Source organism: Mycobacterium sp. ST-F2 (genome assembly GCF_001905655.1).
In the GTDB taxonomy this organism is placed as follows: domain Bacteria; phylum Actinomycetota; class Actinomycetes; order Mycobacteriales; family Mycobacteriaceae; genus Mycobacterium.
In genome coordinates this window covers 1-57,671 of the sequence record NZ_JMHT01000022.1, presented here as the reverse complement: position 1 = coordinate 57,671, position 57,671 = coordinate 1, and the positions used below count along the sequence as shown (strand labels likewise).

Below are 57,671 nucleotides of genomic sequence, written 5' to 3'. Positions count from 1 at the left end.
CCGACATCAGCGACTTCACCGGATACGACGGCCGCTTCGGCACCATCATCGACAGCACCCTGTTCCACTCGATGCCCGTCGAGCTGCGCGACGGTTACCAGCGCTCGATCGTGCGCGCCGCCGCTCCCGGCGCCACCTACATCGTTCTCGTCTTCGACCGCGGCGGCATGCCCGCCGGCCCGGCCAACCCGGTGACCGAGGAGGAGCTGCGCGAGGTCGTCGGCAAGTACTGGGTGATCGACGACATCTCCCCGGCCCGCATCCACGGCAACATGCCCGCCAGCATGGGCGCGCCGGGAACGCCGGGTGCCGGTTTCGCCGACGTCGACATCAGGGACGAGCCGAACGGGCTCAAGTCGGTTCGCGCGTGGCTGTTGCAGGCGCACCTGGGTTAGTCCGCTCTCCAACCGGTTCCACCCTCCTTGCCTCCGGCCCGAGAGTCATGAGGCAGGATGGAGCCGCTGCCGATCGCCGGGGGCAGCTGTGACATGTGGGGACCGAAGGAGTCTGATGGCAGAGGCGGACAACGGTGGCCAGGGTTTGATCCGGCCGGCATACAAGCGGGTGCTGCTCAAGCTCGGCGGTGAGATGTTCGGCGGCGGTGCGGTGGGTCTGGACCCCGACGTCGTCGCTCTGGTGGCCCGGCAGATCGCCGAGGTGGTGCGCGCCGGCGCCCAGGTGGCCGTCGTCATCGGTGGCGGCAACTTCTTCCGCGGCGCGCAGCTGCAGCAGCGCGGTATGGAACGCACCCGCAGCGACTACATGGGCATGCTCGGAACCGTGATGAACAGCCTTGCGCTGCAGGACTTCCTACAGAAGGAAGGCATCGACACCCGCGTGCAGACCGCCATCACCATGGGCCAGGTCGCCGAGCCGTACATCCCGCTACGGGCACGCCGGCACCTGGAGAAGGGGCGCGTGGTCATCTTCGGCGCCGGCATGGGGCTGCCGTACTTCTCGACCGATACCACCGCCGCGCAGCGCGCGTTGGAGATCGGCGCCGAGGTGGTTCTCATGGCCAAGGCCGTCGACGGCGTGTTCACCGCCGACCCGCGTGAGGTGCCCGACGCCCAGATGATCACCGCCATCACTCATCGTGAGGTGTTGGAACGCGACTTGAAGGTCGCCGATGCCACCGCGTTCAGCCTGTGCATGGACAATGGCATGCCGATGCTGGTCTTCAATCTGCTGACCGAAGGCAATATCGCGCGCGCGGTCGCGGGTGAGAAGATCGGAACGCTGGTCTCCAGCTAGAGCTGGGGCCGGGCGAGCGGGACTGACGGGAGAAGATGAAGTGATCGAGGAAACCCTCTTCGATGCCGAAGAGAAGATGGACAAGGCCGTCGCGGTGGCCCGTGACGACTTGGGGGGCATCCGCACCGGGCGGGCGAACCCCGGCATGTTCAACCGGATCAACATCGAGTACTACGGCTCGATGACGCCCATCACCCAGCTGGCGAGCATCAACGTCCCCGAGGCGCGCCTGGTGGTCATCAAGCCCTACGAGGCCAATCAGCTCAAGGCCATCGAGGATTCGATCCGGAACTCGGACCTCGGCGTCAACCCGAGCAACGACGGCAGCGTCATCCGCATCTCCATCCCGCAGCTGACCGAGGAACGCCGTAAGGAACTGGTCAAGCAGGCCAAGGGCAAGGGCGAGGACGCCAAGGTGTCGGTGCGCAACATCCGTCGCAAGGCGATGGACGAGCTGTCCCGCATCAAGAAGGACGGCGAGGCCGGCGAAGACGAGGTCGCACGCGCCGAGAAGGATCTGGACAAGACCACCGCCACCTACACGGCTCAGATCGACGAGTTGGTCAAGCACAAGGAAGGCGAGCTGCTGGAGGTCTAGCACCTCCCAGCCGTGACTTCGTGACCACCGATACCGCTCCGACCGGGGAGCCCAAGAAGACATCGCGCGCCGGGCGCAACCTGCCTGCGGCCATCACCGTCGGCGTCGTCCTGGGCGGCACCGTCATCGCGACGTTGTTGTGGGCCCCGCAGCTGTGGGTGGCGCTGGTGGCGCTGGCCGTCGCCCTGGCCACCCACGAGGTGGTGCGACGGCTGCGTGAAGGCGGATATGCCGTCCCGGTGATTCCGCTGCTGATCGGCGGCCAGGCCATGATCTGGCTGACGTGGCCCTACCGGGAAGCCGGCGCGCTGGGCGCGTTCGGCGCGACGGTGGCGCTGTGCATGATCTGGCGGTTGCTCTCGGGCGGACTGAAATCCGCGCCGGTCAACTACACGCGCGATGTCTCGGTGACGATCTTCCTGGCCGCCTGGGTGCCGCTGTTCGGCGCCTTCACGGCGCTCCTGATCTACCCGCACCAGGGCGGTTACCACGAAGGCGCCATGCAGGTGTTCTGCATGATGCTGGGCGTCGTGGCCTCCGACATCGGTGGCTACACCGCCGGCGTGCTGTTCGGTAAGCACCCGATGGTGCCGGCGATCAGCCCGAAGAAGTCCTGGGAGGGCTTCAGCGGGTCACTGTTGTTCAGCATCATCGTCTCGGTGCTGTCGGTGCACTTCCTTGCCGGCCGTCCGCTGTGGGTCGGCGTGCCGCTCGGCATCATGCTCGTCATCACCGGCACCCTCGGCGACCTGGTGGAATCGCAGGTCAAACGCGACCTCGGGATCAAGGACATGGGCACTCTGCTGCCTGGTCACGGCGGTCTGATGGACCGGATCGACTCGATTCTGCCGTCTGGAGTCGCGGCGTGGCTGGTGCTGGAGCTGCTGGCCTGACGGTCCGCGCCACGGCTCGTGAGTTGAGCCAGCAGGCCAGCGCGCCCAACGCCAGGCCGACCACCACACCCAGGTCCGGCCGTTGCCCCAGCAGCCACCAGGACAGCACGCCGGCGACCGCCGGGATGACCGCGAACAGCATGGCCACCGCGGCGGCGCCGTAGCGATCGATCGCCCGCACGTACAGCGTCATGCACAGTGTCGCGTTGAGCAGCACCACGGCGCCCACCGCGAGGACGGCGGTGTGCAGGTTGGTCACCGTCCAGGGCATGACCGCGGCCAGGATCGCCACCGGGACCAGCGACACGGCGTTCTGCACCGCGGCGGTGGCGCGGAAGTCCACGCCGCGGCAGAACCGCTGCTGGTAGACGCCACCCGAGGCCAGGGCCAGCAGTGCGACGACCAGCAGCACGATCACCGCGTCGACGCCGCCGACCATGAGCAACCGCTGGGCGCATGCGGCCAGTACCGCCAGCGCACCCAGGATCAGGGCGACGACGCGCATGGCCGTCAGCCGTTCGCCCAGAAACACCGCGGCCAGCAGCGCGGTGGCCACCGGGTTCATCGAGATGATCACCGCACCGAGTACCGCTGGGGCACCATGCAGCAGGGCCAGGTACAGGCAGATGAATTGCACGCCCTGGGTCAGGAGCCCGGCGACCAGCACATGTCCCAGCAGGCGCCCAGTGGGCCATTTCACACGCGCGACCAGGGCCCAGCAGCCCAGAATCAGGCCCGCCAGACCGAATCGGAAGACCAGGGTCGCCATCGGTGACATGGCCGAAACTGCAAGGGCGCCAATGGGATAGCCCAACGCATAGAAGAAGGCGAGGACGGTGGCGGGGCGCAGCGGCATGGGCCCATGGTGACCAACCGATGGCCCCGCCGTCCAATCAATTACCCGTCGAGCTCGAGTGCGAGGATGGCGCCTGCTCGGGTGGTGCCGGTGTCCATGGGCGCGACAGAGGTCGAGGCGCAGACATACAGCGTGCGACCGTCCGGGCCGCCGAGCTGGCAGGCCACCGGGTGCCAGTCGCCCGTGCTGATGGCGTGGGTCTCGGCGCCGGTCGGGTCGACGCGGACAACGACATCGGAATTGGGGGAGGCGAACCACACCGCACCGGACGGTTCCGCGCATATCCCGTCGGGGATCCGGCGTCCCAGGTCCGCGAACACCCGCTGGTCGGAGAGGCTGCCGTCGGGAGCTCGGCGAAAACTGGTGAGCCGGCGGGCCAGTGATTCGGCGACGATGAACCGGGTGCCGCCGTCGGTCAGGGCCATGCCGTTGGGCACCAGCACGTCGCCGGACACCACCTCGACCTCGCCACCCGGGTCCACCCTGATGAGTTTCGTCGGAGCGGGACTGCCGCCGTCGTAGTAGTCGAAGCCGATGTCGCCGATGTAGGCGCGTCCGGCGTCGTCGACCAGCATGTCGTTGCTCGGGCCGCGGTGATACGGCGACAGGTCGGCCACCGTCGTGGTGGTCTGACCGTCGTGGCGCAGCAGGGTCCGGTTCCGCATGGACACCACCAGGAGGTCGCCGTCGGGCGTCCAGCCGAGGCCCGACGGCCGGCCTGCGACGTCGAGTACCGGCTCGGCACGGTGCCCGGGCGCCAGCCGGAACACGGTGCCGGCGTGCTGGTCGGAGAACCACAGCGCACCGTCGTGCCAGCGCGGGCATTCGGGGAAGATCAGGCCGTCGGCGATGACCTTCACTTGCTGACCGATTCGCGGATGGCCTCGCCCAGAATCGCTATGCCCCTTCGTATTTCGTCGTCGTCGACGTGACTGTAGGCCAGCCGCAGATACCCGGCGCCGGAGGCTGCGGCGCTGTCGATCATGAACCGCTCACCGGGGCGGAAGGAGACGCCGCCCTCTGCGGACCGGCGCCGCACCTCGCGCCAGTCGACCTGGTCGGACAGCTTGAGCCACAGATAGAAGCCGCCTTCGGGCACCGCGAACGTCACCCAGGGACCACAGTGTTCCCGCACGGCGGCCACGGCCACGTCGAGTTTGCGCCGGTACACGTCGTTGGCGCGGTCGATCTGTTTGTCGAAACCACCCGAGGCGACGAACTGCGCCAGGGCTCGGCAGGTCCACAGGCTCGGGCCCAAGTCCTGACGCACCGAACCCAACGCGGTGATCAGGTCCTGCGGCCCGGTCATCCAGCCGATTCTCAGCGCCGGTGCCACGGTCTTGCTGAAGCCGTGTGACTGCATCACCCGGCCCTGGGTGTCCATGGACAGCAGGGTGGGAATCGGCTCGCCGTGGTAGCGCAGGTCGCCGTAGATATTGTCCTCGATGATGAGGAAGTCGTATTGGTCTGCCAGCTCCAGAATGCGTCGGCGGCGCGGTTCCGACGTCGACACGCAGGTCGGAAGCTGGAACGTGGCAACGATGTACAGCAGCTTGGGGACCACGCCGGCGGCGGCCATCTCCTCGAGGCGTGACTCCAGTGCATCGGTGTCGAGCCCGTCCTGGTCGATGGTCACGGGCCGGATGTCGGCACCCCGCATCTTGGCGTAGCGCAGCGCGTAGGGGAAGGTCGCGGCCTCCACCAGCACTCCGTCGCCCGGGTTGACCAGTGCATTGATCGCCAAGGCGATGGCCTGCACCGACCCGGATGTGATGATCAGGTTGTCGGGGCCCAGGGCGGTGCGCGCGTTGCGCTCACCCAGCCATCGCGCCAGCTCGCGGCGCAGGTGCAGGCTTCCGAGGACCAGTTCGGTGTAGCCGGTGTTGCCGTAGACGATCTGGTCACCGGGTCCGTCGATATCCAGCGACACGTACTCGAGAGCGCGCGCCCCGTCGCGCTTGAGGACGTCGCTCTGCAGCTGGTCGAGCAGGGCAATCGGGAACGTCTCTGCGGACGGAATCCCTTGATCGAAGTTGAAGGTGACCGGCACCGGATCCTGCGGGGGAACGAAGGGTGCCACCCGCGCGATGTCGGATAGGAACTTCTGAACGTCGACCATCTTGCGCGGCTCCTCCATGTCTTGTGCGATGACGCATTTACAGTTGGCTTCGATGAGTGAGGCTGTAGAGGTTCCCGGCAGGCGTCCTGCGGTCCAGCGACGCAGTCAGGTGACGGCGTCCCGGGTGCTCGACGCCGCGCTGGAAATCCTGGCCGAGTCGGGATCGCAGGGTTTGACCATCGTGGCGGTCAGCGAGCGTTCCGGGGTGTCCAATGGCGCCATCTACCACCGCTTCGCCGACCGGCGGCAGCTGCTGGTCGAGGCGCACGCCAGGTTCTTGACGCGGCTCAGCGAATCGAGCGAATACCGTTCGGCGCCTTGGTATTCGGCAAATGACAGGCGGCTGTTCGTGGCCGGCTTCGTCACCATGTTCCTGGACGCCATCGCGGACAATCGGGCCCTGCTCTTCGTGTTCGTCAGCCTTGGCCGCGACGATCCGGACATGTGGGCGGCGGGAGTCACGTGGAGCCGGTCGTTCGCCCGGGATTTCTGCCGTGTGCTCACCGAACGATTCGCGTGCAACGCCGCTGCTGCCGATACCGCGTTCCGGATCGTGTACTCCTACGCATTTCTGCCGGCCGTGTTCGGGGACGACGAGATCACCCCGGTTGCGTTGGATTCTGCCGTTCGCGCCGAGCATCTGACGACGGCCGTGGAGGCTGTCCTGGACCGGCACTGACCGACTCTCTTCCTGAAACCAGAGTGCTCACTCTGGTTTTGTCACACGCTACAACTTGGCGGTGTTCGCACGCAATGGCGGGTGCTGGGATACTGGAGCCGTTATGTCTGCCGAAAGTAAGCCGCTGCCCTTGGTCTTCGAGGCCCCGCGACGCGCCATGCCGCCGCGGCACCTGGCCGACCTCGACGCCGCGGGGCGCATCGAGGCCGTCGCCGAACTCGGATTGCCGAAATTCCGGGCCAAGCAACTCGCGAATCAGTACTACGGCCGCCTGATCGCCGATCCCCGGGAGATGACCGATCTGCCGGCCGCCGTGCGCACTCAGGTTGCGGACGCGCTGTTCCCCGAACTGATCGCGCCGGTGAAACAGATCCAGTGCGACGCCGGAGAGACCCGCAAGACGCTGTGGCGCGCCGTCGATGGCACGACGTTCGAGTCGGTGCTGATGCGCTACCCGCAGCGCAACACCGTCTGCATCTCGTCGCAGGCCGGCTGCGGCATGGCCTGCCCGTTCTGCGCCACCGGCCAGGGCGGTCTGAAGCGGAATCTGTCGACGGCCGAAATCCTCGAGCAGGTGCGGTCGGCGTCGGCGGCCATGCGCAACGAACATGATGGCCGGCTGTCCAACATCGTCTTCATGGGCATGGGCGAGCCGCTGGCCAACTACAACCGGGTGGTGGCCGCCGTGCGCCGGATCACCGCGGCACCGCCGGACGGTTTCGGTATCGGCGCCCGCTCGGTGACGGTCTCGACCGTCGGTCTGGCGCCGGCCATCCGCAAACTCGCCGACGAGAAGCTGGGTGTGACGCTGGCGCTGTCGCTGCACACGCCCGATGACGAATTGCGTGACACCCTGGTGCCGGTGAACAACCGGTGGAAGGTCTCCGAAGTCCTTGATGCCGCACGGTATTACGCGGACGTGACGGGTCGGCGGGTCTCGGTGGAGTACGCGCTGATCCGCGACGTCAACGATCAGCCGTGGCGGGCAGACCTTTTGGGCAAGAAGCTGCACAAGGCGCTGGGTCCGCTGGTGCACGTGAACCTGATCCCGCTGAACCCGACCCCGGGCAGCGAGTGGGACGCCAGCCCGAAGCCGGTCGAGCGGGAGTTCGTGCGCCGGGTGCAGGCTGCCGGCGTGTCATGCACGGTGCGCGATACCCGCGGTCGTGAAATTGCCGCTGCCTGTGGGCAATTGGCGGCGGAAGGTTAGCGCAGCCCGACAGCATGGCGCAGTTGCGCCAGCAGTTGGTCGGTGTCGTCGCTGCGGACGAGGTAGTGCGACACCGCGATCCGGGCCGCGGTGGCGGCCTTCAATTCGGCGTTCGGTCCGGACATCAATTTCTGCAGTCGGTTCCGCATGATGGGAACGACATTGGGCAGCTGGGCGAGCACCGTCTCGGGCTCGACGTCGATGACCCGCACGCCGGAATAGGTCTGCTGGTATTTCACGATGAATTGCAGTGCGGCATCCAGTTTTTCGTTGCCCCGCAGGCCCTCGGTGGCAGCGTTCATGCCGTCGACGAACATATCGCGCTCGTATCGCCCGAACGACTCGAGCAGGGCCTCCTTCGAGGCGAACCAGCGGTACAGGGTGGGGCGGGAGACGCCGGCCTGCGCCGCGACCTCGGACAGGCTCAGCTTCGTCTGCCCCTGACGGGCCAGCACCTCCGCGGTCGCGACCAGGATGCGGTTGGGGGTCGAGGCATCTTCGACCGAGCCGGCCGGAGTGCTCGCGGTACTGTCCACCGTACCGATGGTACTACCCGGTAACTTAGTCGACGGTTCCGGTGAGTCCGAGTTCGGCCAACGCTTTCCGGACGGAATCTGCCAGTGCCGCTTTGGTGTTCGGGTCGCCCGGTTCCCATGCGGTGATGGTCACGAGGATCGACGTCGGGGTCTGGCACGACACCAGGAACAGGTGACCGTTCAACCGTTCGAGGTCCACCGGCGTCAGCCCGGGCTCGACCATGCGGGCCTGGAAACTGCTGGCGTCGGTTCCGTCGGGCCGGTTGAACGCGGCAGGGAACTGTCCGAGGTTCGAGCAACCGATGGGCTTGCCGACCTTGAGCACCATCTTTTCCAGCCGCCGTACCGCGAATTTCGGCACCAGGGGAGTGAGCGGCAGGGGCGTCATCATCATCCGGGTCCACTCGTCGACACCGGCGAGTTCGCGCTTGATCTCGCTCCGCAACTCGGTCAGGTCGGTGCTGACCTTCTCGGGGTCTGCCATCACGGTGATGGTGCTGAGCGCGTTACCCCGGGTGTCACCTTCGGTGCGGATGTTGACAGGGAAGGAGAGCATGGCCCGGCCGTCCTCGCCCAGGCGGCCCACGACCTGCCCGACCCGTGCCGCCAGGGCGGCGAACAGCACGTTGCTGGTTCCGCCAAGGGCTTTCGCGCGCTGACTCCAGTCCTCGATGTCGATCTGGGCGGTGACGAACGGAGGCGTCACCGGCGTGGTGATCCCGCCGGACACCGGTGCCGTCACCGATTTGGCGGACGCGGCCAGATCGTTCTTCTGGTCACGGGCGATCTTGGCGGCTCCGGCGACGGCCCGGAACCAGCTGGGTACCGCCCGCATCGTCTGCCGGAGGTCTTCGCGCCGCGCCTCACGTCGGGACCGGGCCGCGGGCAGCGGGTAGCCGAGGTCGCGGGGTTCTCCGTTGACCGCGTCGGTGACGGCTTCGGAGATGGCCAGACCGTCACCGACGGTGTGCGACACGACGAGCGACACGGCCGCGCCGCCGCCCTCGAGCGGTTGCACGCCCAGGTGCCACGGCGGGCCGTGCTCCGGGTCGACCGGGACCTGACCACGTTCGTTGATCCAGTCGTTCAGTTCGGCGACGGGCCGCGCCTCGGCGGCGACGTCGATATCCAGCGGCCCGGTCGAGCGGACCCACCGGTGCCGGCCGAACGGCAGCGGCGACCGTTCGATGCGGCGGCCCAGCAGACCACCGCTGCCCAGATTGCGGTGCAGGCGGCGCAGCCCATCGAGATCAACCGGATGGTCGTAGATCCAGGTGAATTGGATGAGCGGTCCACGCCCCAGCGCTCGTAAGCCGGTGAAGGACGCCTGATCTCCCAGATCGATTGTGTTGTCGGCTACGGCCATGCGCGAATGTTACCCAGCCAACAATTTTCGGGTTCGTGAGCCTGTGGGTTGGCTGAACGGAACCTGATCCCGTGAATCGGCGGCTGGCTGGCGCGTTATGATGGATTGCGAATTTCATCAATCCATCAAATAGGGGTGTGGCGTGGTCGACAGCGTGCTCGACGGCCCCGAACGGCCGCTCTACGAGATCAAGGCCAACCTCTTCAAGGCGCTGGCGCATCCGGCCCGCATCAGGGTGCTGGAGATCCTGTCCACTTCAGAGGGGCCGACGGCGGTCAGCGACATCCTCGCGGCCAGCGACATCGAGCCGACGCTGCTCTCGCAGCATCTGGCCGTACTCAAACGTCATCACGTGGTCACCGGGTACCGGGCCGGCAATGCGGTGTACTACACGTTGGCCCATCCGAAGATCGCTGAACTGCTGCTCATCGCGCGCACGTTCCTCGCCGATACCCTTGCCACCCAACGCGATCAACTCGATGTCGTCGGCTCACTGCCGCCCATCGGCACCAGCCGATGACCACAGTCAGCGGCGACCGTATTGCCCGGCTGCTGCCGTCGCGCTCGGACTACGCCGGCCTCGGGCGCTCCTGGCGGCGTGATGTCCTCGCGGGAATCACGGTCGGCGTCGTGGCATTGCCCCTTGCCCTGGCGTTCGGTATCAGTTCCGGCGTGGGTGCGGCGGCCGGTCTGGTCACCGCAGTCGTGGCGGGCCTGGTGGCCGCGGTGTTCGGCGGTTCGCACGTGCAGGTGTCCGGCCCGACCGGGGCCATGACCGTGGTCCTGGCGCCGATCGTGGCTCAGTACGGACTGGGCAGCGTCGCAGCGGTCACCATCTTGGCCGGCGTCATCGTCGTGGTCGCCGGGATCACCGGGGTAGGCCGTGCGGTGACCTTCATTCCGTGGCCGGTGATCGAGGGATTCACCCTCGGCATCGCCGTCATCATCTTCCTGCAGCAGGTGCCGGCGGCATTCGGGCAAGCGGCACCGGCCGGACGGTCGCCGCTGGTGGCCGCGGGCGTCGTCGTCTCGCACATCGACATGGGCGCGGCACGGCCCGCGCTGCTCGTCACGGCGCTGGTGGTGGTCCTGATGATCGGGCTGCCCAGACTGCATCCCGCGGTCCCGGCGTCGCTGGTGGCGGTTGTTGCCGCGACCGCACTGGTGACCGGTACCGGATTGCCCGCGCCTCGGATCGGGGGCCTGCCGTCGCGGCTGCCCGCGCCCGTCTGGCCGCACGCCGACCTCGCGGTGCTGCACTCGCTGTTCGGCGCGGCACTGGCGATCGCCGCGCTGGCCGCCATCGAGTCACTGCTGTCGGCGCGCGTGGCGGCGACGATGTCCCCGACCGGGCCCTACGACCCGAACCGCGAACTGGTGGGACAGGGACTGGCGTCGGTCGCCTCCGGGGTGTTCGGCGGCATGCCGGCCACCGGAGCCATCGCCCGTACCGCGGTCAACGTGCGGTCCGGCGCGCGGACCCGCGTCGCGGCGATCGTGCACGCGCTGGTGCTGCTCGCCGTGGTCTATCTGATCAGCGGACTGGTCGGAACCATCCCGTTGGCGGCGCTCTCCGCGGTGTTGATGGTGACGGCGTTCCGGATGATCTCGCCGCACACAGTCACACGGATTCTGCGGTCCACCCGCTCGGACGCGGCAGCATTTCTGCTGACCGCGATCGTGACGGTCTGTTTCGATCTGATCCAAGCCGTCGAGATCGGCATTGCGGCCACGGCGCTGTTCGCGCTGAGAGCGCTGGCCCGGCGCAGCAGCGTCATCCGCGAGGAGCTCCCTGGCCCCTACGTGCCCGGCGACGAGCGCATTGCGTTGCTCAGGCTTGATGGAGCCATGTTTTTCGGTGCGGCCGAACGGATTTCGAATGCAATCACCGACGGCAACCATCCCGAGACGTCGGTCGTGATCATCCGGCTGTCTCAACTCGGCATGCTCGACGCCACCGGCGCGCACACCCTCACCCAGATCGTCGAGGATCTCGAGGCGCGGGGAATCACCGTGATCATCAAAGGGGTCCGGCCCGAACACCGCGACCTGCTCGCGGGTGTCGGGATCATCGACTCCCTGCGCCACGAGAACCATCTCATCGACACCCTGGACGCTGCCGTCGCCCACGCCCGCAGCCACACCACCAGGTAGAGCCCCAGAATCCCATCGAGTCAAAGGAATCCCCGTTATGAGTCTGACCGACCACACGAATGTCAGCGATGACGTCACCGTCCACACCACGGCCGTGCACCGTGTCCTCGGCGCACCGACCAAAGCCACCGCCGCGCACCAGAAGGCCTCCGAGATCCTCCCGGGCTCGGGCGTCCTCGTGATCACCCGCGGCCCCGGTGCCGGGGGACGCTTCCTGCTGGCCGACGACGTCGTCGACGCCGGCCGGCACCCTGACAGCGCGGTGTTTCTCGACGACATCACGGTCAGCCGTCACCATGCCGAAATCCGTTGGCTCGACGACGAATACTGGATCGTCGACGCCGGCAGCCTGAACGGCGTCTACGTCAACGGCAACCAGGTCCAGTCCCTCCCGCTCACCACAGGTGACGAAATCCAGATCGGCAAGTTCCGCCTCACCTTCGCCTGCCGGCCACTGGACCGCTGATTACCGGACCGATCTGCCCGGTATCGCGACCCGCGCTGTACATAATGTGCCGGTGGAAGAGCAGTCGCCCGACAGGGTTGTGAGCAAGGAAGCCGCCATCGGACCGGAGGCACGCTTGTCGTGGCTGCTGTCGTGGTTGGCCGGCATGATCGGCGCGGTCGCGTTCCTGCACAGCGCCGGATACTTCGTCACCTTCATGACGGGCAACACCGAACGCGCGGTGCTGGGCTGGTTCGACGTCGCGGGGCGGCAGAAGGTGTCCGGGGCCGGGCCGCAGGCGGCGCTGTGGTTGATGGCCTGCTTCCTGGCAGGGGTGTTCGTCGCCTCGTTCCTGCGGCGGCGGTACTGGCAGAACCATCCCCACGGCGCCACGGCGCTGGTCACCGTCGGCCTGTTGGTGGCGTCGGTTGTCGAGCTGTACGAGGACGGCTGGTACTACGAGGACGTCAACTTCACGGGCATCCTCATCATCTGTTTCTCGGTGGGCGCCCTCAACACCAGCTTCGTCAAGAACGGTGAAGTCGCGGTACCGCTGAGCTACGTCACCGGAACTGTCGTCAAGCTGGGGCAGGGGCTGGAACGTCATATCTGTGGCAAGGGCACCGTCTACGACTGGCTGGGTTACCTCGCCCTGTTGGCGTCGTTCATGGTCGGCGCGGCCGTGGGCGGTGGGCTGGCCGAGCGGGTGACGGGGCCTCAGCTCATCGGGTCGGTCGGATTGATCTGTGGCGCAACGACAATCGTCACGTTCTTCCATTCGGACAAGAGGCACCGGGCGCCGGAGCCCGCAGCGTAGGACCCGTCAACGACAAAGGCCACGAACTCGAGGAGAGTTCGTGGCCTTTGTCGTAAGGACTTTCGTGGCCTTTGTCGTAAGGACTGTGGTCAGCGGATCCAGCCGCGACGACGCAGCCACCAGCCGCGGACGACGATGATCAGGAGCAGGATGGCGAAGCCGATCAGCCAAGCGTCCTCGACGTGGCCGACGTGGTTACCGCGCAGCATCACCAGCAGGAAGATGGCGGACAGGATGCCACCGGCCTGAATGACGCCGCGGTTCATCTTCGACCAGCCCCACTCGGCGGAGGGGACGTCCTCGACATCGACGCCGGTGCTTCGTTCGACCTCGGTGGTGGCCACGGCTACTCCTTAACGATCCGATGGATTGCGCACATTCTTGCATACGACGCACCGTCGTAGTCGCGCGGTGATCGACTCGGCCGATACTGGTTTGCCAGGGCGGGGCGGGCGCATGCCATCTGACGGTGAATGACGTTCCCTGCGAAACAATTTGCGTGTGGCCGCCGGAGTTCGAAATTTTGCTCGCGCAGGCTACGGGTATGTGTACGGTCCACCTGACGAGTTCGGCAGGGTGAACGGGAAAGGCGGCCCATGAACGCGAAACCTCGCACTGTGTTGTGCGGTGCGGCCATCATGCTGCTGATTGCCGGCTGCTCCTCGGGTGGTGCCGCGTCGCGCGTCTCCACTCCGGTTCAGACTCCGGCTGCCGCGTCGCCGACCACGGCGGCAAGCAGCGCGCCGGCCGCACCGCAGACTGTGGAACTGGCTCAGTCCGACTCTGGTGAGTACTACGGCGGCACCTACTACACGGGATGTCAGCACTACCTGAACTCTGGTGATGTGAAGCCGCCTCAGGTGTTCGACACCGAGACCGGCCGATTCATCGCTGCACCCATGCCGCAGCTGCCGGCAGGCGAGCAGCTCAACCGGTCGTCGTGTGCGCTCACCGGGACTGCGCCAGATCTGAAGATCGCCTACGTCTACGACACCACCAAGCCGGCAAGTGGCCTCAACCCCCGCGTGGACAAGAAGACGGCCTACCTGTTCGACCTGCATTCGGCGGCTCCGCTGGCGACGGCCGATGTCGGCGACCTCGGGTGGAGCAAGATCGTCGGGACGTCGACCGGTGCGGTGATGACGGGCAATGAACCCAGTAGCTCCGGATTTCGCACGGAGGTGCTGTCGAACAAGGACCTTTCGGTGCTGTGGACCGATCCAGACGCCGTTCAGGAATCGGACGACAGCGTCCTCGCGTTCAAGCGCATCGATCCGAGGGCCTTCGTCGGTGTCGAGTTGCGATCTCCTGACGGAGAGAGCCTCTACAAGACGGCGCTTGCGCGTGACATCGTCGTCAAGACGGTGACGGACGGGACGGTCCACCTCGCGCAGCTGGAGATTCAGAAGGAAGTCGGGGTGCTGGTCACCAGCTTCTTCGACGTCAAGAACCGGACACTGCTGAACATCAACGGATCCACCGAGGTCGCCGTGCCCGGATTTCTGACGAGTTGGGGTGCCACGGTGTCCGACGGGCACCTCTTTCTCGATGGGGGGAAGTCGGGCCTACTGCTGTGGAATCTGGTCACCCAGCAGGTCGAGTTCCAGAAGTCGGCAGACGAACTCAAGAACCTCGACATCAACCGGGTGACGTATTACGGCGGATACCTGTATCTGGCGACCAACGCCGGTGACCCGCCGTTTTCCGTCTTCAAACTCCCGGATACCGAGAAGGCTGTCGCGACGCAGTGGACATCCCGGCCGATGAGCCGGATCAACGGTTGGACATTGTTGTGCCGCAACGAGATTCGCGACCATGCGCTCGGCACCTGTGGCGCGCAGGTGCTGACGAAGGACCAGAACGGCGCGTATCCCGGTCCGTGGTTCTAGGCGCCCCTTCTGGGACCGCGGACCGGGCGGCACAATAGAGACGTGAGTGAGCGGCTACGAGTCCTGGTGCTCGGCAGTACCGGGTCGATCGGTACCCAGGCCCTGGAGGTGATCGCCGCCAACCCCGACCGGTTCGAGATCGTCGGTCTGGCGGCCGGCGGCGGTAACGCCGAACTGCTGGCCCGGCAGCGCGCCGCGACGGGCGTCACCAACATCGCGGTCGCTGATACCGCCGCGGCCGAGCGCATCGGAGACGTCACCTACGCGGGCGCCGACGCGGCGACCCGGCTGGTCGAGGAGACCGAGGCGGACGTCGTCCTGAACTCCCTGGTCGGTGCGCTGGGGCTGAAGCCGACGCTGGCCGCGCTGCACTCGGGTGCCCGGCTTGCCCTCGCGAACAAGGAGTCCCTGGTCGCCGGCGGGCCACTGGTGCTCAAGGCGGCGCAGCCCGGGCAGATCGTGCCCGTCGACTCCGAGCATTCGGCGCTGGCGCAGTGTCTGCGTGGTGGCACGGCCGACGAGGTGGCCCGGCTGGTGTTGACGGCGTCGGGCGGGCCGTTCCGGGGCTGGTCGGCCGCTGCCCTCGAGGACGTCACCCCCGAGCAGGCGGGTGCGCACCCGACCTGGTCGATGGGCCCCATGAACACCTTGAACTCCGCGTCGCTGGTCAACAAGGGACTGGAACTCATCGAGACCCACCTGCTGTTCGGCATCGACTACGACCGCATCGACGTCGTGGTGCATCCGCAGTCCATCGTGCACTCGATGGTCACTTTCACCGACGGCTCGACGCTGGCGCAGGCCAGCCCGCCCGACATGAAGCTGCCCATCGCGCTGGCGCTGGGCTGGCCGGCCCGCGTCCCGGGCGCCGCCCTCGCCTGCGACTGGACCACGGCGTCGACCTGGGAATTCGAGCCGCTGGACGACGAGGTCTTTCCCGCGGTCCGGCTGGCCCGTGAGGCCGGCACCCGCGGCGGCTGTCTGACCGCGGTGTACAACGCCGCCAACGAAGAGGCGGCAGCGGCTTTCCTCGACGGCCGGATCGGGTTCCCGGCAATCGTGCGGACCGTTGCCGACGTGCTGGGAGCTGCGGATCAATGGGCTGCCGAACCCAGTACCGTGGATGACGTACTTGATGCGCAGGATTGGGCCCGGGACCGGGCGCGGCGCATCGTCGCACAGGAGGTCGTGCCCGCCCGATGATGTTCGTGATCGGCATTGCGCTCTTCGCGCTGGCCATTCTGGTGTCGGTGGCCCTGCACGAGTGCGGCCACATGTGGGTGGCCCGCGCCACCGGCATGAAGGTGCGTCGCTACTTCGTCGGCTTCGGCCCGACGCTGTGGTCCACGCACCGGCCCAACAAGCTCGGCACCACGGAATACGGCCTCAAGGCCGTCCCGCTCGGCGGCTTCTGCGACATCGCGGGCATGACGTCGGTCGACGAGATCGCGCCACAGGACGAGCCCTACGCGATGTACAAGCAGAAGGTGTGGAAGCGCGTCGCCGTGCTCTTCGCCGGACCCGCCATGAATTTCATCATCGGACTGGTGCTGATCTACAGCATCGCCGTCGTGTGGGGCCTGCCCAACCTGCACCCGAACACCTCCGCGGTGATCGGTGAGACCGCTTGCGTCGCACCGCAGATCGCCAAGACGGGCGACGACCCGTTCGGCCCGTGCCCGCATCCGGGTGCCGGCCCCGCCGCGGCGGCGGGCCTGAAGGCCGGTGACACCGTCGTCAAGGTCGGCGACAAGCCGGTCGGCACGTTCGAGGAGATGGCGAAGGCCATCCGCGGCATGAGTGGCGCCGTCCCCGTTGTCTACGAACGCGGCGGCCAGACGTTCACCACCACCGTGAACGTCGAGCAGACGCAGCGGTTCACCGACAAGGAAGCCGCGACGGCGGCACAGGTCGGGGCCATCGGCGTCACCGCGGCGCCGCTGCCCGGGCCGACGCGGTACAACCCGCTGACCGCCGTGCCCGCGACCTTCACCTTCACCGGTGACCTGGCCGTCGAACTCGGCAAGTCCCTGGCGAAGATCCCGACCAAGGTCGGTGCGCTGGTGCACTCGATCACCGGCGGCGAGCGCGACAAGGAAACCCCGATCAGCGTGGTCGGCGCCAGCATCATCGGCGGCGACACCGTCGACCACGGGCTGTGGGTGATGTTCTGGTTCTTCCTGGCGCAGCTGAACTTCGTCCTGGGCGCGGTGAACCTGCTGCCGCTGCTGCCGTTCGACGGTGGACACATCGCGGTCGCGGTGTTCGAGAAGATCCGCAATATGATTCGCGCGTCCCGTGGCAAAGTGGCCGCGGCGCCGGTGAACTACCTCAAGCTGATGCCGGCCACGTATGTGGTGCTGGTGGTGGTCGGTGGCTACATGCTGCTGACCGTGACGGCAGACCTTGTGAACCCCATTCGAATCTTCCAGTAGGAGACCGTGATGACCTCCATCGGTTTGGGCATGCCAGGCGTTGGAAGTGAACCGCCGGCCCCGCCGACCCTGGCACCGCGCCGCAAGACCCGTCAGCTGATGGTGCGCGACGTCGGCGTCGGCAGCGACTACCCGATCGCGGTGCAGTCGATGTGCACCACCAAGACGCACGACGTGAACTCGACGCTGCAGCAGATAGCCGAGCTGACCGCGTCGGGCTGTGACATCGTGCGCGTGGCCTGTCCGCGGCAGGAAGACGCCGACGCGCTGGCCGAGATCGCCCGGCACAGCCAGATTCCGGTGATCGCCGACATCCACTTCCAGCCCAAGTACATCTTCGCGGCCATCGATGCCGGATGTGCCGCGGTGCGCGTGAACCCGGGCAACATCAAGGAGTTCGACGGCCGGGTCAAGGAGGTCGCCAAGGCCGCCGGTGCCGCGGGCATCCCGATCCGCATCGGCGTCAACGCCGGTTCGCTGGACCCCCGCCTGCTGGAGAAGTACGGCAAGGCCACCCCTGAGGCGCTGGTCGAGTCGGCGCTGTGGGAGGCCTCGCTGTTCGAGGAGCACGGCTTCGGCGACATCAAGATCAGCGTCAAGCACAACGACCCTGTGATCATGGTCGAGGCCTACCGCCAGCTGGCCGCCAAGTGCGACTACCCGCTGCACCTCGGCGTCACCGAGGCCGGCCCGGCATTCCAGGGCACCATCAAGAGCGCCGTCGCATTCGGTGCGCTGCTGAGCGAGGGCATCGGCGACACCATCCGGGTGTCGCTGTCCGCGCCGCCGGTCGAAGAGGTCAAGGTCGGCAACCAGATCCTCGAGTCGCTGAACCTGCGGCCGCGCGGTCTGGAGATCGTGTCGTGCCCGTCGTGCGGCCGCGCTCAGGTCGACGTCTACAAGCTCGCCAACGCGGTGTCCGCGGGCCTCGATGGGCTGGACGTGCCGCTGCGCGTCGCCGTGATGGGTTGCGTCGTGAACGGGCCGGGTGAGGCCCGCGAGGCCGACCTCGGCGTGGCGTCCGGCAACGGCAAGGGCCAGATTTTCGTGCGTGGTGAGGTGATCAAGACCGTCCCCGAGTCACAGATCGTCGAGACCCTGATCGAAGAGGCCATGCGGATCGCGGCCGAGTCCGGCAATGATGCGAGCGGTTCGCCCGTCGTCACCGTAAGCTGAGCACAGCCTTGTGATTGCGGTCACGAGCCCGTCCCCATAGCAAACAGGTCACACTCACGAGAAGGTCGGTGAATGTCGGCACCTCCACTGTTCCGGATCGCAGATGCGCGCCGGATATCAGTGGTGCGCGAAGTCGCCCAGGTCCAGCAGGTCTTCGACGAGGATCCGGTGGGCGCCTGCATGGTGGCCGCCCGGGTCGGCGACCACGGGCTGGATCCGGTGGCGATCGGTGGCGAGCTGTGGACCCGGAGCGTGCCCACCGAATCGCTGTGCTTCGCCGGCGTGAACCTCATCCCGATGCGGGGGACCGCGGCCGACATGATGGTGTTCGCCGACAAGGTGATGAGTGCCCCGCGGCGGTGTTCGTCGCTGGTGGGCCGTGCCGAGTTGGTGCTGCCGATGTGGCAGCAACTGGCCCAGGTGTGGGGTCCGGCCCGCGAGGTTCGGGACTGCCAGCCGTTGCTGACGCTGTCTGAGGCCCCGCAGTGTGCGATAGACCCCGCGGTGCGTCCGGTCCGGATGGACGAGTTGGACGCGTATGTCGTTGCGGCAGTGGAGATGCTCATCGGTGAGGTGGGCGTGGACCCGCGCATGGGCGACGGTGGCCGCGGCTACCGTCGTCGGCTGGCCGGGCTGATCGCCTCCGGGCGCGCCTGGGCGCGGTTCGAGGACGGCCAGGTCGTGTTCAAGGCCGAGATCGGGGCCCAGACGTCGCGGGTCGGCCAGATTCAGGGTGTGTGGGTGCATCCGGAGTGGCGCGGGCGTGGTCTCGGTGCGGCCGGGACCGCGACGCTGGCTGCGGCGGTGCTGCGCAGCGGCCGGATACCCAGCCTCTACGTCAACGATTTCAATACCCCGGCCCGAGCCATCTACCGCCGGATCGGGTTCAGCCAGTTGGGCACGTACGCAACGGTGTTGCTGGACTGACGTTTTCGCGCCCGACATGCGCGTTGTGTACGCGACACGCCGGGCGGGCGGTATGGAACGTCGATCTCGAGGTAGCCGCCGGGGCCGGCATAGCTCACAATCTGGCGTATCTCACAAAACTGTCACGGTTGTGTCTCGGTGTGCCTCCGCGCCACCGGCTTGTCACACTTCTAACATCAGCCCCAATGGCAACTCCAATATGGCTGCACACATCATCCGTTTCACGCTCGGCCGCGTTGTTGTCGGTCGTGGCGGTCGCAGGAGCCTTCGCCATGGGAGGGCTGACGGCCTGCACCCCCAAGCCCAACGGCCCCGAGCCCACCGCGCAGGCGTTCTTCACCGCCCTCGGCCGCGGGGACACCGGCGCCGCCGCTGAACTCTCCGACAAGCCCAATGACGCCCGCACGGCGATCAACCAGGCCTGGTCGGGGCTGCAGGCCACCAAGCTCGACGCGCAGGTTCTCGGTTCCAAGTACACCCAGGACACCGGCAAGATCACCTACCGCTACACCTGGCATCTGCCCAAGGACCGCACGTGGTCCTACACGGGCCAGCTGAACATGATCCGGCAGGACGGCCGGTGGCAAGTCCGTTGGGGCAGCACGGATTTGCATCCCAACCTGGGAGAGCATCAGAGCTTCCAGCTGCGCGCCGACCAGCCCATCCGAGCCTCGGTCAACGAGCTCGGCGGCACGAACGTTCTGGTACCCGGGTACCGCTATCACTACGCACTGAGTGCGCGCGCCGCCGCCGGTGACCTGATGCGGACGTCTCGCGTCGTCGCCGATACCTTGCGTCAGTTCGACGGCACGCTGGACGCCCAGCGGCTTGCCGAACAGGCCAGTTCATCGACCGAACCGCTGGACCTGATCACGCTGCGGCGTGAGGACAACGATCGGATTTCGCCGGCACTCGGGCATCTTCCCGGCGTGGTGATCACCCCGCAGCCGGAGATGGTGCCCACCGATCCCCGGTTCGCGCCGGCCATCGTCAGCGAGGTCAAGAAGCAGGTCGCCGATCAGCTGGTCGGGCAGCCCGGGTGGCGCGTCGTCAGCGTCAACCAGAACGGTGCCGACATCGACGTACTCAACGAGGTGCCGGGCAAGCCGGCGCCGTCGATCACCATCAGCCTGGACCGCAACGTGCAGAACGCCGCCCAGGATGCGGTGAACATGGTGGGCCGCAAGGCGATGATCGTCGCGATCAAGCCGTCGACCGGTGAAATCCTGGCCGTGGCGCAGAACGCGGCGGCCGACGTCGACGGCCCGACCGCCACCATGGGCCTGTACCCACCGGGGTCGACGTTCAAGATGGTCACCGCCGGCGCTGCCATCGAAACCGACATGGCCGGACCCAACACGCTGCTGGGCTGCCCCGGCACCATCGACATCGGGCATCGCACCATCCCGAACTACGACCGGTTCGACCTCGGCGTCGTCCCGATGTCTAGGGCCTTCGCCAACTCGTGCAACACCACGTTCGCCGAGCTGGCCAGCCGGATGCCGCCGCGGGCCCTGACGAACGCGGCGGCACAGTACGGCATCGGCGCCGACTACCAGGTCGCCGGCATCGACACCGTCACCGGAAAGGTGCCGCCCACGGTCAACCTGGCCGAGCGCACCGAGGACGGTTTCGGCCAGGGCAAGGTCGTGGTCAGCCCGTTCGGAATGGCGCTTGCCGCGGCGACCGTCGCGGCCGGGAAAACTCCGCTGCCGCAGTTGATCGAAGGTCGTCCCACCACGGTGACCGGCAACACCGCACCCATCACCCCGAAGATGGTCGACGGTCTGCGGCCCATGATGCAGCTGGTGGTGACCAACGGCACCGCCAAGGACCTGCGCGGCAGCGGCGACGTGCGCGGGAAGACCGGTGAAGCCGAATTCTCGGGCGGCTCGCACGCCTGGTTCGCCGGTTACCGCGGTGACATGGCCTTCGCGGCCCTGATCGTCGGCGGCGGCGGTTCGGAGGCCGCGGTCCGGATGTGCCGGGACATGTTCAAGGGATTGCCGCCCGATTACCTGGCCTGACCGACGACGTTGGTCTGGGTAGCCTGTTTGGATGACCAACAGCGACGAGATCGCGGTCCTGCGCGTCTCTGACGCGGACCGCAACGGCACGCTCCGGCGCCTGCACAACGCGGTGGCGCTGGGGCTCATCGACATGGACGAGTTCTCTGAACGTTCCGCGCTGGTCGCCCTGGCCCGTCAACAGGCCGAGCTGGCGGTGCTGGTCGGCGACCTGCCCGCGCCCAACGCCATCGTGACGGGTTCTGCGGATCGCGTGGAGCTGCGCGGGGTCATGGGATCGCTCAAGCGGCAGGGCGAATGGGTCGTGCCGACCCGGCTCGCGCTGGTCCGCCGCGTCGGTTCGATCGACCTGGACCTGACGCGGGCCCGGTTCGGGGGGCCCATCGTTGTGATCGAGCTCGATCTCAAGTTCAGCTCCCTGGACCTGCGGCTGCCCGACGGTGCCAGCGCGTCCATCGACGACGTCGAGGTGGCCGTCGGCAGTGCCACCGACCACCGCAAGGACGCGCCGGCCGACGGGACACCGCACGTCATCCTGACGGGGCGGGTGGTGTTCGGGTCGGTCGACATCCGCGGGCCGCGCCGAACCTGGTTCGGCCGCGGCGACCGGTAGCCGCGGCGCCCGTTAAGCTGGGACGATGTCTGTTCGTACCGCGCTTCGCCCCGGCGAGGTGTCTGCCACCCTGCCGGTGCCCAAGTCGATCCCGCGTCCCGAGTACGCGTGGAAGCCGACGGTGCGCGAAGGCAGCGAGCCCTGGGTCCAGACGCCAGAGGTGATCGAGAAGATGCGCGTCGCCGGCCGCATCGCGGCGCAGGCGCTCGCCGAGGCCGGCAAGGCCGTCGCACCCGGCGTCACGACCGACCACCTGGACCGGGTGGCGCACGAGTACATGCTCGACCACGGCGCCTACCCGTCGACGCTGGGCTACAAGGGCTTTCCGAAGTCCTGCTGCACCTCGCTCAACGAGATCATCTGCCACGGCATCCCGGACTCGACGGTGATCGAGGACGGTGACATCGTCAACATCGACGTCACCGCATACAAGGACGGTGTGCACGGCGACACCAACGCCACCTTCCTGGCCGGCGACGTCTCGGAGGAGCACCGGCTGCTGGTCGAGCGCACCCACGAAGCCACCATGCGGGCCATCAAGGCCGTCAAGCCGGGACGGCAGTTGTCGGTGGTCGGCCGGGTCATCGAGGCCTACGCGAATCGCTTCGGCTACAACGTGGTTCGCGACTTCACCGGCCACGGCATCGGCGAGACGTTCCACAATGGGCTGATCGTGTTGCATTACGACAAGCCCGAGGTCGAGACGGTGCTGGAGCCGGGTATGACCTTCACCATCGAGCCGATGATCAACCTCGGTTCGCTGGACTACGAGATCTGGGACGACGACTGGACCGTCGCCACCAAGGACAAGAAGTGGACGGCGCAGTTCGAGCACACCCTCGTGGTGACCGACGACGGCGCCGACATTCTCACCCTGCCGTGACCGGTTTCCCGGCTGCCTTTGACGACCCGACTGTGCCGTCAGATCACGTAACCGGTGACAGTCGCGATCTGTGCGCACACTGGTCGCGCCACCCCGCAGTCCGCAGTCGCCAATGTGCACACAGATCACCAGAATCACGAGATCGGCGATCTGTGTGCACATTCGCGGCGCAGACCGCGGAATGAGCGGCGCACTGCTGGTCGCCGGTACCACGTCGGACGCCGGCAAGTCGATGGTGGTGGCCGGGCTGTGCCGGCTGCTGGCCCGCAAGGGCGTACGGGTCGCGCCGTTCAAGGCGCAGAACATGTCCAACAACTCGGCCGTGACGGTTGAGGGCGGCGAGATCGGCCGGGCCCAGGCCATGCAGGCGCGCGCGGCCGGGCTGGCGCCGAGCGTGCGGTTCAACCCGATCCTGCTCAAACCCGGCGGGGACCGGACCTCGCAGCTGGTGGTGCGCGGCGTCGTCTCCGGCACGGTGGCGGCGGGTGACTACTTCACCCGCCGGACCCAGCTGGCTGCTGTCGTGGCCGACGAATTGGCCTCGCTGCGAAGCGAATTCGACGTCGTGGTCTGTGAGGGGGCGGGTTCGCCCGCCGAGATCAACCTGCGGGCCACGGATGTGGCCAACATGGGCCTGGCCCGCGCCGCCGACCTGCCGGTGGTCGTGGTCGGCGACATCGACCGGGGTGGCCTGCTGGCGCACCTGTATGGCACGGTGGCGGTACTGGAACCTGCGGACCAGACACTGATCGCCGGCTTCCTGGTCAACAAGTTCCGGGGTGACCCGGCGCTGCTGGAACCTGGTCTGCGGCAACTGGAATCGCTCACCGGCCGCCCGACGTACGGGGTGATCCCGTACTGCGACGACCTGTGGCTCGATGCCGAGGACTCGCTGTCGGTCACGCCGCGGGGACAATTGGGTCGGCCCGCGGCCCCGCGCGGTGCCGACGCACTGATCGTTGCGGCGGTACGGCTGCCCCGGATCTCGAATTCCACCGACGTCGAGGCCCTGGCGTGTGAGCCGGGCGTGCATGTGCGCTGGGTCGACACCGCGGCCGAACTCTCGGGTGCCGACGTCGTGGTGCTGCCCGGCAGCAAGGCGACCGTCTCCGATCTGACCTGGCTGCGCGAGCGCGGACTCGCCGAAGCCGTTGTCGCACATGCCCGGTCGGGGCGCGCCGTACTCGGCGTCTGCGGTGGGTTCCAGATGCTGTGCACGACGATCCATGACACCGTCGAGTCCGGCGCCGGCCGGGTACCCGGTTTGGGTCTGCTGGATGCGGACATCGAGTTCGATGCCGACAAGACCCTGAAGCACTGGGATACGCCGTTGTACGGCTACGAGATCCACCACGGGCGGGTCGCGCGGTGCGCCGAACCGGATTGGCTCGGCGTCGGCATCCGGCACGGCCAGGTGTACGGCACGCATTGGCACGGGCTGCTGGACAACGACGCCGTGCGCCGGGCCTGGCTCGCCGAGGTTGCGGCGGCCCGCGGCAAGGACGGCTTCGTCGTGGCCGACGACGTCAACGTCGCCGGGCTACGCGACGCGCAGCTCGACGTGATGGCGGATCTGCTTGCCGCACATGTGGATATCGACGCGATGCTGGAACTGGTCGAGTCCGGTGCGCCGGCCCGGCCGGTCATCGCGGCCAGCCTGCTCCCGTGATCAGCCGGGTTCGGCCACTGGCTCTGCCGGTCCCACTGCTTCGACGGGCTCCTCGACCTGCTTGATGGGGCCGGTGAACCAGTTCTTCACCGACACGTGCCAGTAGATGTAGAGCAGCAGCAGGACCCCACCGACCAGCAATGGTGTGTAGTTGACGAACTTCCATTCAAAGCTGGCGTCCCACGGCACTCCACCCAGCGACGTCGGGAACATCGCGATGATCGAGGTGATCGTGATCTCGGCCAGCGCGACCGGGGCCATCCACTTGTGGTGGCCGCGCAGATTCCAACTGCCCGTTTCGAATTCGTCGCCGGCACGCCAGCGGTAGTAGATCGGCACCGCAAAGCACAGATACACCCCGACGACTCCGATGGAGACGACGGCGTAGAACGCCACCGGGGTGGGTGTGCCGTTGATATCGACCTTGACCAGGGCCGGCAGGGTCAGCGCGGCGGCCACGACGGCGGTGATCGTGACGCTGTGGGTCGGCACCCTGTGCTTGTTGACCTCCGACCACCAGCGGTGGCCGGGTACCGCGCGGTCCCGGCTGAACGCGAACAGCATCCGGGACGCGCTGGTCTGGCAGGCGACGGCGCAGAAGAACTGGCCGGCTGTCGAGATGAACAGCACCGAAGTCGCCCAGCCCGAGCTCATCGCCTGGTTGAAGATGGCGGCCACGGCGCCGCCGCCCTTGGATACCGCGTCGGAATCCTGGACGGCGAACAGGAAGGCCAGCAAGAGAATCCAGCCGCCGACGGCCGAGTAGAAGATGGACCGCCAGATGCCCTTTGCCGCCGCGCCCGCCGCGCTCTTGGTCTCCTCCGACAGGTGCGCCGATGCGTCGTAGCCGGTGATGGTGTACTGCGTCAGGATCACCGAGATCGGCAGCACCACGAACAGCCAGCCGGCGCCCGAGGTGGCGCCGCCGAACATGCCGCTGTTGTTGATGGTCTTGGCGAAGACGTCCGAGAGACTCGCGTGGTGGCTCGGCACGAAGATCAGGATGCCGATGACCGCGGCCGCGCCGAAGACGTGCCACCACACCGAGACGTTGTTGATGATCGCCAGCAGATGGCTGGAGAAGATGTTGATCAGCGCCGAGATGCCCAGGATGGCCACGAAGATGATGAACGTCCGAGTGAGGCTGTATCCCGCCAGCCAGTCGGCGCTGAGGGTGCCCAAGGTGAGGTCGATGAACGTCGCGCAGCCATAGGCCACCGACGCGAGGATGGCCACCAGGCCGATGAGGTTGAGCCAGCCGGCATAGAAACCGGCCTTCGCGCCGCCGAGTTTTGCTGCCCACCAATAGATTCCGCCGGAGGTCGGAAAGGCCGACACCAGCTCGGACATACAGAGGCCGATGACGAGGATGAACGCCGCAACGATCGGCCAGCCCCAGGCGATGGCGGCCGGCCCGCCGTTGTTCCAGCCCAGTCCGAACGACGTGAAGCACCCCGAGAGGATGGAGATGATGGAGAACGAGATGGCGAAATTGCTGAAACCGGACCAGGAGCGCTGCAGTTCCTGGCTGTAGCCGAGCTTGGCCAGTAGCAGCTCGTCTTCGGTAAGTGCTTCATGTCCTTCTGGCACTGCGGCCTCCTTAGGGCGCCCCGGATGTTGAAGAACAATAGGGTGCGTCCGGGGTTCGCGCTGCCCAACTGACGCCATCGTTTCCATGATGTTTCGGTCGGCTCTCAGCCGTGTAGCACGCGGTATTCCTCGATGGCCCCGGGGTGCAAGGGGATTCGGCCCGTCTGGATCATGTTCGGCGGTTGCAGGTACTGCAGACCACGCACTTCGGGTGGCATGAGCTGCGTTGCGTCCGTTGCCAATACGTCGACCGCGGCAGCCGCCAACGCGTTCGACAGGCCTGGCCGGCACAGGAGCAGATCGGCGGAGCCGATGGTGTAGACACTCGTCGGTACATAGGCGCCGATCGGCGCGCGCAGCAGCAGGTACGGATAGGACGACAGTTCCGACATCGGCGCGACCCATGGAGTCAGATCGACGATGCGTAGCGGCAGTGTCTTGTCCAACTCGGCGATGGCCGGGGTCGGGATGCCGCCGGACCAGACCAGGGCATCAATGGTGTGGTTACCGAGTGCGGCCACTGCGTCGTTCAGACGCAGGTCAACCCGGCGGATCCGATCAGTCAGCTTCGCCGCACCGAACAGCACCGTGGTGACAGCCGCGACGCCAGAGCCCGGTGGTCCTGTCGAAACCCGCAGTCCCGCAAGATCATTCACCTGACGGATGGGGGATGCGTCGGGCACGACCAGCTGGACATAGTTTTCGTAGACGCGCGCCACTGCCAGCGGTGAGTCGGCCGGTGCTCTGCCACGCCGGTGCCGGTTGACCACGTCGGCCTGGGCGAGCGCCATGTCGGCCTGACCCGATTGCAACAGATTGAGATTGTCGACGCTACCGGCGGTGGGCATCACGGTGACCACGACGCCGGGATACCGGAGCCGCAGGCGCTGGGCGAAGAGTTCGCAGACCTGCAGGTACAAACCACCACGATCGCCCGCGGCCAACCGGATGGTGCCCTGCGTGCTGTTCGGCAGGCAGCCCGCGACGACCGCCGCGGCAGAGGAGGCGAGGAATGCACGTCGGGTCAGCGTCATGATGTGCTCGCCGGTAGGTGGTACTGGACCGCGAGGCCGCCGTCGGCGGACTTGGCGACCGACGCCGATCCGCCGTGTGCGGCAGCGATTTCGGTGGCGATGGCCAGGCCCAGACCGGTGCCCTCGCTGTCGCTGTGCCCGCGCCAGAACCGCGTGGCCGCCTGGGCGATGGTATCGGCGGGCAGGCCCGGGCCGTCGTCGCTGATGGTGAGTTCGATGCCGGTATCGGTGGGCGTCGTCGACACGGTGACGGTGGTTCCCGTACCGGAGTAGCGCAACGCGTTGTCCAACGCGATGTCCAGCAGCTGCTCGACATCGTGGCGCGGCATCTGCACCGCCAGATGCGGGTGCGCCGTCTCGAAGCGCAGCCGCTGGTCACTCTGGTCGGCCGTGGCCTGCCAGAAATCGAGCCGCTGCGCGGCGACGCTGTCCAGGTCCGTCGAATCATGAACTGCCGCAGCCAGGCCGGACCGGTGGCTGTGGCTGGCCTGCTCGGCGCGCGCCAACCGGAGCAACTGGGCCAGCAGGTTCTCCAGCCGGTCCAGTTCGGCCGACATCGAATCGTAGGTCGGGCGCCCCGAATCGGTGACATGGTCTTCGAGGGTGTCGGCGCGCAGCCGGACGGCAGCCAGTGGGTTGCGCAACTGGTGTGAGGCATCGGCGATGAGCCGGCGTTGATGGTCGAGCGAAGCGTGCACCGCTTGCGCCATCGCGTTGAACGCCGACGTAAAACGCCGCAGCTCAGGCGGTCCCGACACATGAGCCGGTTGGCCCGCGATGCCGCCGGCCATGTCCTCGACGGCGCGCTCCAGTCCGACCAGTGGCCGCAGCACCCACCGGGTCACACTCTGTGCGGCGACGGCTGCCACCCCGAGCAACACGATGCAGCCCGCCGCAATCCACAACCAGTCCACGGTGATGTCGTGCGCCGCCTTGGACGGATCCACGTCGAGGACCACCGCTCCCACCAGCTCGCCGTTGCGTCGAATTCCCTTGGCGGCCAACATCGATTGCCGGTCCCAGGGCATGATCCTGGCGCGCGGCGCGGCGGGGGCATCGGACAGCGCGCGTTCGGCGGCAGTCGTCACTCCGCTGTCGGCGGCGGACAGTCCGCTGGCCGCCAGCGTCCTGCCGTCGGCATCGACGATCAGGGCGCCTTCGCCGTACACCTGCTGGTAGCGGTCGACCAGTTCCTGGTCGGGTGCGGCTGCGGTGGCGGCGATGTCGGCCAGCGCCGTCAACTGTCGCTCGCGTTCGGTGTGCAGGACATTGGTGCGGTGGTTGGCCAGGCTCAGGGCCAGCGGGATCGCCAACGCCGCCGTTGCGATGAGGAGCAGCGTCATCAGGAGAGCGCGGACCCGCAGACCCACGTCAGCGGTCCAACCGGAAACCGAAGCCGCGCACGGTGTGCAGCGGTATTCCGGTCAGCTTGGCCCGGATCTGGCCGACGAAGAAGTCCAGCGAACGGGACCGACCGACGACGGCGGTACCCCAGCACTCGAGCATGACCTCTTCACGGCTGACGGCTTCACCCTGACGAGCGGCCAGCGTGGCCAGAATCTGGTATTCGGTTTTGGTGAGCGCCTGCTTCTGGCCCGCCAAGGTGACCTCGTGGCGGTCCCGGTCGATGGTCACCGGCCCGGCCACGACGGGCGGGTGTACGACGGGACCGGCGCTACGCTGCACCCGCCGCATGACGGCCTCGATCCGCGCCAGCAGCACCGCCTTTCGCACGGGCTTGACCAGGTAGTCGTCGGCCCCGGCCCGCAGTCCCAGCACCACGGCGCCGTCGCTGTCGCGTGCGGTCATGATGATCACCGGTGCGGTCGATGCCTTGCGCAGCGTGCGCAGCACGTCCAGCCCGTCCATGTCGGGCAGGCCCAAATCCAGTAGTACCAGGTCACACCCCTTGACGCGGTTCAGCGCATCGTCCCCGCGGGTGGTGTGGGTGACGGTGAGACCGGTCTGTTCCAGGAGCTCGGCGAGCGCAGCCGCGACACCCTGATCGTCCTCGACGAGCAGCACGCGCATGGCCTGATGGTAGGTCGCCGAATACGTAGACCTGCTGATTTCGCAATGAATCTGAGGATCGTGCAAGGAAAGACCCGGCGCGAGGCGAGGACTGTTCCGCTGCGCCCGGCGCGGGGAAAACATGTGCTCATCAACAGAAATGAGGAGGTCACGATGTACCCGAACACCTATTTCGCCCGGTCCATGGTCTCCGTCGTGACAGGTGCCCTGATCACGCTCGGTTCCCTCGGATCTGCTTGGAGCGCAATTGAATTCATGCCCGCGTCGGCCGCCGTGGCCGCCGGCCATTCCTGCGACATCGTGGTGGTGGCGAACACGCTGTGCCAGGGCGGGCAGCACCGCCACGGGACGTCGACGATCGGCCGGGACTACCGGGACCTGAACTTGCGGCCGACGGCTTGAGCGACGAGGGTGTGAGCCAGATCATGAACGTTGTACGCGCGATCGACGCGACCGGGCCGGCAGCCCGCGCCGGCGAGGGCTCTTCGTCCTGGATACCAATGGTCGTGTGCTTTGCGGTCATCGGGATCATCATCGGCATGGCCATCGTGATCGGCCGACGCCGGCCACCACGTCGTCGGGCGGGCACGGTTCATCGCGCGGGCTCGGCCGGTGGCACGGGCTATGGCTACGCAGGCTCCGGTGGAGGAGGCTGGGATGCCGGCGGGTCCGGATGCTCGGACGGCGGTGGTTGCGGCGGTGGGGGCTGCGGCGGCGGTGGGGGCGGCTGTGGTGGTGGCGGCGGCTGTGGTGGAGGCGGCAGCTGCTGAATATCGGTACCTGCGGTCCCGCGGCGTTCGCTACGGTGGCGTCATGCCAATCATCCCGACCGTCGACGGCTTCGGCGCCACCGTCGACGTGTCTGGCCCCGACGCCGCCACGACCGTCGTCATGCTCGTGACGAAAAAGGCAAAGGCCGGCCACGACGCCCTGTGCGAGTTGCTGCACACCGCGTCGCTGCGCACCGTGGTGATCGAAGCCGACGATCGGCTGACCGTGAATTCGGTTGTCGGCATTCTGGATACGGTCGGGGTGAAGTGGGCGTTGCTGTTCGCGGATGCCGGCGCGGGGGAGCTGGCCTGGCGGCTGGCGGCCACTCGACTGGACCGGTTCACCGCCCTGGTGGCGATCGACGGCAGCCATCCGCGCGCCGACGGGGAGTCGGGCGACGCGTGCCCGCCGGTGGAGATCAACACCACCGTGGTGGTCACCAGTGCCGATGCCCGGGCGCGGGCACAAGCCGGACAGCGCTTCATCTACGGCGAATTCCGGATGTCCGAGCTGGTGGGCCGCCGCAGCGCCGAGGAGTTCACCGCACAGGTGGCCAACGAGATCGTGCTCCGCAGCAGTACCTGGTAGACCTGCCGGGGCGAGCGAAGCGACGGGAGCTGGCCTGCTCGGGGCGGGCGAAGCGACGGGAAGGCAGGGACTGTCGGTCCCGGCCGTTATCGTGACGAGATGGATGGCACCGACTCCACGGCTGGGCTAGCGCTCGCGCCACACGAGTTGCTGCGTGCCTTCAACGCCCAGACGCTGGCCCGCGGCGAGACCTACGCGAACCAGGGACGCGTGGTGGCCGCCCGGTACGACCCGGTAGACGGGACGCTCACTGGCTCCTGCCTGGGTTCGAAGTCCGAGTACTACGACGTCGAAGTGGCACTGTCGGGCGCGCGCACCGGCCTCGAGATCGAGTACACCGTCTGCACCTGCCCGGTGGGGCGGTACTGCAAGCATGCCGTCGCCCTGCTGATGGCGGCGATTCCGAGCGCACCCGACCGGGCTGCGCCGCAACGCTGGCAAGTGGTGCTGGGTTCGTTGCTGGACGAGATGACCGACACCGACGGCGACAGTGGTGGCAAGCCATTGGCGCTCGAGTTCGGCATGCTGCCCGCGGGGCGGTACCACACGACGCCGATTGCGACGCTGCGACCGCTGACGCTCGGCAAGCGCGGAAACTGGATCAAGACCGGGATCACCTGGCGCCGCCTCTTCGACACGGCCGATCCGGGCGAGTTCGACCGGGATCAGTACAGCGCACTGCGATCGATGATCCTCGGCGTGCCCGGTTACTACCCGTACAGCAGCGACCAGTTGGTGCTCCCCACTGTGGGGCAACGCTTTTGGGCCGATCTGGACCAGGCCGTCGAGGCCGGCACCGTCCTGTTGCCGGGTGCCGGGATCAGGGCTGTTCAGCTTGCCAAGGACGTCCAGTTGCGGCTCGACTTCACTGTCTCTGATACCGGCGGCGCGCAGATGGCGACGGTGCTGATCGTCGACGGCGAACCACGGGCGCCCGAAGGCGTCGGTCTGGTGGGCACGCCCACGCCGCACGGTATCCATCAGTTGGTCGACGGCATCCTGCATCTCGGGGCCTTCGCACCGGTGCCCGGCCCCACGCTGCTCAAACTGATCGCGGGGGGCGAGACGGTACACATTCCGCCCGAGGCGCTGGGCGAGTTCGCGGTGGACATGTTGCCACGGCTGCGCCGGACGGTGGCCGTCGACATGGTGGAGGGACTGTTCGCAGAGCCGGACATCGTAGGGCCGCTGCCGGTGCTCGCCATCACGACCAATGACGTTGACGGCCACGTGAAGTGGCGCACCCGTTACGAGGTGAACGGGCAGCGCCAGGAGTTCGACGCGGTCGGCGTCACGCGCCCGAGCGGCATCAGGGACAGCGCCGCCGAGGACACGATGTGGCGGGCCGTCGCGCCGGCGCTCGAAGCGGTCTCGGGGCTGTCCGCTGCGGATGACCCGCTGGCCTCCCTGTTGCTGTCGCGCCGGCAGTCACTGCCCCAGATCGCGGTGTTGTGCCACGAGGTGCTGCCGCAGCTCGCGGCGTTTGACCAGCTGATCATCGAAGTCGACGAGCGCGCCGCGGCGTTCCGGCTCTCAGAGGCCGGGGCCCAGCTGGGGTTCGGTACCGGGGCCGCCGAGGACGAGGAACTGGCGCAGGACTGGTTCGACCTGCACATCACCATCGACGTCGACGGTCACCCGGTGGCGCTGTCGGCCGTCATCGCCGAATTGGCTTTGGGCGCAACACACATGCTGCTCCCGAACGGGGTGTACTTCCGGCTCGACACCCCGGAACTGCTGAAGCTGCGCGCCCTGATCGAGGAAGCCCAGGCACTGGGCGAGCTCGACGGCGACCGGGTGAACGCGTCGTCCCTGAACGCTACATTGTGGGACGAGCTGCTGAGCCTCGGCGTCGTCGACCGTGAACTGGCGCAGTGGCGCGACAACATGGCCCGGCTGGCCGCGGCGCAGCCGCCCGTCCCGGTACCGACGCCCGCCGGATTGCAGGCCGAACTGCGCGACTATCAACACGCTGGACTCAACTGGCTTTCGTTCCTGTGGGACAATGGACTCGGCGGGGTGCTGGGTGACGACATGGGTCTGGGCAAGACCGTCCAGACCCTGGCCTTGATCACCCGAGCCGTCGAGCAGGGCGCGGGCAAGTTCCTCGTCGTGGCGCCCACCAGCGTCGCCGGCAACTGGGCGGCCGAATGCGCGAAGTTCGCACCCGGCCTGACCACCGTCGTGGTGTCGAGCACCGACGCCCGCGCCGCCGTCCCCCTCGCCGAGCAGGTTGCCGCCGCCGACATCGTCGTCACGACCTACACGCTGCTGCGCATCGACAATGACAGGTATCGCGAAATCGGCTGGGCCGGAATGATTCTCGACGAGGCGCAATTCGTCAAGAACCACCACAGCAAGACGCACCAGTGTGCTCGCCGACTCGATGCGCCGTTCAAGCTGGCCATCACCGGCACCCCGATGGAGAACAACCTGATGGAGCTGTGGTCGCTGCTGTCGATCACGGTGCCGGGGCTGTTCCCCAGCCCCAAGGTTTTCGAGCGCTACTTCCGCAAGCCCATCGAGTCCGGCGGCGAGCCCGGACGCCTGGCGACGCTGCGCCAGCGGATCAAGCCAGTGCTGTTGCGCCGCACCAAGGATCAGGTGGTCAAGGAACTGCCGCCCAAGCAGGAGCAGGTGCTGGCCATCGAACTGTCGGCCAAACACCGGAAGATCTACGACACCCGGCTGGCGCGCGAGCGGCAGAAGGTGCTCGGCCTGCTGGGGGAGTGGGAGAAGAACCGCTTCCAGATCTTTCGTTCGCTCACCCTGCTGCGCCAGCTGAGCCTGCACCCCGGCCTGGTCGACCCGGACACCATGGAGGCCGGGTCCACCAAGGTGGACTTCCTGATCGAACAACTGGACCAGCTGGTCGCCGAGGATCACAGCGCGCTGGTCTTCAGTCAGTTCACCGGATTTCTGGCGATTCTGCGGGAGCGCCTGGACGCCGCAGGGATCGAGTACAGCTACCTGGACGGGTCGGTCGACGCGCGGCGCCGGGCCGAGGCCATCGACGCCTTCAGTTCGGGGCGGACCAAGGTCTTCCTGATCAGCCTGAAAGCCGGCGGCTTCGGCCTCAATCTCACCGCCGCCGACTACTGCTTCCTGTGCGACCCGTGGTGGAGTCCGGCAGCCGAGGCGCAGGCCGTCGACCGCGCGCACCGCATCGGCCAGCAGCGCCCGGTGAACGTCTATCGGCTGGTGTCCGAGAACACCATCGAGGAGAAGGTGATCGCGCTGCAGGAACGCAAGCGCGCACTGTTCGCCGCGGTGATCGATGACGGCGACATGTTCGGCTCGGCGATCACGGCGTCCGACATTCGCGAACTGCTGGGCTGACATCGGGCATGCCGCGGTGGGCCGCCCCGGAAACGAGGAGGCCCACCGCTCGTGAGGGTGTGTGACTAGCTGTCGGTGCCCGAGGGGTCCTTGACCTTCTTGCCCTTGTCCTTCGAGTGCTTTCCGGGCTTGGTGCTCTTGTCGTTGTTGCTCAGTTTCGGCGCGTTGCCGGCGTTCTCGGACGTCTTCGTCTTGTTGGCCTTCTTCTTGTCGCGCTTCGGCGCCGGAGTGTCAGGCGTATCGGACGTGTCCGGCGTGCCGGATGCGGCGGTGGGATTCACGGTCAGCCCGGCCACCGGGTTCGGTGACGGGATCGACGTGATCGAATTCGTTCCCACAGCAGAGGTCGGCGCCGGCTTTACAGCGGAGACCGGCAGGGGGTTTCCTGAACCGCTCCAACCGATGGCCTTGGCGATGATGTGCTCAAACGCCACCGCTGCGCCCAACGGCCCGACCGGAGCGCCGGCGATCGGCGGTAACGGCAGTCCTGAAAGCTGGAGTCCGAGCGCGTTGAACGTCGACCCGCCGATGCCGGCAAGAGTCTTGCCGGGCGTGAACATTCCGCCGAAAGCCATGCTCAGTTGCGCGACACTGACGCCGGGCGGCAACGGGAGCACCCGGTTGACCAGTGGCACCAGGCCTTTCATGTTGAGCGTGGCGCCATTGAGGAAGCCGTTCGCCATGTTCGCCGGGATGTTGATGAGGTCCTGCACCGCGGCCTTGAAGTCCGGGTTCGGGCCTCGGACGTGGTTGATGGCACTGGTTACGGTGTTGACCAGCGCGACCATAGGGCTGACGGCAGGCCCGACGAGGCCGAGGAGTACGGCGCTGGCCGGGGAGGCCATGAAGTTCAGCGTCTGGACGACGAGGTTCTTGACCACCGGGGACATCGTCGGCGGCAGGAATGTCGGCAGGGCCCCGAAGATGAGGTTGTGTAACAAGTCCATGGTTTGTGGGAGGACGGTGGCCTTGGTGGCGGCATCCGCGCCGACCAGCACGCTGCTCGAGATGGCACTGCGGGTGTTGGCGACCATCTGCTGGATGACATCGGGGATGTTGCCTGGGGCGCTGATGATCTCTTCGGCGTACCCGATCTGGTTGGCGATGATCTGCTGGAGCAGGACGGCGGGAGTCGGGCGCCACACGTCGAAGATGATTTTTGCGCCGGCGGCCGCTTCATTGAAGGCGTCGATCCACGGCTGAAGGGGATCAAAGGTCGCGGTGAGGCTGACGCTGGCCGAACTCACCGCCTTCGACGCCGCCGACTGGATGTCCGGGAGCATCGGAGTGACCGGACTGAGCGCGATAATGCTGGCACTTGCCATGCACACGCCCGCGCTGAGGCATGAGCGAACTGCGACATCCATGAGACTCTCCTTTGCTGTGGCTGTGACCAAACCGCAATTTACCTCTCTGTAAAGAAATCCGAATGGTATTAGGCGAGGTTGAAACGAATTTTTCTGGGCAGGTCACCACGCAAAGCGCCCTCAAAGGTGGCTCAAATATTTGCTGGTCGTGTGACTAATGAGGCGCCCGGGTTACTGGGCAACGGCACTCGGGGGGTCGATGCGTGCCTGCTGGCAAATGTTGGGAAGTTGCCGATGGGGTGCTCGCCGGCCAGTCGAAAAGTTAGCGAAATCACCATATTGACGTAATTGTCGAATATTCGGGCCGGTCGGGGCGGTGGATGTGAAGCGGCACAGTTTGCCGCGGCGGCCTTGTCGACGCCGACGGATCGCAAGCTTGTTAAATCGGCTCCAGTGGGATCCATGTCTCTCGGATGGGCCCGCCTGGCCTCGGCGCTTCCACTGGGCGGTAACTCTGCGCCCATCCTGGACGTTGCTGGAGCCCTTGTCGCGAAACGCATTTAGACTCTCGCCTGTGGGGGCAGCTTCCGGTGACAGGCCGCAGCAGTGACGGGGTCGGTCGCTCGTCTTGGACGCTCGTTGTCGAGGCAGGATCGGGTCCGACTGGCCGCGATGTTCAGTGTGATCGCCGCACTGCACCTCATCGGCTGGGGCACGTTGATCCTGGTCGTCGTGCCGGAGCATCACACCGTCGGCGGGACGGCACTCGGCATCGGAATCGGTCTCACCGCGTACACCCTGGGGCTGCGGCACGCGTTCGACGCTGACCACATCGCCGCCATCGACAACACCACCCGCAAGCTCATGGCAGACAACGCGGGCAGGCACGACGGGAACCGGCCGCTCAGCGTCGGATTCTTCTTCTCCCTCGGGCATTCGACCATCGTGTTCGGCCTCGCGCTGGTGTTGTCGCTGGGCATCACGTCGCTCGTCGGACCGCTGCAGGACGATTCGTCGATGCTGCATCGCTACACCGGGCTCATCGGCGCCGGTGTCTCGGGCGTCTTCCTCTACCTGATCGCCGCCATCAATGTCGTTGTGCTGGTGGGCATCCTGCAGGTGTTCCTGCGCATGCGCCGCGGTGAGTACGACGAAGCCGCGCTGGAGCATCAGCTCGACAATCGCGGCTTCATGAACCGCATCCTGCGCCGGTTCACCCGTACCATCAGCAAGTCCTGGCAGATGTATCCGCTCGGCGCGCTGTTCGGCCTGGGCTTCGACACCGCGACCGAAGTGGCGCTGCTGGTGCTGGCCGGAACCGGGGCGTCGGCCGGATTGCCGTGGTACGCAATCCTCTGCCTGCCCGTGCTGTTCGCGGCCGGCATGAGCCTGCTGGACACCATCGACGGCGCGTTCATGAATCTCGCGTACGGCTGGGCGCTGGCGCGGCCGGTGCGCAAGGTCTACTACAACCTCACCATCACCGGTCTGTCCGTCGTGGTGGCCCTGGTGATCGGGACCATCGAGTTGCTCGGGTTGCTGGCCGAGGAGCTCGGGTGGTCGGGTGGCGTCTGGGCGTGGATCGGTGGAATCGACCTCAACATCGTGGGTTTCGCGATCGTCGGAGTGTTCGTCGGCACCTGGGTGGTGGCGCTGCTGGTGTGGCGCTGGGGCCGCATCGAGGAGAAGTGGACGGCCCGGCTGAGCCCCGCCGACAGTTAGACGAGTCCCAGCAGCGCGTTCTCGATCACCTCGGACAGTGCCGGGTGAATCCAGTACTGGCCGCGCGCGACGTCCTGCGCCGACTGCCCGAAGGACATGGCCTGGATCAGGGGCTGAATCAGTGACGACGCCTGATACCCCATGAGGTGCGCGCCGAGAATCCTGCCGGTGCCGCGCTCGCCGATCAGCTTGACCACGCCGGTGGTGTCCTCCATGGCCCAGCCGTAGGCGGTGTCGCCGTAGTCCTGCACCTTCACCACGACATCGAAACCCGCGGCGCGCGCTTCGGCTTCGTTCATGCCGACCATCGCGACCTGCGGATCGGTGAACACCGCGGCGGGCACGAACCGGTGATCACTGGCCACCAGCTCGCCATCCCAGTCGCGCAGCAGATTCTCTTTCACTGTCCGGGCTTCGTGGTTGGCGACGTGCTTGAGCTGATGATGCGACGACACGTCACCGAGAGCGAAAATCCCACGCGCCGTGGTGCGTTGGTACTCGTCGACCACGACGTAACCGTCGTCGTCGAGAGTCACCCCGGCCAGCTGCACATCGAGCAGATCGCCGTTGGGCACGCGACCGGTCGCCACCAGGAGCGCGTCGGCCGTCAGCGTCTCGCCGTCGTCGAACTCGAGCACGACGCCGTGAGCATCCTGCCGCGCGTCGATGACATTCTCGTGGGTGCGGACCGTCCACTTCTTGGAGACGACCGTGCCGAACCGTCGGCAGATTTCCTCGTCGCACCGTTTCAACAGCCGGTCGCCGCGCAGCACGATGGTCACCTTCGACCCGAGCGCCGAGAACACGTGCGCGAATTCCACCGAGATGAAGCCGCCGCCGACGATCACCAGGTGCTCGGGCAGCGCCGGGATGCGCATGATGTCGTCGCTCGTGTAGTAGGGCACGCCGGACTTGGCGATGAGCTCCGGAATCCAACTGCGCGAGCCCGCTGCGATCACCACCCGGTCGGAACTGAATTCGTCTCCGTCGGCGGTCCGCAATGTGTACGTCCCGTCGGGCAACGTCGGGCCGAAGCGGGTGTGGCTGCCGTAGACCGTGACGTTCGGCAGACTGCGGCGGTACTCCTCGCCGCCGGCGGCAATCGGGTCGATCCGGCCGAAGACCCGGTCCACGATATCCGGCCACCGCACGCCGTCGATGTGGGAGTCGATGCCGAAAGTGGCGCTGTGCCGAATGGTCTGGGCCACGTCGGCGGCGTAGACGAACATCTTGGTCGGGATGCAGCCGACGTTCAGGCAGGTCCCACCGAACGTGCCCTGTTCGCAGATCGCGATTTTCAGGCCGGCGTACCGCTCGTCGAGCACGCTGTTGCCCGAACCGGTGCCGATGATGGTCAGGTCGTAATGCTCCATGGCGTCAGGCCTGTTCGTGTTGCGTTGTGGGAGATGCGGATTGTAGATAACCGTCGAGCCAGTGGTTCAGCTCGGCGAACGCGACGGCGCGCGGCCCCGGCAGCGACAGGAACACATCGTGTTTGGCGTCGGCGACCGGGACGATGGTGCTGCGGTTGCCGACACAGCCGGCCCACCGCGCGATCTGGCTGACGTCGAGCACCGCGTCGCCGCGCTCCATCCCGACCGCGGTGGTGGTTTCGGCCACCGTGTGGTCCGACCGCAGGATCAGGTTCGGCACCCCGACGTCCAGCCCGCGGTGCAGTTGCAGCTGTCCCCGCCGGATGGCGTTGATCCAGCCGATGGTGACGGGGAAGCCGCCCAACGGTTTCCAGTCCAGGTTGTAGTCGAACTCACCGCCGTGATCGCGGTGCAGGCTGGTGCCGTAGCCGCCCTCGGTCGGCTGCCGGATCACCGCGAGCTTGCGGAACCGGGCCAGCGCGCGCAGGGTGCCCGACACCGGAGCCGTGCGCAGGACGGCGGGCCCGTGCAGATCGAAGAACGGGCTGTTGAGGATCAGGCCAGTGACGTGGTGCGCGGCCGGCGCGCCGTCACGGCGGAGCCGGTCGGCGAACAACGTCGCGATCAGTCCGCCGGCGGAGTGGCCGTACAGGCACACCCTGGCACCGTCGGTATCCGCTGCGATCAGCTGCAGGGCGCGGCGCAGCTCGTCGTAGTAGGACGCCAGGTGGGTGGTGAAGTGCGGGGTCTGCCCCGGCCGCCGCGACCGTCCGCATTTATGCAGGTCTATCGCGTAGAACGCGATGCCGCGCGCCGCGAAGTGATCGGCGAGCTCGGTGTGGAAGAAGTAGTCGGTATAGCCATGAATGACCAGGACCGCCTGCGTGACCCGCCCGGGCTGCCCGCGCCTCACCACGGTGGCGACCAGGTCGCCCTCACCGTCGGGGTCGGTACCCAGTGCCATGGTCTGCTGCCAGTACCCGGGCAGCACGTCCGGTTGCCAGTCGGGTGGTCCCTGTGGCTCCTGCGGCGTCACGTACTCAACCCTAACTGCGACGAACATCATGGTCGATGGGAGGAGATAGCGCGTCGGCGGCGAACTGCGGCGCGATAACCTTGAGCACCGAGCATCCGTCAATACCGGCGGGTAACCCGAGTACGAAGGACAGCGATCACGTGTCGAATGCAAACGTAGCTGAGAGCGCACAGACCGACGTCGTCCTCGTGGGCGCGGGCATCATGAGCGCCACGCTCGGAGCCTTGATCCGGCTGCTGGAGCCCGAATGGTCCATCACCATGATCGAGCGCCTCGACGGTGCCGCTGCCGAGAGCAGCGATCCCTGGAACAACGCCGGTACCGGCCACTCGGCGCTGTGTGAGCTCAACTACACGCCGCGCAACTCCGACGGCACCATCGACATCAAGAAGGCCGTCAGCGTCAACGAGCAGTTCCAGGTGACCCGGCAGTTCTGGGCGTACGCCGTGGAGAACGGGGTGCTGCCGGACGTCAAGAGCTTCCTGAACCCCATCCCGCACGTCAGCTTCGTGCACGGTGCCGAGCACCTCGACTACCTGCGCCAGCGGCGCGAGACGCTGGTCACCAACCCGTTGTTCTCGACCATGGAGTACATCGACGACAAGGATGAGTTCGCCCGTCGGCTGCCGTTCATGGCCGAGCAGCGCGACTTCACCGAGCCCGTCGCGCTCAACTGGACCACCGACGGTACCGACGTCGACTTCGGTTCGCTGTCCAAGCAGCTCATCGGCTTCGCCGCGCAGCGCGGCATGACCACCATGTTCGGCCATGAGGTGACGGGCCTGAGCAAGCAGTCCGACGGCAGCTGGAAGTTGAGCGTGCTCAACCGGCGCACCGGCGACAAGCAGAAGATCAACGCCAAGTTCGTGTTCCTGGGCGCCGGCGGTGGCGCGCTGCACCTGCTGCAGAAGGCCGGTATCCCGGAGGCCAAGGGCTTCGGCGGGTTCCCGGTCGGTGGTGCCTTCCTGCGCACCGACAACCAGGACCTGACGGCGGCGCACCAGGCCAAGGTGTACGGCCAGGCGTCGGTCGGTGCCCCGCCGATGTCGGTGCCGCACTTGGACACTCGCATCATCAACGGCCAGTCCTGGCTGCTGTTCGGGCCGTTCGCCGGCTGGTCGCCGAAGTTCCTCAAGCAGGGCTCGATCACCGACCTGCCGCTGTCGGTCAAGCCCAACAACCTCGCGTCCATGCTCGGCGTCGGCGTCACCGAACTGGGTCTGGTGAAGTACCTGCTCGAGCAGCTGGCCCTCAGCGAAGGCGAGCGCGTCGATTCGCTGCGCGAATTCGCCCCCAGCGCAGTCGATTCCGACTGGGAGCTGGACATCGCGGGCCAGCGTGTGCAGGTGATCCGCCGCAAGGGCATCGGTGGTGTGCTGGAGTTCGGCACCACGGTCCTGACCGCCGAGGACGGCCGCATCGCCGGTCTGCTCGGTGCGTCGCCGGGCGCGTCCACCGCGGTGCCGGCCATGATCGAGGTGCTGGAGCGCTGCTTCGGCGACCGCTACCAGGCCTGGCTGCCCAAGCTCAAGGAGATGGTGCCCTCGTTGGGCGTCAACCTGTCCGGCGAACCCAAGCTGTACCGCGAGGTGTGGGACTGGGGGACCAAGGTGCTCAAGCTCGACCAGCCGGCTTGATCTTCGAGGCCGGATGACCGCCACACCGAGGCGCAGCTGGGCCAAGGATCTCGACGCCGCAACGCTGTACGAGTTGCTGAAGTTGCGCGTCGAAGTCTTCGTGGTGGAGCAGGCCTGCCCCTACCCAGAACTGGACGGCCGCGACCTGCTGGCCGAGACCCGACACTTCTGGCTGGAAAGCCCTGACGGACAAGTCATTTCGACGCTGCGACTGATGGAAGAGCATCCCGGGGGCGAGAAGGTCTTCCGGATCGGCCGGGTGTGCACCAAACGTGCCGACCGCGGTCAGGGCCACACCACCCGGCTGATGCAGGCCGCACTCGCCGAAGTGGGCAGCTACCCCTGCCGGATCGACGCCCAGACCTACCTCGAGGACATGTACGCACGGCACGGATTCGTCCGCGCCGGTGACGAATTCCTCGACGACGGTATTCCCCATGTGCCGATGCTCCGGCACGGATCGGAGACTCGGTGAGTGCGGTCACGGCACCGTATCCCTTCAGCGCGCTCGTAGGGCAGGACCGGCTGCGGCTCGCCCTGGTGCTCTGCGCGGTGCGCCCCGACATCGGCGGCGTGCTCATCCGCGGCGAGAAGGGCACCGCCAAATCGACTGCGGTGCGCGGCCTTGCCGAGGTGCTGGCGGCCGTGGACGCCGACGCCCGGCTGGTGGAGCTGCCGATCGGCGCGACCGAGGACCGCGTCGTCGGCTCGATCGATCTGCAGAAGGTGTTGCGGGACGGCGAACACGCCTTCTCGCCGGGCCTGCTGGCCCGCGCGCACGGCGGCGTCCTCTACGTCGACGAGGTGAACCTCCTGCACGACCACCTGGTCGACGTGCTGCTCGATGCCGCCGCCATGGGCCGCGTGCACATCGAACGCGACGGTGTCTCGCACTCGCATGAGGCCCGATTCATGTTGGTGGGCACCATGAATCCCGAAGAGGGTGAGCTACGCCCGCAGTTGCTCGACCGCTTCGGATTGACGGTCGACGTGTACGCGTCGCGCGACGTCGACGTCCGCGTCGAGGTCATCCGGCGCCGCATGTCCTACGAAGCGGACTCGGCGGGTTTCGGTGCGCGCTACGCGGCCGACGACGCCGAGCTGGCCGGCCGCATCGCCAAGGCCCGCGCGGCGGTGTCCTCGGTGTTGTTGCCGGACAACGAGTTGCGCCGCATCGCGGCGTTGTGTGCGGCGTTCGACGTCGACGGCATGCGCGCTGATCTGGTGGTGGCGCGGACCGCTGTCGCGCACGCCGCGTGGCGAGGCGCTGCCGAGGTGGGCGAGGAAGACATCCGGGTCGCGGCCGAACTTGCGCTGCCGCACCGCCGTCGGCGCGATCCTTTTGACGACCCGGGCCTGGACCCGCAGCAGCTCGACGATGCGATGGCGCAGGCGGACGCCGAATCCCGGTCAGAGCCCGAACCGGATCCCGATCCGCCGGGCGGCGGCGTTTCCGCGGATACCTCGGAAGATGCTGCACCGCAAGGAAACTCGGCCGCTCCCAGTAGTGCGTCGCGACCCAGCGCGCCGCCGTCGGCGACGTTCCGGACCCGGGCGCTGGTCGTGCCCGGTGTCGGTGAGGGCGCCCCGGGCCGGCGTTCGCGGGCCCGTAACCGGACCGGCACCCCGGTCTCGGTCACCGACGACGCCCGGGCCGGCCACGGCGTGCACGTCTTCGGCACGCTGCTGGCAGCGGCGGACCGCCGTCCGCAGGCCGGCCGGCTGCAGGTGGCTCCGGGTGACGTCCGCCACGCGATCCGCGAAGGGCGCGAAGGCAATCTGGTGATCTTCGTCGTCGACGCGTCCGGTTCCATGGCTGCGCGCGACCGTATGTCCGCGGTGAGCGGGGCGACGCTGTCGCTGTTGCGCGACGCCTATCAGCGCCGTGACAAGGTCGCCGTCGTCACCTTCCGCGGAGCGGAGGCTCAGCTGCTGTTGCCCCCGACGTCGTCGGTGCACATCGCCGGCCGGCGCCTGGCCCGCTTCGATACCGGCGGGAAAACTCCACTGGCGCGAGGACTCCTGGCCGCGCGGGACGTGGTGCTCCGGGAGAAGACCCGCGACCGCGTCCGTCGTCCGCTGGTGGTCGTACTGACCGACGGCCGCGCGACGGGTGGGCCCGATCCGCTGGGCCGGACCCGGACCGCCGCCGGACTCCTGGTCGCCGAAGGGGCTGCCGCCGTCGTCGTCGACTGCGAAACCTCTTATATTCGACTGGGATTGGCGCAGCAGTTGGCCGGTCAACTCGGTGCGCCCGCCGTGCAACTGGAGCAGTTGCGCGCCGACAACCTGGCTCGTGTGGTCCGGGCCGGGCAAGCCGCGGCGTAAGTGAACCGGTAAGGAAAACAGCTATGCCACAAGGACAACCGCTGACCGTCCCCGATGACGGGCTGACCACCAGGGCGCGGCGCAACGCACCGATCCTGGCCGTGCACACCGGCCCCGGCAAAGGGAAGTCCACCGCCGCGTTCGGTATGGCGCTGCGCGCCTGGAACCAGGGTTTCGATGTCGCGGTGTTCCAGTTCGTCAAGAGCGCCAAATGGAAGGTCGGGGAAGAAGCGGCGTTCCAGGCACTCGGCCGGCTGCACGACGAGCAGGGCGTCGGGGGAGCGGTGCAGTGGCACAAGATGGGCTCGGGCTGGTCGTGGACCCGCCGGCAGGGCTCCGATGCCGACCACGCCGCAGCGGCCGTCGAAGGCTGGGCCGAGATCTCCCGCCGGCTGGCGGCCGAACAGCACGATTTCTACGTCCTCGACGAGTTCACCTATCCGCTCAAGTGGGGCTGGTTGGATATCGACGACGTGGTGACGACGCTGACCCAGCGTCCCGGCACCCAGCACCTCGTCATCACCGGCCGCGATGCGCCGCCGCAGCTTCTCGACGCCGCCGACCTGGTGACCGAGATGACCAAGATCAAGCATCCGATGGACGCCGGCCGTAAGGGCCAGCGCGGTATCGAATGGTGAGTGTGGCGTGACCACCAACCCCGTCCCGGCCGTCGTCATCGCGGCGCCGGCCTCGGGCAGCGGCAAGACCACCGTGGCCACGGGCCTGATGGGCGCCCTGCGCCGCGCCGGGCACCGGGTCAGCGCCGCCAAGGTCGGGCCCGACTTCATCGACCCCGGCTACCACGAGCTGGCCACCGGCCGGCCCGGTCGCAACCTGGACCCGGTTCTCGTCGGCGATGACCTGATCGGGCCGCTGTACCGGCACGGCAGCGTGGGCGCCGACATCGCCGTCATCGAGGGCGTCATGGGCCTGTTCGACGGACGCATCACCGAGCAGGCGATGTCCCCGGCGCCGGGGTCGACCGCCCATGTCGCCGGGCTGCTCGGCGCTCCCGTGGTGCTGGTGGTCGACGCCCGCGGCCAGAGTCAGAGCATTGCCGCTCTGCTGCACGGCTTTTCGACGTTCGGCCAGGCCGGGGCGAGCGCAGCGACGGGGATAGCGCCCGTGCGGATCGCCGGGGTGCTCCTCAACAAGGTGGGATCGCCGCGGCATGAACAGGTGCTGCGGCAGGCCTGCGAGCAGGCGGGCATTCCGGTGTTCGGCGCGATCCCGCGGGACAGCGGTCTCGAGATTCCGTCGCGGCACCTTGGCCTCGTCACCGCCGTCGAGCACGGCCGGCGGGCGCACGAGGCGGTCGACGTCATGACCGAGCTCGTCGCGCGGCACGTGGATATCGAGGCCGTCGCCCGATGCGCCGGGATCGGGGCGCTGGCACCCCCGTGGGCCCCCGACCTGGAACCGGTGGCGAACGTCACGGTGGCGCTGGCCGCGGGGAAGGCCTTCAGCTTCGGGTATGCCGAGCACGCCGAGCTGCTCCGGATGGCCGGCGCGCAGGTCGCGGCCTTCGACCCGCTCACCGACCCGCTGCCCGACGGCACCCGGGCGCTCGTCATCCCCGGCGGTTTCCCCGAGCAGTTCACCGCCGAACTGTCGGCCAATGCCGTTGTGCGGGAACAGATCGCCGCGCTGGCCGCGACGGGCGCACCGGTACACGCCGAGTGCGCCGGGCTCACCTACCTGGTCCACGACCTCGACGGTCACCCCATGTGCGGGGTGCTGCGCGGGTCGGCGCGCTTCACCGAGCGCCTCACGCTCGGCTACCGCGATGCCGTCGCGATGGTCGACTCCAGCATGCATGCCGCGGGGGAGCGCGTCACCGGTCACGAATTTCACCGCACCACAGTCGAATTCATCGATGAGCAGCCGCCGGCCTGGGTCTTCCGGGGCGCCGGGCAGGCCACCGTGCACGACGGTGCCGTCCACGGCGGTGTGCATGCCGGCTACCTGCACACCCATCCGGCCGCGCACCCGCACGCGGTGCGCCGGTTCGTATCCGCGGCAACTAAACTCGCCGAGTGACTCAGAACGCCTACCTCGTCGGCCTGCGCCTCACCGGTAAGAAGGTCGTGGTCGTGGGCGCCGGCAGCGTTGCCCAGCGCCGGCTGCCGCTGCTGATCGCCAGTGGCGCCGACGTGCACGTCGTCGCGCCCGCCGCCACCCCGGTGGTCGAGGCGCTGGTCGACAACCCCGACGGCACCGGCATCACCCTCACCTCACGGGAATTCCAGAACGACGACCTCGACGGCGCCTGGTACGTGCTGGCCGCGACCGACGACGAGACCGTCAACGCCGCGGTGGCCGACGAGGCCGACCGTCGCCGCATCTTCTGCGTCCGCGCCGACGCCGGCTCTGAAGGCACGGCCGTGACGCCGGCGTCCTTCGAATACGACGGTTTGACCGTCGGGGTGCTGGCCGGCGGCGAGCACCGGCGCTCGGCTGCGCTGCGCACCGCCATTCGCGAGGCGTTGCAGCGCGGCGCCATCGGCGACGCCGCCGAACCCGACAGCTACAGCGGAGTCGCGCTCGTCGGCGGTGGTCCGGGGGACCCCGAGCTGATCACCGTCCGCGGCCGCCGGCTGCTGGCCCACGCCGATGTGGTGGTCGCCGACCGGCTGGCACCGCAGGAGCTGCTCGCCGAACTCGGCCCGCACGTCGAGGTGATCGACGCCGCCAAGATTCCGTACGGCCGGGCGATGGCGCAGGACGCGATCAACGCCGTCCTCATCGATCGGGCCAAGCAAGGCAAGTTCGTGGTGCGCCTCAAGGGCGGTGACCCGTTCGTGTTCGCGCGCGGTTATGAAGAGGTGCTGGCGTGCGCCGAGGCGGGCATTCCGGTCACTGTCGTACCCGGTGTGACCAGTGCCATAGCCGTTCCGGCGCTGGCCGGGGTTCCGGTCACCCATCGGGCCGTCACGCATGAATTCGTCGTGGTCAGCGGCCATGTCGCGCCGGGACACCCGGAATCGTTAGTGAATTGGGACGCACTGGCCGCGATGCGCGGCACGATCGTGCTGCTGATGGCCGTCGAGCGGATCGAGCTTTTCGCCAAGGTTCTGCTGCAAGGCGGCCGACCTGCGGAAACACCGGTCCTGGTGGTTCAGCATGGGACGACGGCGGCGCAGCAGACGCTGCAGACGACGCTTGCCGACGCGCCGGAAGACATCCGTTCGGAGGGCATCCGACCTCCCGCAATCATCGTGATCGGGGACGTCGCGGCGTTCGCAGGGTTAAAGAAATCTTAAGATTACTGTAAGGTAGCTTTCCATGACGGCTCTCAACGACGCTGAGCGCACCGCCATGGCACACAGCCGCCGCGAACCGCTCTCGATGCACGTGGGGCAAACCGAGGACGAACGAAAGAGCTGGTATCCAGCTTGGCTTCCGTCCCCCCGCTTCCTCTCCGCAGTCATCGCCATCGGTGGCATGCAGCTGCTGGCCACGATGGACAGCACTGTCGCCATCGTTGCTCTTCCTAAGATTCAGGACGAGCTCGGCCTCTCCGACGCGGGCCGCAGCTGGGTGATCACCGCCTATGTGCTGACCTTCGGTGGTCTGATGCTGCTCGGTGGGCGCCTCGGCGACACCATCGGCCGCAAGCGCACCTTCATCGTCGGTGTCGCCCTGTTCACCATCGCTTCCATCCTCTGCGGCGTCGCGTGGGACGAGACCACCCTGGTCATCGCCCGCCTGCTGCAGGGTGTCGGTTCGGCCATCGCCTCACCGACCGGCCTGGCGCTCGTCGCCACCACCTTCCCGAAGGGGCCGGCCCGTAACGCCGCGACCGCGATCTTCGCGGCCATGACCGGTGTCGGCTCGGTGATGGGCCTCGTCGTCGGCGGCGCGCTGACCGTCTTCTCGTGGCGGTACGCGTTCCTGGTGAACGTGCCGATCGGCCTCGTCATGATCTACCTGGCCCGCACCACCCTGACCGAGACGTCCCGCGAGCGCATGAAGCTCGACGCGACCGGCGCCATCCTGGCGACCCTGGCCTGCACCGCCGCGGTGTTCGGCTTCTCGATGGGCCCGGAGAAGGGCTGGATGTCCCCGCTGACGCTGGGCTCCGGCGCCGCGGCGGCCGTGCTGTTCCTGGCCTTCCTGTTCGTCGAGCGCTCCGCTGAGCACCCCGTCGTTCCGTTCAGCCTGTTCCGCGATCGCAACCGGGTGGCCACCTTCGCGGCGGTCTTCCTGGCCGGTGGCGTGATGTTCACGCTGACCGTGCTGATCGGCCTGTACGTGCAGGACATCATGGGCTACAGCGCGCTGAAGGCCGGCATCGGCTTCATCCCGTTCGTCATCGCCCTCGGCATCGGCCTGGGCCTGTCGTCGCAGCTGGTGGCGATGTTCTCGCCGCGCGTGCTGGTGATCGCCGGCGGCATCCTGGTGCTCGCCGCCATGATCTACGGCTCCACCCTCAACGGCGGTATCCCGTACTTCCCGAACCTCGTCATCCCGATCACCGTCGGTGGCTTCGGCATCGGCATGATCGTCGTGCCGCTGACCGTCTCGGCCATCGCCGGCGTCGCGCTGAGCGACATCGGCCCGCTGTCGGCCATCGCGCTGATGCTGCAGAACCTCGGTGGCCCGGTGGTGCTGGCCGTCATTCAGGCCGTCATCACCTCGCGCACGCTGTACCTGGGCGGGACCACCGGCCCGGTCGCCAAGATGAACGAGGCGCAGCACACGGCTCTCGACCACGGCTACACCTACGGCCTGCTCTGGGTCGCCGCGGTGGCGGTCATCGTCGGTGTGGTGGCGCTGTTCATCACCTACAGCGCCGACGAAGTTGCGGCAGCGCAGGACACCAAGGAAGCACTGGACGCCGGCGAGCTCTAGCGCTCCGGTTCGGCGCAGTTTCCCGGATGATCGGCGTGCCTTCGTTCGTCACCCATGCGTCGCTGACGCATGGGTGGCTGCCGATTCTGATCCAACTCCTGGCGCTGGCAGCACTGTGCTGCGCCATCGGACGACGGTCGCGGCAGTGGAGCGTCAGCCGGTTGCCCGTGGCCCTCGCGGTCGGCGTCGCGTGCGCGGCCGGGTTGTACTGGTACATCACCTCACTCGGTATCGCCGGTGACCCGGCTCCGGCGCGGCTGTGGATCTGGACCGCGCTGGGCGGATTCGCGGTCACGGTCCTGATCCTCGGCTGGCGCGGGGCGCGGTGGCGCCGCCGCGGCATGGCCCTGCTGGCCGTGCCCCTGTGCGCACTCTGCGCGCTGCTGATGATGAATCTGTGGGTCGGGTATTTCCCGACCGCCTACGTGGCGTGGCACAAGTTCACCGTCGGCAAGGTGCCCGACGAAGTGGACCGCTGGACGGTGACGGCCATGCAGCTCAAGGGCGTCCGGCCGCCGCGCGGAGTGGTGGTGCCGGTCTCGACCAGCTCGCAGGAATCGAACTTCACACACCGCGCCGAACTCGTCTACCTACCGCCGGCGTGGTTCGCGAGCAATCCGCCGCCGCCGCTGCCGACGGTCATGATGATCGGCTCGCAGCTGAACACCCCGGCGGACTGGATCTGGGCCGGCAACGCCAAGGCCACCATCGACAACTACGCGGCGGCGCACGGCGGCAACGCCCCGGTGTTCGTCTTCGCCGACGCCACCGGCTCGTTCAACAACGACACCGAATGCGTCAACGGCAGCCACGGCAACGCGTCGGCGCACCTGACCAAAGAGGTGGTGCCGTACCTCGTCTCGAACTTCGGCGTCAGCCCGAAACCCGACCACTGGGGCATCGTCGGCTGGTCCATGGGCGGCACCTGCGCGGTGCAGCTGACCACGCGCCGGCCCGACCTGTTCAGCACGTTCGTCGACATCGCCGGTGACCTGAGCCCCAACATCGGGACGCGGGATCAGACCATCGCCCGGTTGTTCGGCGGCGACGAGGCGAAATGGGCCGAATTCGACCCGACCACGGTGATGCGCCGGCACGGCCGGTACCACGGCATCTCGGCGTTGTTCGAAATCCCGGGCACCACCGGGGCCTGCAGCGCACCCGGCCCGGGCGTCGCGCATGACAGATTGGCCAATCCGGAGGGCCAGGACGTCGCCGCGGAGACGCTGTGCGCCATCGCTCAGCGCCACGGCATCGACAGCGAGGTCCGCGCGTTGCCCGGGCTGCACGACTGGGGCTTCGCCGCCGAGGCGTTCACCGACTCATTGCCCTGGATCGCCAGTGAACTCGGTACACCGGGGGCGCCGCCGCATCGAGGCACCACGATCTAGCCGCCGGCGAATCTGCGAATTACCAACCCTGTGCCCCGCCGGTGCGTACCGTCAGCCCGGAACTTACGCGTGAGTCAGATCGGTGGGATCGGCTCGACGACCCGGGGGAGTTGTGGTGGGGGAATGGCACCGGCGTGGCCGAATTCGCTGTGGCGCGGCGCTGATCGTCGGCGCGACCGTCATCGGGACGTCTGCCGGGTTCGCGCCGCCCTCGGTGCAGAGCGCGGCTGTTCGGCTGCTGGGCACCACCATCGGCGTGGGCGGGTCATTCGACGGATTCGGATCGAGTGTGCCACTGTTCTTCTACGGAACCGCTGTGCCGCAAGGTGATTCGTTCCACACGGTCCCGTACCCGGCCCAGATCAACCTGAACTATCCGCTGATCTCGGACCTGCCCGTGTTGTCCGGTCTGCCGTACTGGCCGCAATCGCTCAAGCGGTCCGAACGGGTCGGCGCGGGCTACCTCGAGCAGGACATCGCCCGTCAGACGTCGGGCGACACGGTCACCGTCATCGGGATGTCGCAGGGCGCCCAGGTCGCCGAGATCGCGCGGGCGGACCTGGCCAAAGACCCGAACTACGTCGCGAATGCCCAGAACTACCGCTTCATGCTGGTCGGTGACCCCTACCAGCCCAACGGCGGGATCCTGGCGCGCTTCACCTGGCTCCACGACTTTCCGATCCTCGGGGACCTGTTCCCGCTGGGTCGTCCGGGACCGTCCGACAGCCCGTTCGCGACCACCTACTACCAGAATCAATACGACGGATTCGCCGATTTCCCAGCGTATTTCAACCCGCCGGCCATTCTCAACGCACTCATGGGCATCGTGTTCCAGCACCTGCTTCCGGGCTACGTCCTGGAATCGCGCACCGCACCCAACGCCGTGACGACGACGGTGGGCAACAGCACCTATGTGACGTATCCGCAGTACTTGCCGCTGCTGGCGCCCCTGCGCCTGGCGGCGTCCGTGATCGGCGCCCAGCGACTGGTCGACGCGCTCGACCCGATCGTGCGGGTGTTCGTCGAAATGGGCTACGACCGGACGGCCGACCCGAGCCAGGTCAGGCAATTCAGCTTCACCACGCCACGGCAGAAGATTCAGCAGGGGCTGGACGAGCTGCCCAAGGCATTCGCCCAGTCGTTGGCCATCCTCGGCAGTGGGCGATACACACCGAGCCTGCCGCAGCCCGACGTCGCGGCGACCGAACCCGTCACCCCGGTGACCGAGCATCCCGCGATCCCGGTGAGCACCTCACCGACGGCGAAGGCGATCCGTCAGGCGGTGGTCAGGTTGGCCGGGGGCATGACGTCCGTCACCCGGCAACTGGCCGGGGTGCTCCAGCGCCTCACCGGTCACGCGCCTGCACCTGCCGGTAGTGACGCAGTCTCGACGTCCGCTGTCGGCGTCCGGCCCGCGCCCACACTCACGTCCGGGCCGGCATCCGTCGCCGCGTCCGCGAAACCCGTTGTGCAGCAAGGCTCGAAGAGGCCGTCGCGGCCGGGGGTGCATGATCGATCCGAGGCCGGTGCCGCCGCCGGCGGACCGCCGAAATCGCCGACGGTCACAAAGGCCGGAAGTGGGCGGCCGGACCGGCCGCACGTCAGGGATCGGGGCGGACGGTCCGCCGGTGGCGGTACCACGTCGACGCGCGACGCCGCCTGACCGCGGGCGGGGGATCGCGGCGGACGAATCGGGTTCGCCGACTGTCAGTAAGCTAGCCCTCCGTGATCACCCGCATGTCCGAGCTGTTCCTGCGCACCCTGCGCGACGACCCCGCCGACGCCGAAGTGCCGAGCCACAAGCTGCTGATCCGGGCCGGCTACGTCCGCCCGATCGCGCCCGGCCTGTACAGCTGGCTGCCACTGGGCCTCAAGGTGCTGCGCAAGATCGAGGATGTCGTCCGCAGTGAGATGAATGCCATCGGCGCCCAGGAGATCCTGTTTCCGGCGCTGCTGCCCAAGGCCCCCTATGAGGCCACCAACCGCTGGACCGAGTACGGCGACGGTGTGTTCCGGCTCAAGGACCGCCGCCAGAACGACTACATGCTGGGGCCCACCCACGAGGAGTTCTTCACCCTGACGGTCAAGGGGGAGTACTCGTCGTACAAGGACTTCCCGCTGCGGCTCTACCAAATCCAGACCAAGTACCGCGACGAGGCGCGTCCCCGCGCCGGCATCCTGCGCGGCCGCGAGTTCATCATGAAGGACTCGTACTCGTTCGACGTCGACGACAGCGGACTCAAGGACGCCTACCACGCCCACCGCGAGGCCTACCAGCGCATCTTCGACCGGCTGGCGGTCAAGTACGTCATCGTGTCCGCGGTGTCGGGCGCCATGGGCGGCAGTGCCTCCGAGGAGTTCCTGGCCGAGAGCGAGGTCGGCGAGGACACCTTCGTCCGCTGCCTGCAGTCGGGCTACGCGGCCAACGTGGAAGCCGTCGTCACCGCGGTCCCCGAGTCGCTGCCGATCGAGGGCCAGCCCGAGGCTGTCGTCTACGACACGCCTGACGCGCCGACCATCGCCACTCTGGTGGACTGGGCCAACACCGCCGGCCTGGGCCGCGAGATCACCGCCGCCGATACGTTGAAGAACGTGCTGCTCAAGGTGCGCCAACCGGGCGGCGAGTGGGAACTGCTGGGCATCGGTGTGCCGGGCGACCGCGAGATCGACGAGAAGCGCCTGGGCGCAGCGCTCGAGCCCGCGGAGTACGCGCTGCTCGACGACGCCGACTTCGCCGCCAACCCGTTCCTGGTGAAGGGGTATGTGGGTCCGAAAGCCTTGCTGGCGAATGGCATTCGCTTCCTGGTGGACCCGCGGATCGTCGACGGTTCGTCATGGATCACCGGTGCCGACGAGCCCAACAAGCACATCGTCGGCATGGTGGCGGGCCGTGACTTCGTGGCCGACGGCACCATCGAGGCCGCCGACGTCCGCGACGGCGACCCGTCACCCGACGGCGCCGGCCCGCTGGTCTCGGCGCGCGGCATCGAGATCGGGCACGTCTTCCAGCTGGGCCGCAAGTACACCGACGCCTTCAGCGCCGACGTGCTCGGCGAGAACGGCAAGCCCGTGCGGCTGACCATGGGCTCCTACGGCATCGGTGTCTCGCGCATGGTCGCGGTGATCGCCGAGCAGCACCACGATGAGCTCGGCCTGCGCTGGCCGTCCTCGGTGTCGCCGTTCGATGTGCATCTGGTCATCGCCAACAAGGACGCGGAGGCCCGTACCGGGGCCACCGCGTTGGCCGGCGAGCTCGACCGGTTGGGTCTCGACGTACTGCTCGACGACCGCACGTCCTCGCCCGGCGTGAAGTTCAAGGACGCCGAGCTGCTGGGTGTGCCGTGGATCGTCGTGGTCGGCCGCGGCTGGGCCGACGGCACCGTCGAGCTGCGCAACCGGTTCACGGGCGAGAAGACCGAGGTGCCGGTCGACGGCGCCGCAGCCGCCATCACGGCGGCAGTCGCCGGGTAACGAACTCACTGCGCTGGGGATTGCAGCCACTATCAAGCAGCAATCACCTGCATAGTCGCGGCCGCCGCGTCAGGCTGCCAGGCCGAGGCGGGTGTATCCGCATCCTGGCCCGCACGGATGGCCGTCGACGGTGATGCCGTGCTGTCGCATGATGTGTGCGATTTTGCCGGCGGTTCGACAGGGGTGATCAAACACCTGGTAGTAGGTGAGGCGGACCGTCGACCGGCCGTCGACTGCGGCATCGAGATCACGCTCGACGTCCTTGCTCCGGGCCGATGCTGAATCGTGAAATAGCCGACCATCGAGTTCCACTATGAGCCGTCGGTCATATTCGTTATCGCGGTAACACACGCCTACCGACGAAGTCGACCGTGCTTGACGGGTGGCCGGGGGGAGCCCGTGCGCCCGCTCGACCCGGTCGAGGTAGCTCTGTTCGAGAACCGAGCAGGTGCCCTCGGCGATATCGGCAAGGATTGCTCGCAGCCAATGGCGCCGGCGAATGCGCTGGCGGGCGTCGAGGGCACGCAGCAGACGATGTGCGGTGGTGCGCCGCGATTGACAGGCGTCCGCCAAGACCCGAATGGCATCGAATCCCGTTAGTCGTGAGGCAATGTCGAGAGCGGCCTCCTCGTAGCGCAGCCGTGGCGGTCCTGCGTTCCACAGCGCCCGCTCGTCCAGGTGGTCGATGTGGTGGATGCGTACGCCCTCTGGTTCGACCAATGTGCCCCGGTCCCGTGAGACGGCGACATGGATCAACGGGCCGTCGATCAACATGGCCGATTCCAGGCACAACACCGACGGTGCGGCGTAAAGAACTGCCGCCCATGCGCGTTGCAGCCAGGTCAGCGGTCCGGTGTGGTTGACGTACACGCCGGGGTGGACTCGTGCCCACTCGTTGCGTCGCAGGCAGCGCCGAATCTGGTGCTGCCGGAACCCGGCATCAAGCGCTTGGCGGCGCGTCACAACGCCGGATTGCCGGCCAAGCACGTCGTTGATATCCACGCGTCGAATATTCCGTGCCTTGTGCGGCGTTCACCGGCCCCCGGCCCTCCACCCTGTGGATAACTCACTACGCAGGGGATTACAGCCATCATCGGGCAGCAATCCCCAGCGCAGCCACCAACGCGCGTTAGTCGTTGCCGCCGGGGAAGGGCGCGACGACGGGCGTCACGCCGACCACTGCGCGCCACCGGGCGGCCAGCACGGCGCAGTCGGTGAGCGCTTTGACGGCCAAGGTCCGGTCCTCGGCGGTGGTGGCCTGCTCGGCCACGGCGCGCCACGCGACGGCGGTGTCCTCTTCCATCTGCAGGGCCAGCTTGGCCGCGTCGCCAGGATTGCTCGCGTCGATCGGGAGCTGATAGCCGGCGGCCGGCAGCGCAGCGGGCACCGACCGTCCCGCCAGTGCGTTGATCGCGGCCTCGCGGTTGAGCCGGTGCTCGGCCATGGCCTGGGAGACGAGGTCGTTGACGTCCGGTGTGGTGTGCGCCGACACCAGCCCGTAGCCGTAGATGGTGCCGTGCTCGGTGGCGATCGCGTCGTACAGCGCGGCGTCGGCGGGGCTGCCCGGCCGCGTCGGGGTGGTGGGTTGTGGGCTGGTCATGCTGCCTGCCCGGCGAGCGTGACGGTGTGCGCCGCGGTGCAGGCAGCGGCGATGGAGGCCAGCAGCCCGGCCCGGTAACCGGATTGGCCGGCTGCGGCGCGGCCCGCGCTGTCGGCGGAGTGTTCCAGTGCCGCAACGACTTCCTGAGGTGTCGGGGGCGCCGGGGCGGGCGTGGGCGTCGCTCCAGGGGTGGCCGCGGCGGACGTCCCGGTGGTCGATGACGGCTCGGCCGCCGGTGGGCTGCCCATCCGGGTGAGCTCGTCGGACAGGGCCCGGGCATGCGCGTCACGAAGTGCCGCGACGGACGTCAGCGCGGGCACCAACTGGGGTGGGACACCGGTTGCGGCGGCTGCGGCGAGGCGACTGTCGCTGCGGGCCCGGTCGAGTTCGGCGCCCAGGATGTCCAGCGCGGGATCCCGTTGGGGTGTCGAACCGCAGGCCGACACCGCGCCGCCGAGCAGGGCCAGTGCTGCCGTACCCAGCAGGACACGCCGTCGGCTGACGGTGGTTTCGGTGTGCGGCACAGCCACATCCTGCCATTGCCGACCTCGGCTGCCCGGCACCGCGGCGCCGGATGTTCTCCGGTGCCGCTGGTGCGATTGCCATTCGGTCATGCGCTGCTGGCGTATCGTTGGTACCGGGTTCACCCTTCTGGGTGCCCTGTCCGCACAACTCAAGATGAGGAGCTCGCCGTGGCCCGGGACACGCCGGAACGACCGCTGCCACCCAGTCGGTTACCGACCACAGGCCAGGTGCTTGAGCTGCTCAGCAGTGCTTTTTCGGACGCTGGATACGACATCGAAGATGTGCGGGTGGACGCTGCTGCGCGGCCTCCGCGGATCGTCGTGGTGGCCGACGGGGACGAGGGTCTGGACCTCGACGCGGTCGCCGATCTCTCGCGCGTCGCATCCGAGCTGCTGGACCAGGTGACCGCCGATTCCGAGCCGTATGTGCTGGAGGTCACCTCGCCCGGTGTGGAGCGACCGCTGACCGCCCAGCGGCACTACCGCCGTGCCCGTGGCCGCAAGGTCGAGTTGACCCTGGCCGACGGCACATCGCTGACGGGCCGGCTGGGCGAACACGACGGCAGCGCGATCCAACTGGTCGTGGCCAAGCGCGGAGTGCTGTCGGTGCAGAGCGTCGCGCTCGCGGACATTACGAAAGCTGTTGTACAGGTTGAATTTTCACCACCCAATCGCCGGGAACTGGAGCTGGCGGGTATGACCGGAGAGGGGGCCGACGGATGAATATCGACATGGCGGCACTGCATGCCATCGAGGCGGACAAGGGAATCAGCGTCGACGTCGTCGTCGACACGATCAAGACGGCGCTGCTGACGGCGTACCGGCACACCGAAGGGCACGAGCCCGACGCGTACATCGACATCGACCGCAAGTCGGGCATCGTGCGGGTGATCGCCCGCCAGACCGACACCGATGGAACCGTCATCCACGAGTGGGACGACACCCCCGAGGGATTCGGCCGCATCGCGGCGACCACCGCGCGTCAGGTGATCCTGCAGCGGCTGCGCGACGCCGAGAACGAGAAGAACTACGGCGAGTTCTCGGCGCGTGAGGGCGACATCGTCGCCGGCGTCATCCAGCGCGACGCCCGGGCCAACGCCCGCGGCCTCGTGGTGGTGCGGGTCGGCACGGAGGCCAAGGGCTCAGAGGGCGTGATCCCGGCTGCCGAGCAGGTTCCGGGGGAGAGCTACGTGCACGGCGACCGCGTGCGCTGCTACGTCGTCGGGGTCACCCGCGGCGCCCGCGAGCCCGTCATCACGCTGTCGCGGACCCACCCGAACCTGGTGCGCAAGCTCTTCTCGCTGGAGGTCCCCGAGATCGCCGACGAGTCGGTGGAGATCGTCGCCGTGGCGCGCGAGGCCGGGCACCGGTCCAAGATCGCCGTCGCGTCGCGGGTTCCGGGGCTCAACGCCAAGGGTGCCTGTATCGGGCCGATGGGTCAGCGTGTGCGCAACGTCATGAGCGAGCTGTCGGGCGAGAAGATCGACATCATCGATTACGACGAGGACCCGGCGAAGTTCGTCGCCAATGCCCTGTCGCCGGCGAAGGTCGTGTCCGTGACGGTGATCGATGAGGCACAGCGCGCGGCGCGGGTCGTGGTGCCCGATTTCCAGCTGTCGCTGGCGATCGGCAAGGAGGGCCAGAACGCCCGCCTGGCGGCGCGTCTCACCGGGTGGCGCATCGATATCCGCAGCGACGCCGACGGTCAGGGTGCGGACGCCGGTGGTCGGTCGGCAGGCCATGGCGGCGGCCGCGAGCGCTGAGCAGAAACCCGCAGTTACCGGCGGCGTGTCGGGGCCGTGACCGCGATTGAAGTTCAAGGGCCCCGAGACGGTAGACTGCACTGTGATCCAGCGCGAGACTCCGACAGCTCCGGTGCGTACCTGCATCGGCTGTCGGAAACGAGAGCTGGCCGTCGACTTGCTTCGAGTGGCAGCTGTACGCGACGGGGACGGTAAATGCGCCGTCTCGGTCGATTCAGCGGGTAACCTGCCGGGACGGGGTGCGTGGTTGCACCCGGTTCAGCAGTGTCTCAATGCGGCAGTTCGGCGGCGAGCATTCGCCCGAGCGTTGCGTATCACCGGTTCGCCGGACACCTCTGCGGTGGAAGAGTTCTTCAGTGCCTTGCCGGCCTGACGGACCCGACTGCCACAGCAACAGAACAGGTAGCGAAGAACATGAGCACACCGTGAAGTCCCGATGACCATGCGTCATAGCTAAACCGAGGCGCGGCCTACCACCGCTGACGCCTCACGACGAGGAGAGAAGTGGCAGCAGGTAAGGCACGCGTACACGAGTTGGCAAAAGAACTCGGTGTCACCAGCAAGGAAGTGCTCGCCCGACTGAGCGAACAGGGCGAATTCGTAAAATCAGCGTCCTCCACTGTGGAGGCGCCCGTCGCACGCCGGTTGCGTGAGGCATTCGGCGGCGGCAAGCCCGCCAAGTCCGAGGCGCCGGCCGCGCCCCCGGCCAAGCCGTCCGGTGCGCCCAAGCCCGGTGCGCCCAAGCCGGCTGCCGTTGCGGCGCCCG

Annotated in this window: 53 protein-coding genes (1 of these 53 running past the window's edge); 37 read left to right on the top strand and 16 right to left on the bottom strand. The window is 67.6% G+C overall.

Annotation, left to right across the window (positions count from 1 at the left end; translation table 11 throughout):
- The 4 genes from EB75_RS09535 to EB75_RS09520 all read left to right on the top strand — a co-directional run.
- Positions 1–395, top strand: partial view of a class I SAM-dependent methyltransferase gene (locus EB75_RS09535; protein ID WP_073695182.1) — the 3' portion only. The gene continues 295 nt to the left of window position 1, outside the view; the window shows 395 of its 690 coding nt (coding positions 296–690); its start codon lies beyond the left edge, outside the window; its stop codon occupies positions 393–395.
- Positions 396–510: 115 nt separating this feature from the next.
- The gene (gene pyrH, locus EB75_RS09530; RefSeq protein WP_073695181.1) at positions 511–1,254 is read left to right on the top strand and encodes a UMP kinase; all 744 of its coding nucleotides are present in this window, start codon (positions 511–513) and stop codon (positions 1,252–1,254) included.
- Between the two features lie 40 nt (positions 1,255–1,294).
- A complete protein-coding gene (frr, locus tag EB75_RS09525) occupies positions 1,295–1,852 on the top strand; it encodes a ribosome recycling factor (RefSeq protein ID WP_073695180.1) in 558 nt (185 codons plus the stop codon).
- 20 nt (positions 1,853–1,872) lie between these two features.
- Positions 1,873–2,745 (top strand): phosphatidate cytidylyltransferase, encoded by an 873-nt coding sequence (locus EB75_RS09520; protein ID WP_073695179.1) that lies wholly within the window; start codon positions 1,873–1,875, stop codon positions 2,743–2,745.
- Here EB75_RS09520 and EB75_RS09515 read toward each other — a convergent pair.
- From EB75_RS09515 to EB75_RS09505, 3 genes are read right to left on the bottom strand one after another with little or no spacing between them, the layout of a single operon-like run.
- Positions 2,636–3,601, bottom strand: a complete 966-nt coding sequence (locus tag EB75_RS09515) for a DMT family transporter (protein WP_073695178.1) — start codon at positions 3,599–3,601, stop codon at positions 2,636–2,638. The genes EB75_RS09520 and EB75_RS09515 overlap by 110 nt on opposite strands.
- 41 nt (positions 3,602–3,642) lie before the next feature.
- Positions 3,643–4,461, bottom strand: coding sequence for an SMP-30/gluconolactonase/LRE family protein (locus EB75_RS09510; RefSeq protein ID WP_073695177.1), 819 nt, complete (start codon positions 4,459–4,461; stop codon positions 3,643–3,645).
- Positions 4,458–5,738, bottom strand: a complete 1,281-nt coding sequence (locus EB75_RS09505; RefSeq protein ID WP_073695176.1) for an aminotransferase-like domain-containing protein — start codon at positions 5,736–5,738, stop codon at positions 4,458–4,460. The genes EB75_RS09510 and EB75_RS09505 overlap by 4 nt, the downstream gene beginning before the upstream one ends.
- 34 nt (positions 5,739–5,772) lie before the next feature.
- Between EB75_RS09505 and EB75_RS09500 the strand changes: the two genes are divergently transcribed.
- The gene (locus EB75_RS09500) at positions 5,773–6,399 is read left to right on the top strand and encodes a TetR/AcrR family transcriptional regulator (protein WP_168176018.1); all 627 of its coding nucleotides are present in this window, start codon (positions 5,773–5,775) and stop codon (positions 6,397–6,399) included.
- A gap of 103 nt (positions 6,400–6,502) precedes the next feature.
- Positions 6,503–7,609 carry a dual-specificity RNA methyltransferase RlmN gene (rlmN, locus tag EB75_RS09495; protein ID WP_073695174.1) on the top strand — a complete coding sequence of 369 codons (1,107 nt, stop codon included), beginning with the start codon at positions 6,503–6,505 and terminating at the stop codon, positions 7,607–7,609.
- On the opposite strand, the gene EB75_RS09490 is transcribed toward rlmN, so the two are convergent.
- Both EB75_RS09490 and EB75_RS09485 read right to left on the bottom strand, forming a co-directional pair.
- Positions 7,606–8,145, bottom strand: coding sequence for a TetR/AcrR family transcriptional regulator (locus EB75_RS09490; RefSeq protein ID WP_073695173.1), 540 nt, complete (start codon positions 8,143–8,145; stop codon positions 7,606–7,608). The two genes, rlmN and EB75_RS09490, sit on opposite strands and share 4 nt — an antisense overlap.
- Positions 8,146–8,170: 25 nt before the next feature.
- Entirely contained in the window at positions 8,171–9,511 is a 1,341-nt protein-coding gene (locus tag EB75_RS09485) for a wax ester/triacylglycerol synthase domain-containing protein (RefSeq protein WP_073695172.1), read from the bottom strand.
- Positions 9,512–9,653: 142 nt separating this feature from the next.
- Here EB75_RS09485 and EB75_RS09480 point away from each other — a divergent pair, with 142 nt between their 5' ends.
- The 4 genes from EB75_RS09480 to EB75_RS09465 are packed head-to-tail and all read left to right on the top strand — an operon-like array spanning position 9,654 to position 12,927.
- The gene (locus EB75_RS09480; RefSeq protein ID WP_073695171.1) at positions 9,654–10,031 is read left to right on the top strand and encodes an ArsR/SmtB family transcription factor; all 378 of its coding nucleotides are present in this window, start codon (positions 9,654–9,656) and stop codon (positions 10,029–10,031) included.
- Positions 10,028–11,665 (top strand): SulP family inorganic anion transporter, encoded by a 1,638-nt coding sequence (locus EB75_RS09475; protein WP_073695170.1) that lies wholly within the window; start codon positions 10,028–10,030, stop codon positions 11,663–11,665. Before EB75_RS09480 ends, EB75_RS09475 begins: the two co-directional genes overlap by 4 nt.
- A 37-nt stretch (positions 11,666–11,702) precedes the next feature.
- Complete coding sequence (locus EB75_RS09470) at positions 11,703–12,131, top strand: FHA domain-containing protein (RefSeq protein WP_073695169.1); 429 nt, start codon at positions 11,703–11,705, stop codon at positions 12,129–12,131.
- A 52-nt stretch (positions 12,132–12,183) separates the two neighbouring features.
- Entirely contained in the window at positions 12,184–12,927 is a 744-nt protein-coding gene (locus EB75_RS09465) for a YoaK family protein (RefSeq protein ID WP_073695310.1), read from the top strand.
- An 89-nt stretch (positions 12,928–13,016) separates the two neighbouring features.
- On the opposite strand, the gene EB75_RS09460 is transcribed toward EB75_RS09465, so the two are convergent.
- Positions 13,017–13,271: a DUF2631 domain-containing protein gene (locus EB75_RS09460; RefSeq protein WP_073695168.1), complete on the bottom strand. Its 255-nt coding sequence runs from the start codon at positions 13,269–13,271 to the stop codon at positions 13,017–13,019.
- A gap of 252 nt (positions 13,272–13,523) precedes the next feature.
- Here EB75_RS09460 and EB75_RS09455 point away from each other — a divergent pair, with 252 nt between their 5' ends.
- The 9 genes from EB75_RS09455 (at position 13,524) to EB75_RS09415 (ending at position 24,546) form a co-directional block, all read left to right on the top strand.
- Positions 13,524–14,816, top strand: a complete 1,293-nt coding sequence (locus tag EB75_RS09455; RefSeq protein WP_073695167.1) for a hypothetical protein — start codon at positions 13,524–13,526, stop codon at positions 14,814–14,816.
- 42 nt (positions 14,817–14,858) lie between these two features.
- Positions 14,859–16,019, top strand: a complete 1,161-nt coding sequence (dxr, locus tag EB75_RS09450) for a 1-deoxy-D-xylulose-5-phosphate reductoisomerase (RefSeq protein WP_073695166.1) — start codon at positions 14,859–14,861, stop codon at positions 16,017–16,019.
- Positions 16,016–17,251 carry a M50 family metallopeptidase gene (locus tag EB75_RS09445; RefSeq protein WP_073695165.1) on the top strand — a complete coding sequence of 412 codons (1,236 nt, stop codon included), beginning with the start codon at positions 16,016–16,018 and terminating at the stop codon, positions 17,249–17,251. Before dxr ends, EB75_RS09445 begins: the two co-directional genes overlap by 4 nt.
- A 9-nt stretch (positions 17,252–17,260) precedes the next feature.
- A complete protein-coding gene (gene ispG, locus EB75_RS09440) occupies positions 17,261–18,427 on the top strand; it encodes a flavodoxin-dependent (E)-4-hydroxy-3-methylbut-2-enyl-diphosphate synthase (RefSeq protein WP_073695164.1) in 1,167 nt (388 codons plus the stop codon).
- A gap of 72 nt (positions 18,428–18,499) precedes the next feature.
- Positions 18,500–19,354 carry a GNAT family N-acetyltransferase gene (locus EB75_RS09435; protein WP_073695163.1) on the top strand — a complete coding sequence of 285 codons (855 nt, stop codon included), beginning with the start codon at positions 18,500–18,502 and terminating at the stop codon, positions 19,352–19,354.
- Between the two features lie 185 nt (positions 19,355–19,539).
- Entirely contained in the window at positions 19,540–21,381 is a 1,842-nt protein-coding gene (locus EB75_RS09430) for a penicillin-binding transpeptidase domain-containing protein (RefSeq protein WP_073695162.1), read from the top strand.
- Positions 21,382–21,412: 31 nt separating this feature from the next.
- Positions 21,413–21,994 carry a DUF1707 SHOCT-like domain-containing protein gene (locus EB75_RS09425; RefSeq protein ID WP_020101980.1) on the top strand — a complete coding sequence of 194 codons (582 nt, stop codon included), beginning with the start codon at positions 21,413–21,415 and terminating at the stop codon, positions 21,992–21,994.
- Positions 21,995–22,019: 25 nt separating this feature from the next.
- Positions 22,020–22,877, top strand: coding sequence for a type I methionyl aminopeptidase (gene map, locus EB75_RS09420; protein WP_073695161.1), 858 nt, complete (start codon positions 22,020–22,022; stop codon positions 22,875–22,877).
- A 181-nt stretch (positions 22,878–23,058) separates the two neighbouring features.
- Positions 23,059–24,546, top strand: coding sequence for a cobyric acid synthase (locus EB75_RS09415; protein WP_073695160.1), 1,488 nt, complete (start codon positions 23,059–23,061; stop codon positions 24,544–24,546).
- On the opposite strand, the gene EB75_RS09410 is transcribed toward EB75_RS09415, so the two are convergent.
- The 4 genes from EB75_RS09410 to EB75_RS09395 all read right to left on the bottom strand — a co-directional run bounded on the left by EB75_RS09410 (position 24,547) and on the right by EB75_RS09395 (position 29,201).
- Complete coding sequence (locus EB75_RS09410) at positions 24,547–26,136, bottom strand: amino acid permease (protein WP_073695159.1); 1,590 nt, start codon at positions 26,134–26,136, stop codon at positions 24,547–24,549.
- Between the two features lie 104 nt (positions 26,137–26,240).
- A complete protein-coding gene (locus tag EB75_RS09405; RefSeq protein ID WP_073695158.1) occupies positions 26,241–27,170 on the bottom strand; it encodes a TAXI family TRAP transporter solute-binding subunit in 930 nt (309 codons plus the stop codon).
- Positions 27,167–28,513, bottom strand: a complete 1,347-nt coding sequence (locus EB75_RS09400) for an ATP-binding protein (RefSeq protein ID WP_286150136.1) — start codon at positions 28,511–28,513, stop codon at positions 27,167–27,169. The genes EB75_RS09405 and EB75_RS09400 overlap by 4 nt, the downstream gene beginning before the upstream one ends.
- Before the next feature lie 28 nt (positions 28,514–28,541).
- Positions 28,542–29,201: a response regulator transcription factor gene (locus EB75_RS09395; RefSeq protein WP_073695156.1), complete on the bottom strand. Its 660-nt coding sequence runs from the start codon at positions 29,199–29,201 to the stop codon at positions 28,542–28,544.
- Positions 29,202–29,354: 153 nt separating this feature from the next.
- Between EB75_RS09395 and EB75_RS09390 the strand changes: the two genes are divergently transcribed.
- The 3 genes from EB75_RS09390 (at position 29,355) to EB75_RS09380 (ending at position 33,899) form a co-directional block, all read left to right on the top strand.
- The gene (locus tag EB75_RS09390) at positions 29,355–29,603 is read left to right on the top strand and encodes a hypothetical protein (RefSeq protein ID WP_142239517.1); all 249 of its coding nucleotides are present in this window, start codon (positions 29,355–29,357) and stop codon (positions 29,601–29,603) included.
- 411 nt (positions 29,604–30,014) lie between these two features.
- Complete coding sequence (locus EB75_RS09385; protein ID WP_073695309.1) at positions 30,015–30,560, top strand: alpha/beta hydrolase; 546 nt, start codon at positions 30,015–30,017, stop codon at positions 30,558–30,560.
- 99 nt (positions 30,561–30,659) lie between these two features.
- On the top strand, positions 30,660–33,899 hold the full coding sequence (locus EB75_RS09380; protein ID WP_073695154.1) for a DEAD/DEAH box helicase: 3,240 nt from the start codon (positions 30,660–30,662) through the stop codon (positions 33,897–33,899).
- A 65-nt stretch (positions 33,900–33,964) separates the two neighbouring features.
- Here EB75_RS09380 and gjpA read toward each other — a convergent pair whose 3' ends face one another.
- Positions 33,965–35,224: an outer membrane porin GjpA gene (gene gjpA / locus EB75_RS09375; RefSeq protein WP_073695153.1), complete on the bottom strand. Its 1,260-nt coding sequence runs from the start codon at positions 35,222–35,224 to the stop codon at positions 33,965–33,967.
- Between the two features lie 588 nt (positions 35,225–35,812).
- Here gjpA and nicT point away from each other — a divergent pair.
- On the top strand, positions 35,813–36,928 hold the full coding sequence (gene nicT / locus EB75_RS09370; protein WP_174557647.1) for a Nickel transporter NicT: 1,116 nt from the start codon (positions 35,813–35,815) through the stop codon (positions 36,926–36,928).
- On the opposite strand, the gene mtr is transcribed toward nicT, so the two are convergent.
- Both mtr and EB75_RS09360 read right to left on the bottom strand, forming a co-directional pair.
- On the bottom strand, positions 36,925–38,301 hold the full coding sequence (gene mtr, locus EB75_RS09365; RefSeq protein WP_073695151.1) for a mycothione reductase: 1,377 nt from the start codon (positions 38,299–38,301) through the stop codon (positions 36,925–36,927). The genes nicT and mtr overlap by 4 nt on opposite strands.
- 4 nt (positions 38,302–38,305) lie before the next feature.
- A complete protein-coding gene (locus tag EB75_RS09360; RefSeq protein ID WP_217267686.1) occupies positions 38,306–39,265 on the bottom strand; it encodes an alpha/beta hydrolase in 960 nt (319 codons plus the stop codon).
- 212 nt (positions 39,266–39,477) lie between these two features.
- On the opposite strand from EB75_RS09360, the gene mqo reads away from it, so the two are divergent.
- The 10 genes from mqo to EB75_RS09310 all read left to right on the top strand — a co-directional run bounded on the left by mqo (position 39,478) and on the right by EB75_RS09310 (position 53,018).
- Entirely contained in the window at positions 39,478–40,974 is a 1,497-nt protein-coding gene (gene mqo / locus EB75_RS09355; protein WP_073695149.1) for a malate dehydrogenase (quinone), read from the top strand.
- Positions 40,975–40,987: 13 nt separating this feature from the next.
- Complete coding sequence (locus tag EB75_RS09350) at positions 40,988–41,449, top strand: GNAT family N-acetyltransferase (RefSeq protein ID WP_073695148.1); 462 nt, start codon at positions 40,988–40,990, stop codon at positions 41,447–41,449.
- Positions 41,446–43,302 (top strand): magnesium chelatase subunit D family protein, encoded by a 1,857-nt coding sequence (locus tag EB75_RS09345; RefSeq protein ID WP_073695147.1) that lies wholly within the window; start codon positions 41,446–41,448, stop codon positions 43,300–43,302. Before EB75_RS09350 ends, EB75_RS09345 begins: the two co-directional genes overlap by 4 nt.
- A 23-nt stretch (positions 43,303–43,325) precedes the next feature.
- A complete protein-coding gene (cobO, locus tag EB75_RS09340) occupies positions 43,326–43,940 on the top strand; it encodes a cob(I)yrinic acid a,c-diamide adenosyltransferase (protein ID WP_073695146.1) in 615 nt (204 codons plus the stop codon).
- A gap of 7 nt (positions 43,941–43,947) precedes the next feature.
- Positions 43,948–45,342, top strand: coding sequence for a cobyrinic acid a,c-diamide synthase CobB (locus tag EB75_RS09335; RefSeq protein WP_073695145.1), 1,395 nt, complete (start codon positions 43,948–43,950; stop codon positions 45,340–45,342).
- Positions 45,339–46,565, top strand: a complete 1,227-nt coding sequence (gene cobA / locus EB75_RS09330; RefSeq protein ID WP_073695144.1) for a uroporphyrinogen-III C-methyltransferase — start codon at positions 45,339–45,341, stop codon at positions 46,563–46,565. Before EB75_RS09335 ends, cobA begins: the two co-directional genes overlap by 4 nt.
- 55 nt (positions 46,566–46,620) lie before the next feature.
- Positions 46,621–48,156 carry an MFS transporter gene (locus tag EB75_RS09325; RefSeq protein WP_286150141.1) on the top strand — a complete coding sequence of 512 codons (1,536 nt, stop codon included), beginning with the start codon at positions 46,621–46,623 and terminating at the stop codon, positions 48,154–48,156.
- Positions 48,157–48,191: 35 nt separating this feature from the next.
- Positions 48,192–49,547: an alpha/beta hydrolase-fold protein gene (locus EB75_RS09320; RefSeq protein WP_142239526.1), complete on the top strand. Its 1,356-nt coding sequence runs from the start codon at positions 48,192–48,194 to the stop codon at positions 49,545–49,547.
- Between the two features lie 115 nt (positions 49,548–49,662).
- Complete coding sequence (locus tag EB75_RS09315) at positions 49,663–51,210, top strand: PE-PPE domain-containing protein (RefSeq protein WP_286150135.1); 1,548 nt, start codon at positions 49,663–49,665, stop codon at positions 51,208–51,210.
- A 62-nt stretch (positions 51,211–51,272) separates the two neighbouring features.
- Complete coding sequence (locus EB75_RS09310) at positions 51,273–53,018, top strand: proline--tRNA ligase (protein ID WP_073695140.1); 1,746 nt, start codon at positions 51,273–51,275, stop codon at positions 53,016–53,018.
- 69 nt (positions 53,019–53,087) lie between these two features.
- On the opposite strand, the gene EB75_RS09305 is transcribed toward EB75_RS09310, so the two are convergent.
- The 3 genes from EB75_RS09305 to EB75_RS09295 all read right to left on the bottom strand — a co-directional run bounded on the left by EB75_RS09305 (position 53,088) and on the right by EB75_RS09295 (position 55,142).
- Complete coding sequence (locus EB75_RS09305; protein WP_073695139.1) at positions 53,088–54,020, bottom strand: type IV toxin-antitoxin system AbiEi family antitoxin domain-containing protein; 933 nt, start codon at positions 54,018–54,020, stop codon at positions 53,088–53,090.
- Between the two features lie 127 nt (positions 54,021–54,147).
- The gene (locus EB75_RS09300; RefSeq protein ID WP_073695138.1) at positions 54,148–54,618 is read right to left on the bottom strand and encodes a ferritin-like domain-containing protein; all 471 of its coding nucleotides are present in this window, start codon (positions 54,616–54,618) and stop codon (positions 54,148–54,150) included.
- Positions 54,615–55,142 carry a hypothetical protein gene (locus tag EB75_RS09295; protein ID WP_073695308.1) on the bottom strand — a complete coding sequence of 176 codons (528 nt, stop codon included), beginning with the start codon at positions 55,140–55,142 and terminating at the stop codon, positions 54,615–54,617. Before EB75_RS09295 ends, EB75_RS09300 begins: the two co-directional genes overlap by 4 nt.
- Before the next feature lie 168 nt (positions 55,143–55,310).
- On the opposite strand from EB75_RS09295, the gene rimP reads away from it, so the two are divergent.
- From rimP to EB75_RS09275, 4 genes are all read left to right on the top strand, one after another.
- A complete protein-coding gene (gene rimP / locus EB75_RS09290) occupies positions 55,311–55,865 on the top strand; it encodes a ribosome maturation factor RimP (protein ID WP_073695137.1) in 555 nt (184 codons plus the stop codon).
- Positions 55,862–56,905 carry a transcription termination factor NusA gene (nusA, locus tag EB75_RS09285; protein ID WP_073695136.1) on the top strand — a complete coding sequence of 348 codons (1,044 nt, stop codon included), beginning with the start codon at positions 55,862–55,864 and terminating at the stop codon, positions 56,903–56,905. Before rimP ends, nusA begins: the two co-directional genes overlap by 4 nt.
- A gap of 82 nt (positions 56,906–56,987) precedes the next feature.
- Positions 56,988–57,278 (top strand): YlxR family protein, encoded by a 291-nt coding sequence (locus EB75_RS09280; RefSeq protein ID WP_073695135.1) that lies wholly within the window; start codon positions 56,988–56,990, stop codon positions 57,276–57,278.
- 131 nt (positions 57,279–57,409) lie between these two features.
- Positions 57,410–57,671, top strand: a 262-nt coding sequence (locus EB75_RS09275) for a translation initiation factor IF-2 N-terminal domain-containing protein (protein ID WP_142239514.1), incomplete at its 3' end; no start/stop codon positions are given.

Coding starts and splice junctions, on each gene's coding strand:
- EB75_RS09430 (WP_073695162.1), top strand. CDS start 19,540: ATGGCAACTCCAATATGGCTGCACACATCATCCGTTTCACGCTCGGCC.
- EB75_RS09380 (WP_073695154.1), top strand. CDS start 30,660: ATGGATGGCACCGACTCCACGGCTGGGCTAGCGCTCGCGCCACACGAG.
- EB75_RS09455 (WP_073695167.1), top strand. CDS start 13,524: ATGAACGCGAAACCTCGCACTGTGTTGTGCGGTGCGGCCATCATGCTG.
- EB75_RS09385 (WP_073695309.1), top strand. CDS start 30,015: ATGCCAATCATCCCGACCGTCGACGGCTTCGGCGCCACCGTCGACGTG.
- rlmN (WP_073695174.1), top strand. CDS start 6,503: ATGTCTGCCGAAAGTAAGCCGCTGCCCTTGGTCTTCGAGGCCCCGCGA.
- EB75_RS09350 (WP_073695148.1), top strand. CDS start 40,988: ATGACCGCCACACCGAGGCGCAGCTGGGCCAAGGATCTCGACGCCGCA.
- map (WP_073695161.1), top strand. CDS start 22,020: ATGTCTGTTCGTACCGCGCTTCGCCCCGGCGAGGTGTCTGCCACCCTG.
- EB75_RS09515 (WP_073695178.1), bottom strand. CDS start 3,601: ATGCCGCTGCGCCCCGCCACCGTCCTCGCCTTCTTCTATGCGTTGGGC.
- EB75_RS09425 (WP_020101980.1), top strand. CDS start 21,413: ATGACCAACAGCGACGAGATCGCGGTCCTGCGCGTCTCTGACGCGGAC.
- EB75_RS09390 (WP_142239517.1), top strand. CDS start 29,355: ATGTACCCGAACACCTATTTCGCCCGGTCCATGGTCTCCGTCGTGACA.
- ispG (WP_073695164.1), top strand. CDS start 17,261: ATGACCTCCATCGGTTTGGGCATGCCAGGCGTTGGAAGTGAACCGCCG.
- EB75_RS09475 (WP_073695170.1), top strand. CDS start 10,028: ATGACCACAGTCAGCGGCGACCGTATTGCCCGGCTGCTGCCGTCGCGC.
- EB75_RS09400 (WP_286150136.1), bottom strand. CDS start 28,513: ATGACGCTGCTCCTCATCGCAACGGCGGCGTTGGCGATCCCGCTGGCC.
- EB75_RS09325 (WP_286150141.1), top strand. CDS start 46,621: ATGGCACACAGCCGCCGCGAACCGCTCTCGATGCACGTGGGGCAAACC.
- EB75_RS09505 (WP_073695176.1), bottom strand. CDS start 5,738: ATGGAGGAGCCGCGCAAGATGGTCGACGTTCAGAAGTTCCTATCCGAC.
- EB75_RS09470 (WP_073695169.1), top strand. CDS start 11,703: ATGAGTCTGACCGACCACACGAATGTCAGCGATGACGTCACCGTCCAC.
- pyrH (WP_073695181.1), top strand. CDS start 511: ATGGCAGAGGCGGACAACGGTGGCCAGGGTTTGATCCGGCCGGCATAC.
- EB75_RS09395 (WP_073695156.1), bottom strand. CDS start 29,201: ATGCGCGTGCTGCTCGTCGAGGACGATCAGGGTGTCGCGGCTGCGCTC.
- EB75_RS09500 (WP_168176018.1), top strand. CDS start 5,773: ATGAGTGAGGCTGTAGAGGTTCCCGGCAGGCGTCCTGCGGTCCAGCGA.
- EB75_RS09485 (WP_073695172.1), bottom strand. CDS start 9,511: ATGGCCGTAGCCGACAACACAATCGATCTGGGAGATCAGGCGTCCTTC.
- EB75_RS09300 (WP_073695138.1), bottom strand. CDS start 54,618: ATGACCAGCCCACAACCCACCACCCCGACGCGGCCGGGCAGCCCCGCC.
- EB75_RS09415 (WP_073695160.1), top strand. CDS start 23,059: ATGAGCGGCGCACTGCTGGTCGCCGGTACCACGTCGGACGCCGGCAAG.
- EB75_RS09405 (WP_073695158.1), bottom strand. CDS start 27,170: ATGACGCTGACCCGACGTGCATTCCTCGCCTCCTCTGCCGCGGCGGTC.
- EB75_RS09435 (WP_073695163.1), top strand. CDS start 18,500: ATGTCGGCACCTCCACTGTTCCGGATCGCAGATGCGCGCCGGATATCA.
- EB75_RS09445 (WP_073695165.1), top strand. CDS start 16,016: ATGATGTTCGTGATCGGCATTGCGCTCTTCGCGCTGGCCATTCTGGTG.
- nusA (WP_073695136.1), top strand. CDS start 55,862: ATGAATATCGACATGGCGGCACTGCATGCCATCGAGGCGGACAAGGGA.
- cobO (WP_073695146.1), top strand. CDS start 43,326: ATGCCACAAGGACAACCGCTGACCGTCCCCGATGACGGGCTGACCACC.
- EB75_RS09360 (WP_217267686.1), bottom strand. CDS start 39,265: ATGGCACTGGGTACCGACCCCGACGGTGAGGGCGACCTGGTCGCCACC.
- mtr (WP_073695151.1), bottom strand. CDS start 38,301: ATGGAGCATTACGACCTGACCATCATCGGCACCGGTTCGGGCAACAGC.
- gjpA (WP_073695153.1), bottom strand. CDS start 35,224: ATGGCAAGTGCCAGCATTATCGCGCTCAGTCCGGTCACTCCGATGCTC.